General features: G+C 65.6%; 53 protein-coding genes, 6 pseudogenes and 1 other annotated feature (2 of these 60 only partly in view). Of the genes and pseudogenes, 23 read left to right on the top strand and 36 right to left on the bottom strand.

The features are described 5' to 3' along the window. The 4 genes from ACOOHC_RS18005 to ACOOHC_RS17990 form a co-directional block, all read right to left on the bottom strand. A protein-coding gene (locus ACOOHC_RS18005) for a hypothetical protein (protein ID WP_420451750.1) crosses the window boundary here: on the bottom strand, positions 1–1,058 show its 5' portion. 652 nt of this gene lie to the left of the window's left edge; the window shows 1,058 of its 1,710 coding nt (coding positions 1–1,058); its start codon is at positions 1,056–1,058; its stop codon lies beyond the left edge, outside the window. Then, on the bottom strand, positions 1,055–1,363 hold the full coding sequence (locus tag ACOOHC_RS18000; RefSeq protein ID WP_409923381.1) for a helix-turn-helix domain-containing protein: 309 nt from the start codon (positions 1,361–1,363) through the stop codon (positions 1,055–1,057). The genes ACOOHC_RS18005 and ACOOHC_RS18000 overlap by 4 nt, the downstream gene beginning before the upstream one ends. 4 nt (positions 1,364–1,367) lie before the next feature. Then, complete coding sequence (locus ACOOHC_RS17995) at positions 1,368–2,468, bottom strand: tyrosine-type recombinase/integrase (RefSeq protein ID WP_409923380.1); 1,101 nt, start codon at positions 2,466–2,468, stop codon at positions 1,368–1,370. Positions 2,469–2,698: 230 nt separating this feature from the next. Then, positions 2,699–3,205: a GNAT family N-acetyltransferase gene (locus ACOOHC_RS17990; RefSeq protein WP_420451749.1), complete on the bottom strand. Its 507-nt coding sequence runs from the start codon at positions 3,203–3,205 to the stop codon at positions 2,699–2,701. Positions 3,206–3,327: 122 nt separating this feature from the next. On the opposite strand from ACOOHC_RS17990, the gene ACOOHC_RS17985 reads away from it, so the two are divergent. Together ACOOHC_RS17985 and ACOOHC_RS17980 are read left to right on the top strand one after the other, a co-directional pair. Beyond that, the gene (locus ACOOHC_RS17985) at positions 3,328–4,425 is read left to right on the top strand and encodes a toprim domain-containing protein (RefSeq protein WP_420451748.1); all 1,098 of its coding nucleotides are present in this window, start codon (positions 3,328–3,330) and stop codon (positions 4,423–4,425) included. 79 nt (positions 4,426–4,504) lie between these two features. Next, positions 4,505–5,698: an ATP-binding protein gene (locus ACOOHC_RS17980; protein ID WP_420451747.1), complete on the top strand. Its 1,194-nt coding sequence runs from the start codon at positions 4,505–4,507 to the stop codon at positions 5,696–5,698. Positions 5,699–5,966: 268 nt separating this feature from the next. On the opposite strand, the gene ACOOHC_RS17975 is transcribed toward ACOOHC_RS17980, so the two are convergent. After that, positions 5,967–6,698 (bottom strand): methyltransferase domain-containing protein, encoded by a 732-nt coding sequence (locus tag ACOOHC_RS17975; RefSeq protein WP_420451746.1) that lies wholly within the window; start codon positions 6,696–6,698, stop codon positions 5,967–5,969. Next, complete coding sequence (locus ACOOHC_RS17970) at positions 6,695–7,048, bottom strand: ArsR/SmtB family transcription factor (protein WP_420451745.1); 354 nt, start codon at positions 7,046–7,048, stop codon at positions 6,695–6,697. Before ACOOHC_RS17970 ends, ACOOHC_RS17975 begins: the two co-directional genes overlap by 4 nt. Before the next feature lie 31 nt (positions 7,049–7,079). Between ACOOHC_RS17970 and ACOOHC_RS17965 the strand changes: the two genes are divergently transcribed. Then, positions 7,080–7,262, top strand: a complete 183-nt coding sequence (locus ACOOHC_RS17965) for a hypothetical protein (RefSeq protein ID WP_420451744.1) — start codon at positions 7,080–7,082, stop codon at positions 7,260–7,262. Positions 7,263–7,469: 207 nt separating this feature from the next. On the opposite strand, the gene ACOOHC_RS17960 is transcribed toward ACOOHC_RS17965, so the two are convergent. Then, positions 7,470–8,465: a hypothetical protein gene (locus ACOOHC_RS17960; protein ID WP_420451743.1), complete on the bottom strand. Its 996-nt coding sequence runs from the start codon at positions 8,463–8,465 to the stop codon at positions 7,470–7,472. Further along, positions 8,462–9,232, bottom strand: coding sequence for a hypothetical protein (locus ACOOHC_RS17955; protein ID WP_420451742.1), 771 nt, complete (start codon positions 9,230–9,232; stop codon positions 8,462–8,464). Before ACOOHC_RS17955 ends, ACOOHC_RS17960 begins: the two co-directional genes overlap by 4 nt. A gap of 445 nt (positions 9,233–9,677) precedes the next feature. On the opposite strand from ACOOHC_RS17955, the gene ACOOHC_RS17950 reads away from it, so the two are divergent. The 3 genes from ACOOHC_RS17950 (at position 9,678) to ACOOHC_RS17940 (ending at position 14,898) form a co-directional block, all read left to right on the top strand. Next, positions 9,678–11,516, top strand: coding sequence for a type IV secretory system conjugative DNA transfer family protein (locus tag ACOOHC_RS17950; RefSeq protein WP_420451741.1), 1,839 nt, complete (start codon positions 9,678–9,680; stop codon positions 11,514–11,516). Further along, the gene (locus ACOOHC_RS17945; RefSeq protein WP_420451740.1) at positions 11,516–13,288 is read left to right on the top strand and encodes an ArdC family protein; all 1,773 of its coding nucleotides are present in this window, start codon (positions 11,516–11,518) and stop codon (positions 13,286–13,288) included. Before ACOOHC_RS17950 ends, ACOOHC_RS17945 begins: the two co-directional genes overlap by 1 nt. A gap of 338 nt (positions 13,289–13,626) precedes the next feature. Then, positions 13,627–14,898, top strand: a complete 1,272-nt coding sequence (locus ACOOHC_RS17940; protein ID WP_420451164.1) for an IS256 family transposase — start codon at positions 13,627–13,629, stop codon at positions 14,896–14,898. Between the two features lie 235 nt (positions 14,899–15,133). Here the strand turns inward: ACOOHC_RS17940 and ACOOHC_RS17935 are convergent, their stop codons facing one another. The 3 genes from ACOOHC_RS17935 to ACOOHC_RS17925 are packed head-to-tail and all read right to left on the bottom strand — an operon-like array spanning position 15,134 to position 17,178. Then, on the bottom strand, positions 15,134–15,736 hold the full coding sequence (locus ACOOHC_RS17935; RefSeq protein ID WP_420451739.1) for a hypothetical protein: 603 nt from the start codon (positions 15,734–15,736) through the stop codon (positions 15,134–15,136). Further along, positions 15,733–16,404, bottom strand: coding sequence for an SDR family oxidoreductase (locus tag ACOOHC_RS17930; protein WP_420451738.1), 672 nt, complete (start codon positions 16,402–16,404; stop codon positions 15,733–15,735). The genes ACOOHC_RS17935 and ACOOHC_RS17930 overlap by 4 nt, the downstream gene beginning before the upstream one ends. Positions 16,405–16,419: 15 nt before the next feature. After that, entirely contained in the window at positions 16,420–17,178 is a 759-nt protein-coding gene (locus ACOOHC_RS17925) for an SDR family oxidoreductase (protein WP_420451737.1), read from the bottom strand. 84 nt (positions 17,179–17,262) lie between these two features. Between ACOOHC_RS17925 and ACOOHC_RS17920 the strand changes: the two genes are divergently transcribed. Next, positions 17,263–17,859 (top strand): TetR/AcrR family transcriptional regulator, encoded by a 597-nt coding sequence (locus tag ACOOHC_RS17920; protein ID WP_420451736.1) that lies wholly within the window; start codon positions 17,263–17,265, stop codon positions 17,857–17,859. Positions 17,860–18,025: 166 nt separating this feature from the next. Here the strand turns inward: ACOOHC_RS17920 and mobF are convergent, their stop codons facing one another. Continuing rightward, a complete protein-coding gene (mobF, locus tag ACOOHC_RS17915; RefSeq protein WP_420451735.1) occupies positions 18,026–22,270 on the bottom strand; it encodes a MobF family relaxase in 4,245 nt (1,414 codons plus the stop codon). Positions 22,271–22,681: 411 nt separating this feature from the next. Between mobF and ACOOHC_RS17910 the strand changes: the two genes are divergently transcribed. Beyond that, complete coding sequence (locus ACOOHC_RS17910) at positions 22,682–22,966, top strand: hypothetical protein (RefSeq protein WP_420451734.1); 285 nt, start codon at positions 22,682–22,684, stop codon at positions 22,964–22,966. A gap of 277 nt (positions 22,967–23,243) precedes the next feature. Here the strand turns inward: ACOOHC_RS17910 and ACOOHC_RS17905 are convergent, their stop codons facing one another. Continuing rightward, positions 23,244–23,540, bottom strand: coding sequence for a hypothetical protein (locus tag ACOOHC_RS17905; RefSeq protein WP_420451733.1), 297 nt, complete (start codon positions 23,538–23,540; stop codon positions 23,244–23,246). An 81-nt stretch (positions 23,541–23,621) separates the two neighbouring features. On the opposite strand from ACOOHC_RS17905, the gene ACOOHC_RS17900 reads away from it, so the two are divergent. The 10 genes from ACOOHC_RS17900 (at position 23,622) to ACOOHC_RS17855 (ending at position 34,863) form a co-directional block, all read left to right on the top strand. Next, positions 23,622–24,023 carry a TlpA family protein disulfide reductase gene (locus tag ACOOHC_RS17900; protein WP_420451732.1) on the top strand — a complete coding sequence of 134 codons (402 nt, stop codon included), beginning with the start codon at positions 23,622–23,624 and terminating at the stop codon, positions 24,021–24,023. After that, positions 24,020–24,925 (top strand): cytochrome c biogenesis CcdA family protein, encoded by a 906-nt coding sequence (locus ACOOHC_RS17895; RefSeq protein WP_420451731.1) that lies wholly within the window; start codon positions 24,020–24,022, stop codon positions 24,923–24,925. Before ACOOHC_RS17900 ends, ACOOHC_RS17895 begins: the two co-directional genes overlap by 4 nt. Before the next feature lie 17 nt (positions 24,926–24,942). After that, positions 24,943–25,773, top strand: coding sequence for a DUF3179 domain-containing (seleno)protein (locus ACOOHC_RS17890; protein ID WP_420451730.1), 831 nt, complete (start codon positions 24,943–24,945; stop codon positions 25,771–25,773). Continuing rightward, positions 25,770–25,946, top strand: coding sequence for a DUF1059 domain-containing protein (locus tag ACOOHC_RS17885; RefSeq protein WP_420451729.1), 177 nt, complete (start codon positions 25,770–25,772; stop codon positions 25,944–25,946). The genes ACOOHC_RS17890 and ACOOHC_RS17885 overlap by 4 nt, the downstream gene beginning before the upstream one ends. After that, entirely contained in the window at positions 25,943–26,626 is a 684-nt protein-coding gene (locus ACOOHC_RS17880) for an EAL domain-containing protein (RefSeq protein WP_420451728.1), read from the top strand. The genes ACOOHC_RS17885 and ACOOHC_RS17880 overlap by 4 nt, the downstream gene beginning before the upstream one ends. Before the next feature lie 294 nt (positions 26,627–26,920). Beyond that, positions 26,921–27,532 (top strand): helix-turn-helix transcriptional regulator, encoded by a 612-nt coding sequence (locus ACOOHC_RS17875; protein ID WP_420451727.1) that lies wholly within the window; start codon positions 26,921–26,923, stop codon positions 27,530–27,532. A 171-nt stretch (positions 27,533–27,703) separates the two neighbouring features. Next, entirely contained in the window at positions 27,704–28,141 is a 438-nt protein-coding gene (locus ACOOHC_RS17870; RefSeq protein ID WP_420451726.1) for a helix-turn-helix domain-containing protein, read from the top strand. Between the two features lie 600 nt (positions 28,142–28,741). Next, the gene (locus tag ACOOHC_RS17865) at positions 28,742–31,369 is read left to right on the top strand and encodes a DUF4331 domain-containing protein (RefSeq protein WP_420451725.1); all 2,628 of its coding nucleotides are present in this window, start codon (positions 28,742–28,744) and stop codon (positions 31,367–31,369) included. A gap of 168 nt (positions 31,370–31,537) precedes the next feature. After that, the gene (locus tag ACOOHC_RS17860) at positions 31,538–32,881 is read left to right on the top strand and encodes a tetratricopeptide repeat protein (protein ID WP_420450687.1); all 1,344 of its coding nucleotides are present in this window, start codon (positions 31,538–31,540) and stop codon (positions 32,879–32,881) included. Next, a complete protein-coding gene (locus tag ACOOHC_RS17855) occupies positions 32,878–34,863 on the top strand; it encodes a hypothetical protein (protein WP_420451724.1) in 1,986 nt (661 codons plus the stop codon). Before ACOOHC_RS17860 ends, ACOOHC_RS17855 begins: the two co-directional genes overlap by 4 nt. A 60-nt stretch (positions 34,864–34,923) precedes the next feature. Here the strand turns inward: ACOOHC_RS17855 and ACOOHC_RS17850 are convergent, their stop codons facing one another. Then, the gene (locus ACOOHC_RS17850) at positions 34,924–35,238 is read right to left on the bottom strand and encodes a hypothetical protein (RefSeq protein WP_420453871.1); all 315 of its coding nucleotides are present in this window, start codon (positions 35,236–35,238) and stop codon (positions 34,924–34,926) included. Between ACOOHC_RS17850 and ACOOHC_RS17845 the strand changes: the two genes are divergently transcribed. Beyond that, positions 35,141–35,455, top strand: a complete 315-nt coding sequence (locus tag ACOOHC_RS17845) for a hypothetical protein (RefSeq protein ID WP_420453827.1) — start codon at positions 35,141–35,143, stop codon at positions 35,453–35,455. The two genes, ACOOHC_RS17850 and ACOOHC_RS17845, sit on opposite strands and share 98 nt — an antisense overlap. A gap of 118 nt (positions 35,456–35,573) precedes the next feature. Further along, positions 35,574–36,152 carry an enoyl-CoA hydratase/isomerase family protein gene (locus ACOOHC_RS17840; RefSeq protein ID WP_420451723.1) on the top strand — a complete coding sequence of 193 codons (579 nt, stop codon included), beginning with the start codon at positions 35,574–35,576 and terminating at the stop codon, positions 36,150–36,152. Between the two features lie 565 nt (positions 36,153–36,717). On the opposite strand, the gene ACOOHC_RS17835 is transcribed toward ACOOHC_RS17840, so the two are convergent. The 8 genes and pseudogenes from ACOOHC_RS17835 to ACOOHC_RS17800 all read right to left on the bottom strand — a co-directional run. Continuing rightward, entirely contained in the window at positions 36,718–37,173 is a 456-nt protein-coding gene (locus ACOOHC_RS17835; RefSeq protein ID WP_420451722.1) for an EAL domain-containing protein, read from the bottom strand. Between the two features lie 30 nt (positions 37,174–37,203). Next, positions 37,204–38,478 carry an ISL3 family transposase gene (locus tag ACOOHC_RS17830; protein ID WP_420451721.1) on the bottom strand — a complete coding sequence of 425 codons (1,275 nt, stop codon included), beginning with the start codon at positions 38,476–38,478 and terminating at the stop codon, positions 37,204–37,206. A gap of 160 nt (positions 38,479–38,638) precedes the next feature. Next, on the bottom strand, positions 38,639–39,913 hold the full coding sequence (locus ACOOHC_RS17825) for an ISL3 family transposase (protein WP_420451721.1): 1,275 nt from the start codon (positions 39,911–39,913) through the stop codon (positions 38,639–38,641). 86 nt (positions 39,914–39,999) lie between these two features. Further along, positions 40,000–41,244, bottom strand: coding sequence for a diguanylate cyclase domain-containing protein (locus ACOOHC_RS17820; protein ID WP_420451720.1), 1,245 nt, complete (start codon positions 41,242–41,244; stop codon positions 40,000–40,002). Between the two features lie 296 nt (positions 41,245–41,540). Further along, entirely contained in the window at positions 41,541–41,777 is a 237-nt protein-coding gene (locus ACOOHC_RS17815; protein WP_420451719.1) for a hypothetical protein, read from the bottom strand. 147 nt (positions 41,778–41,924) lie between these two features. Then, positions 41,925–42,293: pseudogene (locus ACOOHC_RS17810) on the bottom strand (integrase core domain-containing protein); the annotation flags it as partial. An 85-nt stretch (positions 42,294–42,378) separates the two neighbouring features. After that, complete coding sequence (locus ACOOHC_RS17805) at positions 42,379–43,044, bottom strand: ISL3 family transposase (protein ID WP_420451718.1); 666 nt, start codon at positions 43,042–43,044, stop codon at positions 42,379–42,381. A 397-nt stretch (positions 43,045–43,441) separates the two neighbouring features. Beyond that, positions 43,442–43,654 (bottom strand): annotated as a pseudogene (locus tag ACOOHC_RS17800) (transposase family protein); the annotation flags it as partial. 361 nt (positions 43,655–44,015) lie between these two features. Here ACOOHC_RS17800 and ACOOHC_RS17795 point away from each other — a divergent pair. Continuing rightward, positions 44,016–45,149, top strand: a complete 1,134-nt coding sequence (locus tag ACOOHC_RS17795) for a GAF domain-containing protein (RefSeq protein WP_420451717.1) — start codon at positions 44,016–44,018, stop codon at positions 45,147–45,149. A gap of 76 nt (positions 45,150–45,225) precedes the next feature. Here the strand turns inward: ACOOHC_RS17795 and ACOOHC_RS17790 are convergent. The 9 genes and pseudogenes from ACOOHC_RS17790 to ACOOHC_RS17750 form a co-directional block, all read right to left on the bottom strand. Beyond that, a pseudogene (locus tag ACOOHC_RS17790) lies at positions 45,226–45,630 on the bottom strand (transposase); the annotation flags it as partial. Next, entirely contained in the window at positions 45,621–45,926 is a 306-nt protein-coding gene (locus tag ACOOHC_RS17785; RefSeq protein ID WP_420451716.1) for a transposase, read from the bottom strand. The gene ACOOHC_RS17785 and the pseudogene ACOOHC_RS17790, both read right to left, overlap by 10 nt. Before the next feature lie 218 nt (positions 45,927–46,144). Then, positions 46,145–46,329, bottom strand: a pseudogene (locus ACOOHC_RS17780) (transposase); the annotation flags it as partial. A 34-nt stretch (positions 46,330–46,363) separates the two neighbouring features. After that, positions 46,364–47,610 (bottom strand): IS3 family transposase gene (locus ACOOHC_RS17775; protein WP_420451160.1). Its coding sequence is split into 2 segments (ribosomal slippage): positions 46,364–47,337 and positions 47,337–47,610, totalling 1,248 coding nucleotides; the frame shifts between segments, so codons are not numbered across the junction. A gap of 67 nt (positions 47,611–47,677) precedes the next feature. Continuing rightward, positions 47,678–48,541: an IS110 family transposase gene (locus tag ACOOHC_RS17770; RefSeq protein WP_420451715.1), complete on the bottom strand. Its 864-nt coding sequence runs from the start codon at positions 48,539–48,541 to the stop codon at positions 47,678–47,680. Positions 48,542–48,752: 211 nt separating this feature from the next. Beyond that, positions 48,753–49,786 (bottom strand): annotated as a pseudogene (locus ACOOHC_RS17765) (IS3 family transposase); the annotation flags it as partial. Next, positions 49,362–49,475, bottom strand: a sequence feature (AL1L pseudoknot). Its footprint overlaps the pseudogene before it by 114 nt. A gap of 22 nt (positions 49,787–49,808) precedes the next feature. After that, positions 49,809–50,042 carry a hypothetical protein gene (locus tag ACOOHC_RS17760; RefSeq protein ID WP_420451714.1) on the bottom strand — a complete coding sequence of 78 codons (234 nt, stop codon included), beginning with the start codon at positions 50,040–50,042 and terminating at the stop codon, positions 49,809–49,811. A gap of 565 nt (positions 50,043–50,607) precedes the next feature. After that, the gene (locus tag ACOOHC_RS17755; RefSeq protein ID WP_420451713.1) at positions 50,608–51,393 is read right to left on the bottom strand and encodes a mechanosensitive ion channel family protein; all 786 of its coding nucleotides are present in this window, start codon (positions 51,391–51,393) and stop codon (positions 50,608–50,610) included. A 121-nt stretch (positions 51,394–51,514) separates the two neighbouring features. Next, on the bottom strand, positions 51,515–52,285 hold the full coding sequence (locus ACOOHC_RS17750; protein WP_420451712.1) for a DUF2382 domain-containing protein: 771 nt from the start codon (positions 52,283–52,285) through the stop codon (positions 51,515–51,517). A 216-nt stretch (positions 52,286–52,501) separates the two neighbouring features. Here ACOOHC_RS17750 and ACOOHC_RS17745 point away from each other — a divergent pair, with 216 nt between their 5' ends. Beyond that, positions 52,502–52,879: a DUF421 domain-containing protein gene (locus tag ACOOHC_RS17745; protein ID WP_420451711.1), complete on the top strand. Its 378-nt coding sequence runs from the start codon at positions 52,502–52,504 to the stop codon at positions 52,877–52,879. A gap of 196 nt (positions 52,880–53,075) precedes the next feature. Here ACOOHC_RS17745 and ACOOHC_RS17740 read toward each other — a convergent pair whose 3' ends face one another. From ACOOHC_RS17740 to ACOOHC_RS17720, 5 genes are all read right to left on the bottom strand, one after another. Further along, positions 53,076–53,402: a hypothetical protein gene (locus tag ACOOHC_RS17740; protein ID WP_420451710.1), complete on the bottom strand. Its 327-nt coding sequence runs from the start codon at positions 53,400–53,402 to the stop codon at positions 53,076–53,078. Between the two features lie 439 nt (positions 53,403–53,841). Continuing rightward, entirely contained in the window at positions 53,842–54,066 is a 225-nt protein-coding gene (locus ACOOHC_RS17735) for a hypothetical protein (RefSeq protein ID WP_420451709.1), read from the bottom strand. 57 nt (positions 54,067–54,123) lie between these two features. Continuing rightward, a complete protein-coding gene (locus tag ACOOHC_RS17730; RefSeq protein ID WP_420451708.1) occupies positions 54,124–54,606 on the bottom strand; it encodes a class I SAM-dependent methyltransferase in 483 nt (160 codons plus the stop codon). Next, positions 54,603–55,301, bottom strand: coding sequence for a uridine kinase family protein (locus ACOOHC_RS17725; RefSeq protein ID WP_420451707.1), 699 nt, complete (start codon positions 55,299–55,301; stop codon positions 54,603–54,605). Before ACOOHC_RS17725 ends, ACOOHC_RS17730 begins: the two co-directional genes overlap by 4 nt. A 236-nt stretch (positions 55,302–55,537) precedes the next feature. Continuing rightward, the gene (locus tag ACOOHC_RS17720; RefSeq protein ID WP_420451706.1) at positions 55,538–55,852 is read right to left on the bottom strand and encodes a type II toxin-antitoxin system PemK/MazF family toxin; all 315 of its coding nucleotides are present in this window, start codon (positions 55,850–55,852) and stop codon (positions 55,538–55,540) included. Positions 55,853–56,344: 492 nt separating this feature from the next. Between ACOOHC_RS17720 and ACOOHC_RS17715 the strand changes: the two are divergent. After that, positions 56,345–56,666: pseudogene (locus tag ACOOHC_RS17715) on the top strand (IS256 family transposase) (it continues 908 nt past the right edge of the window).

The raw sequence follows: 56,666 nt of genomic DNA, 5'->3' as shown, positions 1-56,666 counted from the left end.
GTGACCTCGCGCAGCGAGGTGTGCCTGGTGGCCCAGGTTTCGACGGCGGGCATCGCCGATCGGAGCTGTTGACCAATGGTGAGATCGCTGCGCGGCTTGCTGCGAGGCGGGGTGGTGCTGCCGTGGCGCATGACGTCGAACCACACGCCGAGTTCGGCGGCGATGGTTTCGGGCAGGCCGTTGGTCTTGGTGGCGAACCAGCCAACGATCGATGGTGGTCGGTCGTCGTCGAGCATGCCAGCGGCGTCGAGGGCGTCGCTCAGCGCGACGGTCGACACCTTGAGTTTGGCGATCGCGTCGATGTCGCTGCAGCGAATTGGTGCGCCGATCGTTTCTTGCTGGCCGAGCAGGATGTGCACGCCGTGTTGAACGGTGACGATCTTGCGGCGGTCCCAGCCGTGAGCTCGGCCGAACTCGTCGACGTGTTGATCCAACAGCAACGCCAGGTTCGCGTCGCGGGGATCGAGGTGACCGACCCGGCGGGCGACGCTGAGGTCACGTTCGAAACGGAACAGCGGCAATTGCAGGTGAGTGACCGGGAACCGGGCGAGAGTCCCGACCGCAACCGGTGGTGGCGGCGACTTCGGGCGTCGCGCCGAGGCAGCTTTGCCCATATCGGCGAACCACAGCTGTTGTCCGTTCCGGTTCGCGGCGATCAGATCGGGGAGCGGCAACGGCGGCTTCGTCGCCAGGACCCGGGTGCGTTGCTTGGTGCAGAGCCGGCAGGCGCCGTAGATGTTGATGGGGACTTCGCGGCTGCAGCACGAGCAGACTCCGAGCTTGCGCTTTTCTCGCCAGCCGTTGCACGCGGTGCATCGCCAGGCTCGATGCTTGGACGCACCCCACGCGAAGCAGTCCGGACAGGTGTCGATCGTGACATGGCCCATCCGGTGGCAGCGACCGCACAGCCCGTTGGTGAAGTAGTCCGTCGTCGATCCGCACTCGAGACAAGGTGGCGGAACGGCGGATCCGCCGGGCCAACACCCGAAGCAGAACTTCACCGTGGTGAACGCGACGGGCCACTCGCCGCATGTGGCGCAGAAGCTCTGCCAGCTCACCCCGGCGGCAGCGTTCGGTTCTTCCCCAACCTCGGCGTGACCGTCGCACCAGCGGCGCGCTTCTTGCGCGGTTTGCGGGCCTCGACCTTGTCCGGCTCGCGGATCAACAACTGGTCCGGGTCGCAATCGAGGACCGAGCAGATCACGTCGAGGTCCTCGAGCCGGATCGTGGTTGGCGTTCCCGCCCACAACGACGACATCTTCCCGGCCGAGATCTCCAAGCCGGCGTCCGCGAGCCGGCGTCGCATCTCGGTCGATTTCCAGATGCCCTGTTCGGCAGCGGTCAGTCTCAGATTCCAACGCATCAGTTCACTCCTGTTCGTTGTCCCGGTTCGGGTCGAGGCGGTCGGCAATCCGCTGGTTCGCTTCGGTCCAGGCGCGTTCGATGTGATCGCCGTGCACATGGATGTAGCGGGTCGTGGTCGACAACCACTCGTGGCCGAGCAGTTCCTGGATTGCTTTGAGGTCGACGCCGCGCTGGTAGAGCGACGACGCGCAGAAGTGGCGCAGCGTGTGCGGCGTCAACCGACCGTCGGACCACGCCGGCAACCAACGACCAACCGCTGCGGCGAGTCCGTCACGCAGCGCCTGGTCACCGATCCGGCTGCACGCACCGGTCAGCTTGTCTCGCCGTTCACTCGGGAACAGCGGAGCGTTCGGGTCCTCATAGGCGTCGTCGAACTGGTGGCGAATGTCGCCCAACCACCAATCCATCAGATCCGCCGCGCCGTTGATCGCCGGCACCAGTCGACTCTTGGGTCCGCGGCCTCGGCTGCCTTTGCCGAACCGGACATGGATCTTGCCGAACTCGCCCAAATCACGTCGCCAGTCACGGATGTCGAGCATGTAGGTCTCCTGGATCCGCAGACCGCACCGGCGCCACAACGACGCCGCCATGTAATCCCGTGTCGCCGGCAAGAACTTGCGCGCCTCGGGCAACCACTCACGCCACGCTGCGAACAACACATCGATCTCCTCAATCGACGGCGGTACCCGCACGTTGCTGTAGTCGGCTTTGGTCGGCCGGTTGAACTCGTCGATGATCTGGATCACCACGTGGCCGGTCAAACGTTCGATGTCACCGGAGTAGCGGGCAACGAGGAACGAGTAGAACCGCGCCAGCGACCACGCCTTGTGCTGCACCGTCAACCGGGCCCGATGCAACTCCTTGCGTTGATGGACCAAGAACCGATCAGCGTCGGCCGGCTGCGCCGTCCACACCGGTCGCCCCAGGAACCGGATGAACTCGAAGATCGCACCTCGGTCCTCCACCACCGTCGAGTCACCCGAACCTGCACCCACCGTCGCAAGCAGATACTGATCGACCAGTTCCTGCTCGAAATCCTCAACCTCACCAGGCGCGACAAGCGCCTTCGGGGCGTCCAAGGAGCGGACCACAGCCAACGCCATAGCGTCTCCTCCTGTTCAGCCGGTCGAGCGAATCACCCCGATACCCGGCAAGCCTTCAGGAATCCCGACCAGTTGTCAAGGTTCAGACGAAGTCGGTCAACCGGCACGGCGACTGACCCGCATGCCCACGTTGGAACTCCGGACCGTTCGCGATTCCGGGAAGTTCCTACAACCGACGAGGCGATGGTCGCATGAGCGGCTTCGTCGCTCGTCGGGAAGGACCGGTGGGATCAGCCGAGCGCAGCCGCTCGGTCGATCCGCCAGCGCGTCGTGACCTGCTTGAAGTTGATCGAGCCCGGCGTCGCGACGTGGGAGAACTCGTAGGTGAAGCCGACACGTTGGAGGGTCCGGTTCGGCGCGGCGTTCAATGCGTTGGGTTCGCAGTACAGCCGGTCAAGTTGCAGGACGTTGAACAACTCGCGGAGTCCGAGAGCAACGAAGCGGCTTCCGTGCCCGGTGGCTCGGTTGTGTTCGTCGGCGATGTGGAGGTGCATGAACGCCTGACGACCGAACTCGATGTGATCGACGTTGGACCAGCCGACAACGTCGGCCTCGACCATCCACATGACCCCGTAGCTCTGCCGTTCAGGTATCGGACGCTCGAAGTCGGTTCGGTACCACTCCAACCAGTCGGCGGGATCTGGGAGCAGCGCACGGTCGACACCGAGCCGAACGAGGAACTCGTCGCTGGCGTCGTGAAAGTAGCGGATTCGCATCGAGGCGTCATCGACGGTCATCGGACGGATCGAGATCGCCGGAGTAGATGTCTCCTCGTCAGGCACGTCATCGACCATAGTGACGAGCGTTGCGGACCGGAGCGGGCGTGCGCCCGGTGCCGCGCAGCGTCCGGTGACCTCTAATGGCGGCCGGTTCGGGCCATCGCATCGACCGGGACGAACTGCTCGCACGCGTCGAGTTGACCGACGTGCTCGATGCGCTGTCGCCGGGACGAGCGGAGCGTGGCGGTCGGCGAGCGTGGCGGTGCATCGACCCTGACCACCCCGATGTGCATCCGTCGGTCAAGGTGTCGATCGATCGGACCGGAACGCAGCGATGGCGGTGCTGGTCGGGCGGGCATGGCGGAACGGCGATCGACGCAGTGATGGTCGCCCGATCGATGACGGTCGCTGACGCAATCCGCTGGCTGAACGACAACTACGCACGCCTCGACGTCATCGAACGCCACGCTCCGCCACCTGCGCAGCCGATCGGACGACCCGACCCCGAAGTCGTGACCTATGTGCAGCGAGCCCATCGCCTGCTGTGGACACCGGCCGGTCAACCGATGCGCGACTGGCTCCACCGTCGAGGACTCGATGACGATGTGTTGCGAACGAACCTCGTCGGGGCCGACCCCGGGCGCCGGTTTCTGCCACGCCCGAAGGGACTCCCCGGCGGCTTGCCGGCCGTGGTCTACCCGGCACTCGACAAGGATCGACGGCCGGTCTATTTTCAGGCCCGTTTCCTCGATCCGCTGAACGGCCGATCCAAGTACGACAACCCTGCCCGCCGGTGGGCGTCTAACCCACGACTCGCCTGGATCGAACCACCCGCGGCTCTCGAACGCGACGCGCTGGTCGTCACCGAAGGGATCGCCGACGGACTGATCGCCGCACAGAGCGGGTTCGGTGCGGTCGGAGTGCTCGGCTCGCAGTACCCCGACGAGCGAGTCGGCGACGCCATCGTCCAGAACGCAGACGGCCGCAAGGTGATCATCTGCTTCGACGCCGACGATGCCGGCCGACAAGGAACCGAACGCCTGGCCGATCTCATCGAGCAACGCAACCTCGGCCGCCCCGATGTCGTCGAACCCCCCACCGGCATGGACCTCACCGACTGGGCGAACCAGGACCCGAACTGGGCAGACCTCATCGACCCACCGCTGAACCCGAAGCTGCCACGACAACAACCGGAACCGGTTGGTGACCTCGGCCTGAGCTTGCATCTTCCGGAATGACTCGGTCCGGAAGGGATCTGTAGCGACCTATTGCAATGTATTCGGTATTCGCAATACAAAGCTAGAGGAAGATAGATTGATGTTCATGGACCCGCGCCGGAACCCGTACTCGCCGGGTGCGGGGCTGCGCCCGACCGAGCTCGCCGGTCGCGACGACGACATCGAGTTGTTCGAGATCCTCCTCGACCGTGCCGAGGTCGGACGCCCGAACCGCAGCATTGTGTTCACCGGACTGCGCGGTGTCGGCAAGACCGTGCTCCTGCAAGATCTCGCAGGTAGAGCTGAACAACGGGGCTGGATCACCGCCCGGGTCGAAGCAGATCGAGGGAGTGGTCCGACCTCGTTCACCGACGGGCTGTCGCGGTCGCTGGCGACGTCGCTGCGCCGAGAGCAGGGCCGAGGCAAGACGAAGGATCGGCTGAAGGCGGCCCTGCGGACGGTCACGTCGTTCTCGATGTCGTTCAACCCCGACGGTGCGGTGTCGCTGGGATTCGATGTCGACGCAGCAAAAGGTCGGGCGGATAGCGGGTCGCTGTACGCCGACCTCACCGACCTCGCACTCGACCTCGCCGATGCTGCGGTCGAACTCGACGTTGGCGTCGCGGTGTTCATCGATGAGATGCAGGACCTGACCGACGAAGAACTCTCGGCCGTGTGCCGTGCGTGTCACGAGACCGGGCAGCGTTCCGTGCCGTGGTTCGTGATCGGGTGTGGCCTGCCGAACCTGCCTGGTGCGTTGGCGACCGCGGAGTCCTACGCCGAACGCCTCTTCGAGTACCGACTGATCGATCGACTTCCCGAAGCGGCCGCGCACGCGGCGCTTGCGAACCCGGCGAAGATCGAGGGCGTTGACTGGGAACCCGCTGCGGCCGCCCACGTGGTCGCTCAGTCCGTCGGCTACCCGTACTTCATCCAGCAGTTCGGGCAGAGCACCTGGAACGACGCGGCCGCCTCACCGATCACGAGAGCCGATGCCGAGCGCGGCGTCGAGGTCGGCTTCGCTCAACTCGACAAGGGATTCTTCCGTGCACGCTGGGACCGTGCCACTCCCGCCGAGCGCGAGTACCTCGCCGCGATGGCGGTCGACGGCGACGGCCCGAGCTCGAGCGGCGAGGTTGCTCAGCGTGTCGGCAAGAAGCCGACATCACTGGGCCCGGCGCGGGCGAACCTCATCAACAAGGGCATCATCTACGCCCCCGAACACGGCCAGATCGCCTTCACCGTCCCCGGTATGTCGAACTTCATCGAACGTCGAGCGACGGACATCGCCTGAGGGTTCGACGACGATCGGAGTCGGACGGTTACAACCTCTGAACTCGCGTCGAGGCCATCACCGCTTAGACTCACGCCCTCGGGGTCCCGGTGAAGTGGCTCGCCGCCCGGGCGGGGTAGAAAACTGCCGACGAACCGGGGTCGGTGATCGGTCTGGCGGTCCTCGTTCTCGGTGTCGCAGCCGCTATCGCTGCGGTCGGCTATTGCGTCGGACGTTGGCCGCACACGTGCCAAGCGGAGATCGCAACGTTGTCGTACCCTCCCGAGAATCAGGCCTCCGGGTCCGTGGCTTTCTGAGGTCGCGTGGCTCGGACGATTGCTCCGTGGAGGCCGGGGCCTGTGTCGTGGGTGTATTCGATGGTCGCCTCTTCGAATCCGGCGCAGTCCAGCATGGCCAGGTAGGCGTCGTGTTGAAGAGCGCCTGCACCGCAGTCCGCCCACGCGGTCCCATCGGCAGGTGCGGCGATTCCGTTGTCGGCGACGACGTCGGACACTGCGACTCGTCCTCCGGGGCGTAGCACGCGGGCCATCTCGGCGAATACCGGTGTCTTGTCGGGGGCGAGGTTGATGACGCAGTTCGAGATGACGACATCGATCGACGCGTCCGGAAGCGGAAGGTCTTCGATCATGCCGTCGAGGAACTCGACGTTGGAGACGCCGGCATCGGCTGCGTTTGCCCGCGCCAGCTCGAGCATCTCGGGGAGGAAGTCCACGCCGTACGCCTTGCCGGATGGGCCGACCCGCTTGGCGGAGAGGATCACGTCGAGACCGCCACCTGATCCGAGGTCGAGCACCGTCTCGCCTGGTTCGAGATCGGCGATCGCGAAGGGGTTGCCACAGCCCATCGACAGGTTCGCTGCGGTTTCGGTTCCAGTGGCGAGGGTGGCGTCGTCGTACTGGGAGACGCCCCATCGCTCGTCGCTGTTTCCGTCGGTGCCTCGGCTTCGAGCTGCGTCGCGGTAGTAGGTGCGGACATCGTCGTGGATCTGATCGTTGCTCATTCGGTGCTCTCCAATGCTTGGGTGAACTCGGTCGGGATCTTGCCCATGACCATCTCGGCCGCCGATGGGAACGCGGCCAGGCAGGCGGTGTTGACATGCCAGAGGCTCGAGTTGGCCACGTGCTCGACGAGCACGAAGCCGACGTCGGCCAGCTTGGCAAGATGGTGCGAGATGGTCGATTGGCCGACGTCGAGTGCATCGGTGATCTCGCCAACGGTCATCGGGCGATCTTCGGTGGACAGCAGGTGCAAGATGAGCACTCTGGTGGGATCTCCGATCGCACGGAACCAACCAGCCCACTCAGACGCGCGGGCACGATCGAGTCGTCGGGTCACGGTTGTCGTGTCCATTGATCATCGACGATAGTCGATCATCGACTCCATGTCGACATCAGGTGGAGGGATCCACGTCGACATGCACGACCACATCGAGACGTTCCGCCGTGTCCGAGACGAGTTCATCACCGAGCCGTACCCGGCATGGACCGCAATTGAGGTCACCGGCCGCATCACCGAAGGGACCATCGTCGAGATCCGAGCCGTCGCCGACGCCGCGCCGGACTGAGCATCCGTAGGAACGGAATACCACGGCAGCGGGCGCCAGCACCCGGGCCACAGCACCGGCACCCGTTTGGTGTCGCTCACTGCGGGGATGCTCCGCCCCACTGGATTCCGGCCCGGGGAGCGCAACCCGGCACTCGGTATCGATCGGTCAGCCGGGTCCGCCCGACGAAGCCAACCCCGAAGTCGATTGAGGTTCCCGGCGACGCGTTCAGTGGGGCGGCAATGCTTCGCCCACGCTGAGTGTCGGGGTCTCGATCGCCGGCGCTTTCCCCACCTGTTGTCGAACCCAGTCGAGTCCGTCGGGGTCGGTGTGGTGTCGTCCCCATTCGGGGAGTGCTGCTGCGACGTCGTGTTCGGTGGCGAAGGTGCCGAGGTCTTCGACGATGGTTTCGTCTCGGTTGGTGGCGTAGAGCGCTCTTGACCCTCGGTTCCAGCTGACTCGCCAGGTGTCGTCGGATCCGGTGGCTCGCCAGTGCATGCCGTAGTCGACGTCGGGGCTGTGTCGGCCTTTGCCGAGTTCTCGCCAGCGGTCGAGTGCCGTGGGCTCGGGGTCGGGTCGTGTGATTGCTGCGGTTGAGCGGTTGAGGTGGTGGTGTCCCCAGGTGAGTAGTCCGGCGTCGACGGATCGTGCGATCGATGGGTGGTGGTCGATGGTGGCGACGATCGGTGCGTTCAGGCTTTGTTCGACCGACGACGAGTTGAGTGAGCGTGACGGCTCGTTGATCAAGACGATGCCGTCTGGCTGTCGGTCGGCTCGCACTCCTTTCATGAGCCCGAGGTAGCAGGCGCGGGTGACGAGCAGGTTCCGATCGGCGATCTCGATGAGCGCATCGGCCGGCGGTCCGGTGCCGGCATCGACGAGCACAACGGCATCGGTCGCTCGCATCCATTGAGCAAGACGTTCGACGCGTTCGGCTTTCACTTGGTCGAGGTCGATCGGGTTGCGGGTCGGAAGAAGGTGGGTCGTGGCGTCGACCTCGATGAGGAGTTCTTCGAGTGAGTCGGCGGGGTCGTGAAGTAGCCAATCGTCGAGGCCGGGGTTGGCCCATGGTGTGGCGAGCACGTCGGTCATGTCGCCTTGAAGATCGACGATGAGCGCGTTCGAGGGTTCTGCGATGGCGGCGGCTGCGGTGGTGACGGTGGTGCCTGAGCCGCCCTTCGCAACCCAGAGCACTGTGATGTGACGGTCGGTGCCCATGGTCATGCGGCGTGGTCGACGAGCCAGGCGAGGCGTGTGGCGGTTCGGTGGACGGCGACGCGGGTGCGGCCTGGGGTGTCGTCGGGGCGGGTGAGTTCGTGCACTCGGTGGGCGACGAGTTGGTCCCAGCGGGATCGTGGGATCTGTCCGCTGCTGACTGCGGTGGCGATGCGGTCGAGTTCGATTCGGGCGAGGGCACCGTCTTCGACGGCGCTGGCGTGGGTGGTTCCGGCTTGGAGGTCGAACTCGTAGGTGGTCGGGTCGCGGGGTGGGATGGTTGCTCCGAGGACCATGTTGCGTTGGCGGCGTGTGATCCAGCGGCGGGCGGCGGGGTCGAGTTGGCGTCTGCTGAGACCGAGGCGGTAGCCGAGGTAGGAGATGAAGGCGACGGGCTGTCCGTCGCGGTCGGTTGGTTCGATGGTCGGGTCGACGGTGGCGAGGACGTGCGCAAGGGCAGCCCAGTCGCTGTCGACGGTGTGGTCGTCGACGTGGCTCGGGCATCGGGTGCCGGCGCTTGCGAGCAGGATCGGTCGCAAGGCGGTCATGAGGATGGTGGTTGCGTCGTCGTCGACGTCTTGGTGGAGCCTGACGAGTGCGGCGACGACGGGGTTTTGCTCGACCCCGGGTTGGGCGCAGATGTCGATGATCTCGGTCGGTGTCCGGCCGGCGAGCGCCGGGATGGCGGCCCATCGGTCGAGGATCTGGTTGCGTCGGCGAGGGCTGTTGCAGCGACCGAATCGTTGCTCGAGATGGGCGGTGATGGTGGTGTGCACGGGAGGACCTCTCGGTTTGGTGGGGTTGGTCGAGGTCCACCATCTGCTTCCCGGTTCCCGAGAACGTTCCCACCTCGATTCGGGAACGCGAATCGGCCCCGTACCCGTTGAGCTGGGGTGACGCGCGATTCGGGAGTGTTCTCGGGAGCCGCCGAACGCGACTCGGGAGAGAAATTCTTGGTCGGCTGCGGATTCGGGAGTGTTCTCGGGAGTCGGGTGCTCGCAGATGGCGACCATGAACGCCACCGCTGCCACGCCGTCCACGTCGATGTCGCCGATCGAGCACATCCTGATCGCGATCGCCGCCGTCGCCGGCTCGCTGTGCCTCGTCGTTTGGGGAGGCGCGACGTTGTCGTCGTTTGCCTCGGGGAGGGGCGCGTCGGGTGTGGGTGTCGGTCTCGGCGACTCGCTCCGAGCGATTCCGCGCCTCGCCGAACGGCCTGAGATGCCGGCCGAGGCATGGCCGGTCGAGAGCCAGCCATCCATCGCGGGTCCTGTCGTCTACTGGGTGTCGACGGGTCTCGTGCTTGTTGGTGTCGTGCTCGCTGGCGTTGCTGTGCGGCGGGTGTGGCGACGTCTGACTCCGGTGCGTCGCCGCCTCGGTGTTGACGCGCATGCCCGGTTCGCGACCCGTCGTGAGCTACGGCCGCTGCTGATCCGCGAGCCGGTGCCGGGTCGCTTCGTGTTCGGTTCGTGGAACGGCTGGATGATCGCGACCGAGAACCGGCGTTGGGCACCGGACCGCCGGACCGGTGTCGCGAAGTGGTGGGCGCGGGTGACGGGTGAGCTGCGTTCGGGGCAGCAGGGCGACATCACGTCGTTGGCGATCTGCGGGCCGACCCGGTGCGGAAAGACCAGCCAATGCGCCGAACCCGGTCTGCTCGACTGGGCCGGTCCCGCCATCGTCTTGTCCGTCAAGCGCGACCTGATGGACACCACCATCGCCAGGCGCCGCGAACTCGGCGACGTCCGTGTCTTCGACCCCGGCGGGTTCCTCGGCACGGGCCGGAGCCATATCACGATCGACGACGACGAGGTCGGCCGCTGGTCACCGCTACGGATGGCGCACACCGCCGCTGGCGCGAAGAAGGCTGGCGAAGCGTTGTCGGCGTGGACACCCCAAGCGGGCGTCGAAGGTGGCATGGGCTTCTGGTCGACCCAGGGCAAGTTGTTGTTCTCGGGGCTGCTCGCTGCGGCTGCGTTGTCGGACCGCCCGTCGATGAACGAGGTCGCCAAGTGGGTGTTCGACATGGAGATGCCGGACCCGTCGAATGAAGCCAAGCGGTGCAAGCCAAGTGAGATCCTCACCGAAGCTTTCAACGATCGCCGCACGGCTGACGCGGCCGAGGACGCGATCCGACATCTCTCGGCCATCTGGAACAAGCCGGACCCGAAGATCGTCGGTTCCGTCTACGCGACAGCACAGACGGTGTGCGATCCGTGGCTCGACCCGAACGTCGTCGCAGCGACCGACCTCGACGGCGAGGGTGAGTGGATCGACCTCGACTGGTTGATGGACACCGGCCCCGAAGGCGACCGGGCCAACACGTTGTATCTGCTCGTGTCGCTCGATGACTACGAGCGCCTGTCGCCGGTCCTCGCCGGCTTGCTCTCCGACTTGAAGTCGCAGGCGTATGAGTGGGAGATGCGCGGCGACCGCCTCCCCGCGCCGCTGCTGATGTTGATCGACGAGGCCGGAAACATGCCGCTGCAATGGCTCCCAGAGGTGTCGTCCACCTGTGCGGGGATCGGCATCCAGCTGGTGACGATCTGGCAGTCGTACGCCCAGATCCACGAGGCGTACGGCAAGCGCGCAGACACGCTCCTGACGAACCACGCGACCAAGCTGTTCTTCCCCGGCTCATCCGACGACTCGACGCTTGGCTACGTGTCCAAGATCGTCGGTGACGAACAGGTCGAACGGCGTTCGTGGTCCAACGACGTCGACGGCGGTCGACGGTCGGTGTCGGGTCAGTCGAACAACGAGGCACTCGTCCCGTACTTCTTGTCTCGGCTGCCGAAGTACGGCTCGGCGCTGATGATCCACTCCAACACGCCGCCCGCGCACGTGCAGGGTCGGCCGTGGTGGAAGATCAAACGCCTCGCCGCGATGGTTCCCGACCCGCCCGAGCGCGACGAACCCGGACCGGCTGTCGGGAGCGGGCCGTGGCGGCCGACTCCGAAACGTGAGTGCCGACGACCCGCCACCCGGCCACCAGCAGTCGTGGCGCACGGCGATGACGGCCAGTTGTCGCTGCTTGCTGCGGAAGGCGAGGTGGCGTGATGGCTCGCACACGTGTCGACCACGCCGCACTTGTCGACGAACTCCACGCCCAACTCGCCGATCGCTTCGAACAGATGACGACGAGCCGTGAATGGCTCGACTACCTCGCCACCGCTCGACGGTTTCACCGCTACTCGCCACAGAACCAACTCCTCCTCGCCCTGCAGGGAGCCGAGGGCTACGTTGCCGGGTACCGCAACTGGCAGCGCGTCCCTGCTCAAGGTGGAGGCACCTGCCAGGTCGCGAAGGGCTCGGTCGGGTTGAAGATCCTCGCCCCGCTCACCGCGAAGGTCGTCGACGTCGACGACGCCACCGGTGAGGAGACCACCCGAAGTCGGCTGCGCGGATTTCGCACGGTCAAGGTCTTTCACCAAGGCCAACTCGTTGCGCCTCCCGACATCGGCGACGCCGTCCTGCCCGAACTCCTCATCGGCGAGAACCGCTGGCAACACGTCTGGTCCGCCGTTGCCGGCCGACTCGAAGACGACGGATACAGCGTCGACCTTCACACACGCACCCCAGTCGAGAAGTGGAACGGGATGACCTCGTGGGCCGACAAAGCCGTTCTTGTCGCCGGCGACCTCGAACCGCCCCAGCGTCTCAAGACGCTCCTGCACGAATGGGCACACGTCGAACTTGGCCACGACACCCGGGTCGAGCTTCCGAGAGCTGTCAAGGAGGTCGAAGCCGAATCCGTCGCCTACCTCCTGGCCCAGACGGTCGGCCTCGACTCCGACGCCTACTCGGTCCCGTACATCGCGAACTGGTCCGCCGGCGACATCGAAACCGTCCAGTCCGCAGCCGAACAGATCCTCACCACCACCAAGCGACTCGTCACCACGCTCGAAGCCGAACTCGGCATCGAACTCACCCCCGACGCGCTCGACCACATGGTCCCCGAGACCAACGTCATCGAACTCCGTGCAACCGCCGACGCTCCACCGGTCGCTGAGATCACGAGCGTCGACGCCGACCAAGTGGTGCAGGAGCTTCCGTTCGTCGAGCCGATTCCTCCGCCCAGCACGACACTGGAGGCGGTTGACGATGCGTCGTTCCTGAAAGCGGTGATGGTCGACCTCGAACCTGACCAGAAGACACGACTTGCGAGCGTCGTCTACGACACGACCCGAGCCGGCGAAGCCGCCGCGATCATCGCAACGTCCGGCCGGACCGCCACGCAGACGGCGCGGGTGCTCGACAGTGTCCACTTCGACACTGAGACCATCCGAGACGCACTGCTCGCCCCGACCGACGACGCAGAACGCCCGACGCTGTACCCCGAGGTCGAAGTACGAGCGGCGCTTCATACCGTCGCCTCGCCGTCCGACGTCGAGATGCTGATGCCACCGGTCGACGAATTCGCTGACGTCGCGAGGCAGTTGCGTGACGACCGAATCGACGACTTGCGACTCATCGCCCGTGCCGTCGGACAGAACGACGAACCCGCACGGATCGCGGCGCTCGCCTACGGCCTCGACATCTCGCCCGACCAGACGATCAAGGTGTGCGCCACCATCGACGCCGCACCCCAGAGGACCATGGCGATCGCAATCGCCATGCGCGAAGGCGACGGAGTTGCAGCGTTCGATGATCTCACCGAAGGATGGCCTGACGTGCCGGGCGGCTGGGAGCAGCACGCACACCCCTCGATGCGAGCAACCCGATCGCTCGCCGCCGTCCCTGACTACAACCCCACCCGAGCCATCCTCGATCAATGGGCCGGAAGATCCACCGCCCCGGAAGGCACGAGCCCGGAGCCCGCGCTGCCATGACCGACGCGAACGAGGAGATGCTCCGGCGGGCACTCGATGACGTCCTCACCATCTGCTGGACCGAGGACACCCCGTCCTCGACGCGATCACCGAGAGCCTCGAGGACTGGACAGCGCTCGCCTCCGCCGAGTTCAACGAGTCGAAGCCCTACGAGGTTCGGCAAGGGACAAGTCGACTCGCGACGGCATTCGAGACGCTGACCCAGGCGGCGCCGACAAGCTCAACGGACAGCGTGCTCTCGAAGGCACTCGCCGACTGGGTGGGACTGTCAGATCCGCGGTGTAACTGGTCTGGCCTGAAACGCTGAGCGACTCGCTTGGCCGGAAGGACAGACAACGATGACAGACCATGATGTGGCGGTGGTGACACCGTCGGATGAGACAAGCGAGGAGCGGCCAGATCGGTCGCTTGCCGAGCAGCTCGTCGACCAGGCACGATCGGACGGGCGGAATCTCGTCGGCCCCGGCGGGCTGCTGAGCGATCTCACGAAGCAGGTCCTCGAGACGGGTCTCGAGGTCGAGATGGAAGAACATCTCGGCTATCCGAAACACGCCGTCGAGGGCCGCAACGGTGGCAACAGTCGCAACGGGACACGTTCGAAGACGGTGATCACCGAGATCGGCCCGATCGAGCTGGAGGTGCCACGCGATCGTGACGGCAGCTTCGAGCCTGAAACGGTGCGCAAGAACCAGCGCCGGCTCGACGGGGTCGACTCGATGGTCATCTCCTTGACGGCGAAGGGTTTGACGACTGGTGAGGTCGAAGCCCATCTGGCCGAGGTGTACTCGACGAACATCTCCCGCGAGACGATCTCGAAGATCACCGACCGGGTCCTGGGCGAGTTGGCCGAGTGGCAGAACCGGCCGCTCGACCGCGTCTATCCGGTCATCTTCATCGATGCGATCGTCGTGAAGATCCGCGACGGTCAAGTCGCCAACCGGCCCGTGTACGCGGCGATCGGTGTCACCGTTGACGGTCAACGCGACATCCTCGGCCTCTGGGTCGGCACCGGTGGCGAGGGCGCCAAGTACTGGTTGCAGGTGCTCACCGAGATCAAGAACCGCGGCGTCGAAGACGCCTGCATCGTCGTGTGCGACGGACTCAAAGGCCTGCCCGAGTCGATCGAGGCGACCTGGCCGTTGGCGATCGTGCAGACCTGTGTGCTGCACCTGATCCGCAACACCTTCCGCCTCGCCAGCCGCGCCGACTGGGACAAGATGGCACGCGATCTGCGACCCGTCTACACCGCCGTCAACGAAGCCGACGCCGCAGCGAGATTGGACGAGTTCCACACCATCTGGGGCAACCGCTACCCGGCGATCCAGTCGCTCTGGAAGAACGCGTGGGCCGAGTTCGTGCCGTTCCTCGACTACTCACCGGAGATCCGCCGGGTCATCTACTCGACGAACGCGATCGAGTCGTTGAACGCCCGGTTCCGGCGAGCAACGAGGGCACGCGGTCACTTCCCCAACGAGCAAGCAGCGCTCAAATGCCTCTACATGGTCGTGCGGTCGCTCGACCCGAAAGGCACCGGCCAGGAACGCTGGATGAACCGCTGGAAGCCCGCCCTCAACGCCTTCGCCATCACCTTCGAAGGCCGCCTCTTCTAAGGCCCTAAGATCCCAACAACAACCATGAGCCAGGTCAGTTACACCAACGATCTGACAGTCCCGACTGGGTCACCGAGTACGGACGCTTGTAGATCGGTCGGCCGCTCACCGAGCGATACGAGCGGAGACGGATCGCCACGTCGACTTGGCTGCCCGATCTGAGGGCGTCGATGGGTTGGTGCGGTGTGCTTGAGCTCTGTTGCGGGCGACAGGTCTGCGACTTCGACGTCACTTGCTATGTGTCGGTTCGGTGGCGGCGGAGCTGGTGGAGGACGTGGGCCGTGAAGAGTGCTGCGGCGATCACGATTGCGATGATGGCGCTGAATGTGATGGAGGTGCCGAGTGCGTTGAGGCCGATGGCGATGGCGGCGGCGCCGAGGACGCTGTTGACTGCGGCGATGGTGGATGCGACGCCGAAGAGGATCCCGGTCCAGGACTTTCGTCGGCCGAGGGCGACGAGTTCGGTGCCGGCGATTTCGTTGGGTGTTGGGAAGTAGGCGGCGGCGTCGGGGGTGAGTTGTGAGTAGTAGGTGCGGATCTTCTGGATGGATCGGAGGTAGGCGAGGTCTTCGACGCTGAGGTCGACGAGGCGCTTGTAGGTGAGTTCGCCGAGGATCCAGAGGGTGGGCAGGACGGCTGCGATGAACGGGCCGGCGCCGCTGTTGTCGTTGCTGCGCATGAATCCGAGAGCAACAAGTGAGGTGGAGACCGCGGCGAGGTAGATCGAGGATCGGCCTGATGCCTCGAAGGTCGTTCCGCCTCGTGCCGATTGCAGGACGAAGTGTTCGGTGACGAGTGCGCTCATGAATGCCTGGTTGTTGTTGTCGGTGTCGCTCATGTCGGCCAGGTTCCGAGTCGTTCTCCGCTGTCGACGTCGAGGACGGCGCCGGTGATGGCGGGGTTGGCGATGAGCGACGCGACAGCGAGGCCGATGTCGTCACCGGTTCCGCGACGTTCGATGAGTTGGCGGTCGGGTTGCATGCCTATGCCGCCGGGCGAGACGACGTTCACTCGGATCGGTGCGAGTTCGATCGTGGCGGCTCGAGCGAGGGCTTCGATTGATCCGTGAAGGCTGGTCCACACCCCGAAGCCGATGCCGGGGCGTCGACCGGACGAACCGGAGATGAGCGTGACCGATCCACCGGGTCGGACGTGGTCAGGGGCGAAGTGGACAGCGTTGAAGCTGGTCCAGAGCCGGCCGTGGGCTCGTTGGAACTCGGAGGGGACGGTGGCTGGAATCGATGATGCCCGCACCGGGCCCGCCGACGTTGCCACGACGAGGTGATCGATGACGCCAAGTTCATCGAGAACTCGTTTCGCTTCGCTGGCGTCACCGAAGTCGGCGGCGATTGTCTGGGTAGCGCCGGTGCGTTGGTGGGCGTCGTTGAGGCGGCCTTGGTCGCGTCCGATGAGGATGACGTCGTGGCCTGCGGCGGCGATGTGTTGGGCGATAGCGCTGCCCATGGCGCCGGATCCGCCAATGATGACTGTGGTGAGGTTGGGCACGGGAGGTTCTCGGTTTCAGGTGAGGAGTGCGCCGCCGTCGACGGGGAGCACACTGCCGGTGGTGTAGGTGTTGGTCATCATGTAGAGAAACGCTGCGGCGAGTTCTTCCGGGCGTCCGAGATGCCCGACGGGCAGGCTCGATCCGTAGCCGGATCGAAAGCCATCGCGCTCGGTGTCGCTCATCGAGTCCCACACTCCGCTGTCGACGACGCCCGGCGCGATCACGTTCACACGGATCGGCTTCAGCTCCGCTGCAAGCGACCGGCCCAGGGTTGCGACGGCGGCGCTGGCGGCATTCATCATGGCGAATCCGCCGTCGGCCGGAGGATCGAACGCGGCGATGCTGGAGGTGAGGGTGATCGAGCCGCCGGGACGGATCCGAGGAGCGGCGGCTCGTGAAGCGAAGAACGATCCCCAGAACTTGTCGAGACTGCGAGTCGCGATCTCGTCGGTCATGTCGACGAACCGCGAACGGTTCTTCACCTCGTCTGCAACGGCGGTGACCACGAGATGATCGAGTTCGCCAACGTCGTCGAACAACGCCGTGATCGAGGTCGGGTCGAGCATGTTCGTCGCAACACCGCGTGCGCCGCTTCCGACAGTTTTGACGGCCGCTTCGAGTTTGCTCGCCGTGCGACTGGCCATCACGACCGTCGCCCCGATTTCGCTGGCGGCCCGGCTCACCGCAAGGCCCTGACCGGAACTGGCGCCGATCACCACCACGGTCTTGCCCGCAAGATCCGCACTCGATGGCAGATGATTCGATTCGCTCACGACAGCTCCTTGTTAGTGATCACTCCGTTAAGATCGCTACACTACGGAATGATCACTAACAAAGCAACAGGTAGGAGAACGACGATGGCGCGACGGCCCCGACACAGCGCAGCAGAGAACAAGCGCACCATCATCGACGCCGCCTCGGAGCTGTTCTACGCCGAGGGGATTCGCTCCGTCGGAGTCGAGCGCATCGCTCGAAGCGCCGATGTTGCGCCACCGACGCTCTACCGCGCATTCGCATCGAAAGACGACCTCATCGTCGCCTATATCGAACAACGCGATCAGGCATGGCGATCCTGGTTCCGTGAGATCGTTGAGGCGGCCCGGACGCCAGAGGAATCCATCTCGGCCGTGTTCGAAGCGGCGCTCGCGCAAGTACAGACACCCCACTACCGGGGCTGTCCGTTCCAGATGGCACTTGCCGAGTTTCCCGCCACCGACCACCCCGCACATCTCGCCGCCGTCGCCAACAAGGAGTGGATGCGAACCCAGTTCGCGGAACTGTGCGCCAATCTCGGGGCCCCCTCGACAACCGGGATGGCCGATCAGTTCTGCGTCCTCCTAGATGGCCTCTACGTCTCGGCACAAAGCCTCGGACCGGCCGGCTACGCCTCCACCGTCACCGACATCGTTCCGCAACTGCTCGAAGCGGCCGGACGCGACGGTCAACCCGAATGATGACGCCGAAAGGCAACGTCGTCTCGGCAAGCCCTCGGAACGCCCTCTTGTGTCGTGCTCGGAAACTGCGTCCAGTCGGCGCCATGGATCAACGCTGCATCCGGCCATTTCGAGCGATCTCGGGGCGAGGAAAGGGTCCGGGAAGCCGTTCGATATTGCGATCGGTTCAGAGAGGGAGTTCGAGGCTCGGCAACTGGATCTTCTCCTGCCTGGTCTTGATCGGTGCAGGCCGTTCGACAGCGCCCAGGTCCATCCCGGACCGTTCTCGATCGGCGACTGCTCGTGCGATGGCGGCTCGGACGTCGTTCGCTCCGGCTGCGGGGTCGTCGTCGCTGACAGCGCTCGTGATCGAGGCAACCAGAGGGTCACCCTCGACGAGGGCGACGTGCGTGAGGTGGTTGACGCGACGGGTGATGGCCGCTGAGAGCTCTGGGTCGGTTCTCGTGCTCCAGCCGTTCAGGATCGATTCGGTCTCGGCCCGTGCGATCTCCGCCTCGATCTCTTGGGCGCGTTCTCGGAGTCGTTCGACGTGGGCACGGGCAAGGATCATCCCACCTTCCCCGGAGTCGACCGTCCCTCCGTCGAACTCTCGGATCGTTCGCCGCAGAGGTTTGAGGTCACGCTCGAGACGACTGATGTGGCGCGCCGGGTTCTGCGAAGCGACCGCCTCGTCGAGTTCGGTGAGCGTTCGTTCTTCGGGGGTGTCGATGCTGGTCCGGATGACTTCGTCGAGCAACTGCTGAGCCTTCGCTGGAAGGGCGACTGGCCAGTGGCCGAGGGGCCCGGCGGCTTCGACGATGGCGGTGAGTTCGTGGTGCTCGATGATGTTTGGCCAGTGTTCGAGGATCCAGTCGCGTCGGGCTTGGTGCTCGGCTCCGGCGAGTTGGATGGTGTCGATCTTGTCGGCGACCGAGACATCGGGTGAGGTGAGGAGTGCGTCGACGATCTTGCGTTGGTCGGCGGGTGCCTTCTCGAACAGGACGTCGAGTTCGGTGATGCGTTCGCGAGCGTCTTTGACGCTGATCGTCGGCGGTCGTTCAGGTTCAACCGATGTCCGTTCGGTGAGCCATTGGCGTGTCGCGAGCCCCTGGTCCATGTGACTGCGCCAGGTGGCGGCGTCGGCTGGGTCGTGGGGGATCGGTCCGAAGCCGGGCACTTGATCGGGGAGTTGGTGGCGGTCGCGCCAGGAGGCGAGTGCTCGGAGGTGGTCGTCGTAGACGACTGCAGCAGTGGCGTTCGTGGGGCGGTGCCCGGTCCACCAGCTGAGCCATTCGGGTGGTGTGGCGCGCAGTCGATGGAACAGCTTGCGTTCGCGCTGTGCGACCGCTGCTGGGACGGTGGTCGGTTCGTGCGGCTCGACGCCACGGTCGAACAATGCGCGGTTCCAGGTGTTCACGTCGCCGTGGATTTGATCGGACAATTCGGTGAGGTAGCGCTCGGCGAGGTCGGTCAGTTCGGCGGGTTCGGGGTGGTCGATCGGCTTGAGTTGCTCCCACGGGAGGGTTCGGGTGTTGGTCCGTTGGCCGTCGCTCGTTGTGAAGCGGATGGTGGCGAGGCCGGTGCTGTCGTGGAGGTGTTCGATGGTGCCGACGTTGTCCCAGTCGAGTGCGTTGACCCGGTTGCCGACGTGCATTGCTGTGCGGTGTGAGATCGCGAGTTGGAGCCGTTCGACGGCCTTGCGGGGGTCGGTCAGCCCGTCTGCTCGGAGTCGATGCGTGACCGTGGAGATGTGGCGTCGGCGTGCGTCGAGTTGTGCGAGGTCGTGGGTGTTGGCGGTGTCGGCGATCGTGTCGAGGTGCGGGTTGGAGGCGAGTGCGAACTCCTTTGCGTGGCTCCGTTCAAGGGTGTCGAGGAGATCGTGTTCGGGGTCGTCGACGTTCTCGGTGGGGAGTGGGATGCCGGTGGTGTGGCCGCGTTCGCCGATGGTGGCGGCGTCTCGGGTGGTGGCGTAGAGGCGTGCGGTGTTGCGGGCGCGGGAGAGAGCGACGTAGCCGGACTCTCGGTAGAGGCCGGCGGGTCCGACGACGAAGATGTCGTCGCAGGTGAGTCCTTGGGCTTTGTGGATGGTGGTGGCGTAGCCGTGGTCGATGTTGCCGCCTTGGACGTACTCGCCGTCGATGCGGAGTCGTCGTCCGTTGACGAGCGCAAGGTCGATGACCGAATGGGTGTGGTCGATGTGGGTGATCGTGGCGATCATCCCGTTGTCGACTCGGCACTCACGACCGGTGTCGAGGTCGCGTTGGCCGTGCATGTTCTTCAATAGGACGACCCGGTCGCCGACCTGGAAGCTGCGGGACCGGATCTGCAGTTCGGGTCCGGAAAGGAACCCGGCGGCATGTGCGCGGTGCCGGGCGAGTGCGTTGAGTAGTTTCGCCTCGGCGCGTGTTCCGGCGATCAGATGAGCTGATGCGCCGATGGTGTGGCTGGTCCACCAGTCGTCGATCGCTCGCTGGCGAATCGTGGCGGCGGTGCCGGCGAGGACGACGCGATCGTGTTGTTGGTAGGTGTTCCAGAAGGTCGCGAGGTCGCCGTTTCGGAGGTGGTCGAGAGCGGCGTGTTCCCATTCGTGGCGTTGTCGCCGGTTGATCTTGAGTTCGCATCGCTGGTCACCGACGGCCGCGAGCGCGGCGCGGAATCCGCCGCCGGCGGCGATCTCGGGAAGTTGGTGATGGTCCCCGACGAGGATCACCTTCGCGCCCACTTGGTGGGCTCGCGTGACGATCGTGTGCAGGTCGACGGTGCCGCACATTGCTGCTTCGTCGACCACCACGATCGTGTTCGAGTCGAGGTCGGCATTGGTGAGGAAGCGGGGGACGGTGAACGACTCGATGCCGGCGCCGTCGCCGAGCTCTCGTGCTGCGCGGGCTGTGGGGCATACCCCGACGAGGCGTTGGCCGGCTGCGGTGTAGACGTCGTTGACGGTGCGCATCGTGTAGGTCTTGCCGGTGCCGGCTCGACCGACGATCACTTCGACGGCGTTGCCCTGGGTGCAGATGCAACGCAGCGTGTCGGCTTGGTCGGCGCCGAGGGTGCGGCCAAGGGCTGCGAGCATGGTGTCAACGAAGTCGGCGTCGAGCGCTCGGTCCGGTGTCGGGTTCGGTTGGAACAGGTCGATGAGTTCTGCTTCGAGTTGCAGGAGGCGTCGGGTGGTCCACTCGTCTCCCCAACCGACGGGACGCTGGTCGGGCGCGGGGAAGGGGACGAGTTCGGGGTGGGCGAGCACGGCGTCGGTGAGCCGTTCCAGCAGTTCCGAATCGGTGTTGCGGGTGAGGTGGTCAGCTACTGCGTTCTGGATCTCGTGGCGGGTGATTCTGGCGTTGCGATCGGGGAGGTGGTGAGCGACGCGGGCAGCGAAGTCGTCGATCGACATGGAAACGACGACGGAGGCGCCGGTGTGGGGGTCGGGTCGTCGAACGTCGATCATCGAAGCTGGTGTGGGTGGCGCGGTGGGGGCGATTGGTCGGCAGGAGGCGAGGAGTTGGTTGATGTCGGCGGGTCCGAATCCGATGCTGGTACCGTCGTCGAGCCACGCCCGATCGAGGGTTGCCTGGTCGACGTCGAGCTTCGCGGTACGGGTGGCGAGGGTGACCTGGGCTGCAGCTGCGGCGCCGGCTCGGCCTGAGCGTTCGAGTTCGTCTTCGATCTCGTTGCGTCGTTTCGAGAAGTGCTTCAACACCTGCTTGGAGATGCCGGCGATGTCGGCGACACCGTTGTGAACGGGTGTCCAGTCGATGCCGAGGCGACGGGAGAGTTCGTGGCGAAGCGCCGTCTGGAAGACGGTGCCTGCGGCGATCTTGGAGCGGTAGAGGGCTTGGCCGTCGAGCGCGGTCCAGCGGCCATCGGGGCCCTGGGCGAGGTTGGCGACCAGAACATGGGTGTGCAGTTGTGGGTCACCGGCACGGCTCGTTCGGTGGTCGAACCCGGCGGCGATGAACCCGCTGCCGGGCAGCTGGCGGGTGCCGAACTGCTCAAACGGTGCGGTCGTGGCGTTGCGGTTGTTCGAGCCGCGGCGCACGAAGCAGGCTTCTCGTTCGAGCCAGCCAATCGACTCACGCACAGCGGCGTCGAGCGCTTCGACGATCTCGTTGCGGACGAGCACGTCGCCGAAGGCGTACATCACCGACACCGACTTCGGTGTCGAGAACGTGAGATCGAAGCCTGGGACGCGTCCTTTCCAGGTGCGGATCTGGGTGCCGTTCGGAGACAACCCCGTGCCCGGCGACAGGCCGGCGAGCACGGCGCGGAGGTCGTCGCCGGTGACCTCGTCGACGAGGTTCAGCAGAGCAGCGCCGGTGCCGATCCAGCGTCCCTGGGTCTCGGCTCCGGCGGTGTAGTAGTCGTCGAGACCGGACGCGACCTGGCCCAGGTAGTACGCCTCGGCACCGACCCGGAGCTTCCACAACGACAACATCCACCTTCCCGAAGGCCTCACGAGTCGCCCTCGCGTTACACGATCGGGAGCGCGTGCAGCACCTTGGTGCATATGTGTAAATCGTGCTGAGTTCTGTTGGATGAGCGTTTCGTTCATCTGGTGGAGGTGGTCGTGGTTTAGTTGGTCTGTGGTGTTCGTTCTGGTCGTTGGTGATCTCGTTCGGTTCGGTGGTGCTGTTGATTCGTCAGTGGATGTGGCTATGCGGTGTTCGTCTGCTTCGGTTGGCCGTGGTGTCGGCGATGTTCTGTTGCTCGGTCTTTTCACGGTTTCGGTGTAACGGTTTCGGTGTAACGGTCTCGGTGTTCGTGAGGCCTTCGTTCAGGTAGGTCGGCTCGTGCGGATGAGCCGTCGGGAACTGGAGGTTCTGAGATGGCAAGGAAGCGTGAGTCGGTGGCTGAGCGTGAAGCTCGGGAGCGGTTGCGGGATCGCTACGACGCAGAGGTGAAGGCGGTGGCTGATTTCTTCGGTTACGCCGGCCAGATCGATCAACTCAACGCGAAGATCGAGGTGCTCGTCGAACAACAGGTCGACACCGTTGCTCGTCTCGCTGAGTCGACCGACGTGAACCGGGCGGCCGACACCGTGTGTTGGCCGGTGAGCCGGGTGAGGGAAGCGGTAGCGAGGAAGCGGCCAGTCTCCGACGCAACCTCGGCAACGGCGGGAGGCGAGTCGTGACTGTTGCCGTGGGGTTCGTGTTTTTTGATGACGACCTCGAGTGGGAGCCGCTCGAGATGATGGTGCGAGCAACACCGACTCGTCACCGGGATGTCATGGTTGGTGAGTTCATGTGGATGGGTGCCGCCGACCTCGTCGACGGCCGACGAGTGCATCAGTACGAACACCGGGACACCCGCCGGAACCCCCGCATTGACGAGCACGGGCACGCCTACTGCTTGGTTGGGGACGACTACGTGCCACATGCGTCATCGGGCGATGCGATCGCCGACCTGCGCTACCGGTTCCGGTGGATGACGGAGCTGAGCACCACCTTCCCGTGTTCAACGTGTTGGTGTCGGGGGTCGAGGCTGGTGCCGTGATCGACGTGTCGGTACCGTCGACGCCTCGGAATGAGAGCGGGGTGTAGAGCGTGGCCCGGACTGCGGTGATCGGAGATGTCGGTGGCTACATCGCTCACCTGCGACATGCTCTCGGTCGACTCGGTGCCACCGACGCGATGTGGCCCGACGACCTCCACGTCATCCAGGTCGGTGATCTGTTCGGCGGCCGCGCCGACGTCGAAGTTGCTCAAGTCGCCGGTCTGTCCGGCGGCGAAGACAGCGTTTAGGACGCCTCGACGGCGCAGAGCAGCGCCGCCGTCGACAGTGAGTTGTTGACACAACCTTTCGAACTCTTCGACGGCGGAAGTACGACGTTCGAGCAGTTCGAGGGCGCCCCGCTGGTGATCAACTTCTGGGCGTCGTGGTGCCCCGCCTGCGTCGGCGAGCTGCCTGAGTTCCAGACCGTTCACGAACAGCGCAGCGACGAGGTCACGTTCCTCGGGATCGCCAACGCCGGCATTCGCCCCGCAGCGGTCGACCTGGCCGAAGAGGTCGGGTTGACCTACACGCTCGCCGACGACCCGACCGGCGAGCTCTTCCGCGAGTTCGGCCTGATCGCGATGCCGAGCACACTGTTCGTCACCCCTGGTGGTGAGATTCTCGAGGTGTTCGCCGGCCAACTCAACGAGTCGGCGTTGAACGAGCGAATCGACGAGCTGGTCACCGCATCATGATCGACGCGCCGATCGGCCTCGCGTTCGCTGCCGGACTCGTCGCCACGGTGAACCCGTGCGGCTTTGCGATGTTGCCCGCTTACCTGTCGTACTTCATGGGCCTGGACGGCGCCGACGACGAATCCGCCCGGCCGGGTCTCGGTCCGGCACTCAAGGTTGGCGCGATCGTGTCGGCGAGCTTCCTGGTCGTGTTCGCCACGACCGGCCTCTTGATCAATGCCGGCGTGCGTTCGATCATCGAATGGATTTCCTACGTCGCGCTCGGCGTGGGGGTGGTGATGATGATCTTGGGGGTCGCAATGTTGCGCGGCTTCGAGACCAACATCGGGTTCCTGAAAGCCGGACACGGAGCAAGCAGCCGCGACACCGCATCGATCTTCACGTTCGGCGTGTCGTACGCACTCGCGTCGCTGTCGTGCACGCTGCCGGTGTTTCTCTCTGTCGTAGTCGGCTCGCTGGCCAGCGCCAACTTCGCCTCGGGCCTGGCCACCTACATTGCGTACGCGGCAGGGATGTCGACAGTGCTGATTGCACTCACGATCGCTGTCGCGATGGCCAAGCACAGGTTCGTCCGTCGCCTACGTTCGGCGCTTCCGTACGTTCATCGGATCTCCGCCGGGTTCTTGATCGTCGCCGGCGCGTACATCACGTGGTTCTGGTTCGACGATCTGTCGTCGGACGCCGGTGAGCAGAGCCAGGCCGCAGGAGTGGTGGACCGCTGGTCAGCGACGCTGACGAACGCGATCGGCAACAACTCCGGGCTCGTCGGTCTGACGCTCGGCGGAATCGTCGTCATTGCAGTGCTGTCATCGATGCTGAAGCGGTTCAAGCCCGACAACGACGACACCACCAACGACGACACGACCGAGCGCACTCAGTCCACGTCGGCAGATCGACCATGAATCACAGGAGACCGACTATGAAACGCAATCGACTCGCCGCGCTCACGATCGTCGTCGCGTTGACCGCGGTTGCGTGTGGGGGCAGCTCAACTGCCGACGAAGACCAGGCCGTGGCTACGTCCGATCCGGCCGCCGACGCAACCACGGCGCCTGACACCACTGCTTTGCCCGACTCCACCGCTGGGGACTCAACGGACACCACCGTCGATGCGACCGAGGACGGGACCGAACTCGGTGAGGCGATCAGCCAAGCGACCGAGCCATGGCCGGCCGACTGGACGAATCGAACCGTCGGACTCGACGAATTCCAGCTCGGTATCCAGACCCTCGATCCGCGCGACCGCATTCCGCCGATCGACGAACCGGTCTTCGAAGCGATCACGTCGGCTGACTGGCTCGACACACGCGAACCGGGCGCTCTCGTCCAGATCGGCGACGAGGTACGGTTCTATTCGCTCTCGGTTCTCACCCGCCACGAGATCGTCAACGACCGGTTCGGCGACATGCCGGTCGTCGTCACGTTCGGCCCACTGCGCAATACGGCGATCAGCTTCGACGCCCGGGTCGACGGCGAAACACTACGCTTCGGCGTGTCGGGCCTGCTGCGCAACAGCGACTTGGTGATGTGGTCCACAGAACCGGGGGCACATCAGGGCCTCCACGAATCCCGGGGCGCTTCATCGAACGTTCCTCGGCAGCGGTTGGGCACGACCGGGTGCGATGTGCTGCGATGTGGCGGTCGGCATCGGAGCGGAGCGCCTGCGATCTCTGCTCAAGTGGCGTCCGGACCACCCGATACCGACGAGCCGATGTCGATGAAGCGATCAGAAGGAGCCGGTGTCCGATGAAGAAGTTCGCCTGTGGTGACGTGGTGCCGGGGTGCGATGCGGTGTTCACGTGCTCGTCCGACGACGAGATCCTGCAGTCGGTCGCGGCTCACGCTGCTGCCGTCCACGGCATCTCCGAGGTGCCTCGGTCGCTCGTCGATCAGGTGATCGGGAACATCCAGACCGTCGCGTGACCTCGCCCGACGTGGTCGCCGACGTCGAGCTCGACTCCGGGGTCGACTGGGGTCGTCTGGTCGCGAGCGCGCTCCATGACGACGACCGCCTCACCTCGGTGTTCCAGCCGATCATCGACGTCGAGCGCGCCGCGGTGGTCGGCTACGAGGCGCTGACCCGATTCACGCACCCGGACACCCCCGACGTCGGTCCGGACCGCTGGTTCGCGCAGGCAGCCAGGTTGGGGGTCGGGGCGGAGCTGGAGGCCCGAGCCCTCGCTGCGTCGCTGGCGCACCGATCGTCGATGCCGCGGAACTGCTTCCTGACGGTGAACGTCGACCCCGGCTACCTCCTCGAGCCGTCGGTGCGTGGGGTCCTGGCGTCGCATCCGATGTCGCGGGGTCTGGTCATCGAGTTCACCGAGCACCGCTCGTGGGACTGGGAGCTCGTCGCGTCGTCGGTCCAGATGCTGCGGTCGTCGGGAGCCCTCATCGCCATCGACGACGCCGGGTCCGGCTACTCCGGGCTGCAGCAGATCCTGCGCCTGCGCCCCTCGATCCTCAAGCTCGATCGATCGCTCGTCGAGTCGATCGACCAGGACGAGGCGAAGGCCTCGCTGGTGGAGATGATGGGCGTGTTCGCCAGCAGGATCGACGCTGGCCGCCCCACCTGGTCGTTGCTCACCACGTACTTGCGCTGAGGTCCGACGGACCGTAAGCCGGTCGGATTCACGACGCGTCCTGGCTGACGCTGCGAGCACTCTCGTTGACTGCTACATCAAATCGTTGCCGGTCCCGTCGTGACCGCCGGCGTCGACGCCAGACCTGTCCGGTTCCCCAGTTCGTCTCCAGCGGAGCACGCTAGAAAAGGGATGACCCGCCGGGTGATCTAAAAAGTGTAGTGGACGAGCAAAGTTACTGGGCCGCGTCAACGGTTGGGCGGAGCCCGGTACGGTGACGATCTCGAGCCTTCTGCGCCGCTAACATGAACTGTCATGCGAGGACCCGAGACACGTCCGAAGGCATCTCGCGACGTGATCTGCGTGCAACTGTTCTCCGCGTGTGAGCTCGTCAACGCAGGATTCAATTCAATGCTCGGACGTTTTCCTAGACGGATCCGACTTGTAGATCTCGAACCGAACCGGGTTGCGACCAACGTCCTTGCAGTCGTGGACCTTGATCACCCGTTGAAATCGTATGAGCTGCACAAGCGTTTAGAGCAAACCTCGGTGAAATACAGTCACGTCATATCGTACACGCATCGGCCGCATCTCGCTCAGTCCGCATTCACCTCGCTTCCACCATTAGTCTGCTCGCCGCCTATTCTATCGATGAATCTCTCAGGCGCCGAATTGGTCAAACAGATCCAGAGGATCGCCGATTCACCAGCCGCAGCAAGTTCTGCCGTCGCGTGTCCTGCTTCTGGGAAACTCACTCCTCGACAAGTTGCCGTTGCGTTACTTCTCGTTCACGGCTGTTCCAATATAGAGATTGCGACCCAGCTAAAGGTCTCGATTGAAACGGTTAAAAGTCACGTTAGTCATATCCTGAAAAGAACGGGTGCCCGGAACAGAACCCAATTCGCAACCCTTCTACTGGGTTTATGAGCACCCCGTTGGCCGATGGTCCCTCGTCGATCGCGTTGTCTCAACCCTATACCGCGACTCTAGCCGATAGTTGTTTTGGGAACGGATGCCACCAATCACGATAGAGTTTTGCGGCGGCGGAATCCACCGGTGGTCGCACTGGTCCTGTGACGATTCGGGTCCCTCGATTACATGAACGTCGTCATGGCCGGCATTCTCACTCACGGGCAGAAACAGCTTGCGTTCCGACTTAGAGCGCGCGGATTGCGCCTCGTGGATATCGCCCGCGAGGTTGGCTGCACTGCGCAGATGGTCGCACTGGTGGTGCGCGACGAGTTGTTCACGACCGGGATTTCCGACCCGTCTCAACCTCGGCCGGGTTGTCTTGGGATCGCTGATCGAGAAGAGATTCTCGTGGGCGTCAAGGTCGGCGATTCGCTGACGGCGATAGCGCAACGGCTGGGACGCGCTCCGTTGACGGTCAGTCGCAAGATTGCTGCCAACGGTGGTCGGGATGGGTACTCGGCGTGGGCCGCTCATCAACGAGCGCAGCGCCAGTCGCGTCGGCCGAAGCCGTGCAAGCTCTGCTCGGGTCCGTTGCGCAATGAGGTCGCTCGGCGGCTGGAGTAGTTGTGGTCGCCTGACGTGGACCCTGTTCTGGTAGACGGTCTCAGGTCGCTGGTTTGTTGATGTTGCGCCAGGTGGTGGCGACTTCGGCGCAGGTGTTCGGTAGGCGATCCCGGAGTGGGGTCGGTGGTGGTAGACGCCGACGTCGTCGGCGATGTCTCGGCGGGCTTGGTCGATGGCTTCCCATTCCCTGCGCCAGGCGACGCGTTTGGTGAACTGGCCGAACCAGGAATTCGATGAACGCCTCGGACTCGGGATGGCGGTCGCCGCCGCGCCGGTGCGTGATACCACGCGCCGAGAGGTGTTCGCGGAAGTCTTCCGAGGTGAACTGTCCAGGTTCAACCGGTCGTTTCCGTTGTAGGTGCCCAGCGTCAGCACGCCCGGCGCGATCTCGCGTTCGAGCACGGCCTGCTCGACGCACGCAACGGCTTGTTCGGTGCGAATTCGCAGGTCGAGGTTCCAGCCGGTGTTGCATGCGTCGCAAGCATTAGTCGATCCAAACCCGGACACGTGACGAACGACCGTGGAATGCTTCACGGTGGGTGGTCCTGCGACCGCCCGCCAGCACCACCCAGCACCACACACAAGGGGAACCTGCACCACATGACACCACCACCCTCTCGGACGACGTGGAAGCGAGGTGCGGCTCTCGGAGCGGGATTCGCGCTGGCCGCCACCCTCGTCGCGACCCAGGCCGGCCCCGCCGGCCTCAGCGCCTCCAGCCACCGCGAGGCGCCGCTGATCGCCGGTGACCCCCGCGCGGACAACACCGACGTCTACGCGTTCACCAGCCCCGACGATCCCGACACGGTGACCCTGATCGCCAACTGGATCCCGTTCGAGGAGCCCAACGGCGGCCCGAACTTCTACCCGTGGGCCGAGGACACCCGGTACAACATCAACGTCGACAACGACGGCGACGCGGTGGCCGATCTCGCCTACACCTGGGTCTTCACGACGATCACCAAGGACCCCGGGACGTTCATCTACAACACCGGTCCGTTCGACTCGGTGTTCGACGACACGTTGAACGTGTACCAGACCTACGACCTGACGGTGCGCGACCTCGCCGGCACGCCGACCGACGAGTCCGACGACACCGAGGTCACGATCCTCGACGACGCCGTCGCCGCGCCGTCGATCGCCGGAGCGGCGTCGACCCCCGACTACCAGCCCCTCGTCGACGAGGCCGTGGCCTCGGGCACGGTGGGCGACCTGCGGTCGTTCGCCGGCCAGTCCGACGACTCGTTCTTCCTCGACCTGCGGGTGTTCGACCTCCTCTACGGCGGCGACCTCTCCGAGCTGGGGGAGGACACCCTCGCCGGGTACAACGTCAACACCATCGCCCTCCAGGTCCCGAAGGCCGCCGTCGCCCTCGGCGACGACGCCGAGGCGAACCCGGTCATCGGCGTGTGGAGCACCACCGACCGCCCGACCACCCGCAACGCGGACGGCACGAGCGCCTCGGGCGAGTACACCCAGGTGTCACGCCTCGGCAACCCGCTCGTCAACGAGGTCGTGCTGCCGCTCGCGCTGAAGGACACCTTCAACGCGATCGACCCGACGGTCGAGGCCACCGTGGACGCCGCCGTCGAGGCCGTCCAGTTCCCGATCCTGCCGCCGCTGGTGAACGCCGTCTACGGCGTGCCGGTGCCCGGTGACGACGGGACGCCCCAGGACACCTCCGACGACACCCCCCGCTCGGACCTGGTCGAGATCTTCCTCCAGGGCGTGAGCGAGGCCAACTTCGGCCTCGGGACCGCCGGCGAGGACGCCGAGACCAACCCGGCGCTGAACGTCGACCTGAACAGCCTGGCGCTCAACGCCGGGGTGGACACGATCTACCCGTCCGAGATGCTGCGCCTGAACATGGCGGTCCCGGTCGCCGAGGACCCGAACCGCCTCGGCGTGCTCGCCGGTGACGTCCAGGGCTTCCCGAACGGGCGGCGCCTCACCGACGACGTCACCGACATCGCGATCCAGGTCGCGGAGGGCGTGGTCTTCCAGGACGGCTCCGACGTCAGCGGCCTCGCCGCGCTCGACTCCGTCGACCGCAACGACCGCGACTTCAAGGACGAGTTCCCCTACGTGGCGAACCCGCACCTCGACAGCGTCAACCAGGGCATCGAGCGCACGCCGCGTGCGCCCGAGGTCATCTCGGTCGACCCCGAGCGCCTCCTCGACACCCGCACCGGCACCAAGCCGGCCGCCGGTGAGGAGATCGAGCTCGCGGTCGCCGGCGTCGGCGACGCGATGGTGCCGAGCGACGCGAAGGCGGTGTTCCTCAACATCACGGCCACCCAGGCCGACGCCAACGGCTTCATCACCGTCTACGCCTGCGACGAGGACCGCCCGACGGCGTCGAGCCTCAACCCGGAGCCCGGTCGCATCGTGAGCGGCCTGATCCCGGCTCAGCTCGACGACGACGGGAACGTGTGCATCTACACCGAGTCGTCGGCGAACATCATCGTCGACGTCTTCGGCTACCTGCCGAGCACGTCCTCGTACGACTCGATCAACCCGCAGCGGCTGCTCGACACCCGTTCCGGCGCCAAGCCGGGTGCGGGTGACGTCACGGTGATCGACGTCACCGGCGTCGGTGACGCCGCGCTGGCCGACGACACCTCCGCGGTGTTCGTGAACATCACCGCCGTGCGCAGCGAGACGAAGGGCTGGATCACGGCCTACCCGTGCGACGAGGATCGGCCGACCGCGTCGAACCTGAACACCAACGTCGGGATCCGGGCGGCCAACCTCGCCTCGGTGAAGGTGTCGGCCGAGGGGACCATCTGCGTCTACACCGACGCCGCGATGGACCTGGTCGTCGACCTCGTCGGAGCCTTCCCGGCGACGTCGAGCTACGTCCCGACCAACCCGCAGCGCCTGCTCGACACCCGCAACGGTGTCGGCTACTCGGGCGCCAAGCCGATCGCCGACCAGGTGATCGAGCTGCGGGTGCGCGGCGGCAGCACGGGGGTCCCCGACGACAGCGGCACCGTGGTGCTGAACGTCACCGGGGTGAACCCCGACGACATCGGCTACCTGACGGTGTTCCCCTGCGGGGAGGCGCCGCCCACGGCGTCGAACCTCAACCTGCAGACGGAGAACACGGCCTCGGCCGTCGTGGCCAAGGTCGGCGACAACGACCGGGTGTGCATCTACACCAAGTCCGCCGCCGACGTCATCGTCGACCTCGTCGGCTACTTCCCGGGGACGGTCCTCGCGAGCTGACCCACGGGTGAACCGGATCGAGACGCCGGCGGGACGGGAGACCGTCCCACCGGCGTCTCGCCGTTTTCGGACCGCGCCCGGTGCGCCGGGCGCGGTCCGACCCCGGCGCGTGAGCGCCCCGATCCGTCAGACTGTGATCCCTCCTCCCCCCATGTGCGAACCACTCCCATGACCCGTTCCCGTCGGCTGGTCCTCGGGCTCGCGCTCGCGCTCGTGCTCGGCCTCGTCGCCGCGTTCGGCGTCCCCCGCCTGAGCGACGACCCCGTGGTCGAGACCGCGGCCGACGCGCAGGTGATCACCCCCGGCGCCGTCTCCGCCGTCGGCGGGCCGCCCGCCGACACCCTGGAGGGCCTCGTCGAGCAGCTCCGCACCCGGCTCGAGGTCGTCCCCGGGGACCACGTCGCGTGGGCCACCCTCGGGCTCGCCTACGTCCAGCAGGCTCGCGTGGTCGCCGACCCGAGCCTGTACCCGAACGCCGAGGGAGCGCTCCAGCGCTCGCTCGAGGAGAGCCCCGACGACAACTTCCTCGCCCACGCGGGGCTGTCCGCGCTCGCCGCGGGGCGCCACGAGTTCGTCGAGGCGCGCCGCCAGGCCCGCCTCGGCCTCGAGATCAACGACTTCAGCGCGATCCTGTGGGGTGCGCTGAGCGACGCCCAGCTCCAGCTCGGCGAGTACGACGCGGCGACCCGCTCGGTCGACCGGATGCTCGAGCTCGCCCCGGCGCAGACCTCGTCGTTGAGCCGAGCCTCCTACCTCGCCGAGCTGCGCGGAGACCGCGTGCTCGCACGGTCGCTCATGGAGCAGGCGTTCGACGCCGCCGGGACGCCGACCGATCGGGCCTTCGCGCTCACCGTCCTCGGCGACCTGCGCTTCGGGTCCGGCGACCCGGGGGGTGCGCTCGAGCTGTACAACCAGGCTCGCGACCTCGCTCCGAGCGACGCGACGGCGCTCGCCGGCAAGGCGCGCGCCGAGGCGGCGCTCGGCCAGATCGAGACCGCCCTCGATCACTACCGCGAGCTCGTCGAGCAGACCCCCGACCCCTCCCACGTGGTGGCGTACGCCGAGCTGCTCGAGTCGCTCGGTCGAATCGAGGAGGCCGAGGAGCAGTACGCGGTCGTCGATGCGATCCAGACCCTGTTCGAGGCCAACGGGGTCGAGCCCGATGCGGCCCCGGTCCTCTTCCTCGCCGACCACGGCGAGCCCGAGCGAGCGCTCGCCGCGGCCGAGGAGGCGGTCGCCGACCGGCCCTTCCTCGCGATGCACGACGCCCACGCATGGGCCCTCCACGCCGTCGGGCGTCACGACGAGGCGCTCGCGGCGTCGCAGCGCGCGCTCGAGCTCGGGACGCCGGACGCCTCGTTCCTCTACCACTCGGGTCGGATCAGGATCGCGCTCGGCGACCTCGACGGCGGGCGTGCCGATCTCGAGCGGGCGCTCGAGATCAACCCGTTCTTCGATCCCCTGGACGCTCCGGCCGCGCAGGCCGCGCTCGCAGGGCTGGGCGCGCCGTGACCCTCGCCGTGACCCCCGCCGCGCCCCGTCACCCGCGCCGCTTCGTGATCGCCCTCGTCGTGGCGGTCGTGGGGATCGTCGGACCGCTCGGCGCGGTTGGGCCCGCCCTCGCCCACCCGCTCGGGAACTTCAGCGTCAGCCACCTCAACCGCCTCGGCGTCGAACCCGCTCGGGTGGTCGACGACGTGGTGATCGACGCCGCCGAGATCCCCACGGCGCAGGCTCGCGCCGAGGTGGACGTGGACCGCGACGGGGAGGTGTCGACGTCGGAGGCCGCCGACCACGCGCTCCGGGAGTGCGCGCTGTTCGCCTCGTCGGCGAACCTCACCGTTGACGGCACCCCCGTCGAGCTCGAGGTGGACGAGGCCCGCTTCGGCTACGAGCAGGGCCAGGCCGGGCTCGAGACGAGCCGCATCGAGTGCCGCCTCGTCGCCGACACGACGTCGGTGGTCGACGACCTCTCGGTCGGGTCGCACCGCATCGGCTTCGTCGACGGATACCGCCCCGGTCGGGTCGGGTGGCACGAGGTCGTCGCCGTCGGCACGGGGGTCGGCCTGATCGACCCGCCGGTCCCCGGCGAGAGCGTGACCGACGGGCTCACCACCTACCCCGAGGACCTGCTCGCGTCGCCGATCGACGTGCGCGACGTGACGCTGACCGTCGGCCCGCCCTCGGCCGCGTCGGCGTCCGGGGCGGACGACGCCGTGGTGAGCGACGGTCCCGGCACGGCGGCCGACGCGCGCGACAGCCTGGTCGCCTCGCGCCCCGGCGCGCTCGGCGGGTTCGTCGACGGGATCCAGGAGACCTTCGAGGAGATGATCGGGCGCGACGACCTCACCGTCGGGGTCGGGCTGCTGGCGATCGGCCTCGCGCTCCTGCTGGGGGCGTCGCACGCGCTCCTGCCCGGGCACGGCAAGACGGTGATGGCCGCCTACATCGCCGGGCGGCAGGGCTCGGCGCGCGATGCCGTCCTGGTCGGCGCGACGGTCACCGCGACCCACACCGGGGGGGTGCTCCTGCTGGGGCTCGCGCTGACGGTCTCGACCGCCCTCGCTGGCGAGACGGTCCTCGGGTGGCTGGGGATCGCGAGCGGGCTGCTGATCGCTGTCCTCGGCCTCGTCCTGCTCGTGAACGCGGTCCGCCGACGTGACACGACCCTGTTCGGGTACGGCCACACGCACGGTCCGGGCGGGCACACCCACGGCCCGGGCGGGCACACCCACGGCCCGGGCGGGCACACGCACGACGACCACGCCGACGACGGCACGACCGGTCCCCGGTCCGCGACCGACGACACCGCGGCGGAGGCGGGACGGGCGGAGGTGACGGCCTCGACCACGTCCGCCGCCGGCACCCTCGTGGTCGGGTCGAGGCCGGCGTCGGTGTCCCCGGCTCGGCACGACCGTCCGCACGACGGCCACGGCCACGGCGACGGCCACGGCGACGGCCACGGCCACGGCCACGGCCACGGCCACGGCGACGGGCACGGCCACGGCGACGGGCACAGGCACGGGCACGGGCACGATCACGATCACGATCACGGGCACGAGCACGAGCACGAGCACGAGCACGATCACGATCACGGCCCCGACCACCGGCACGAGCACGACCACGACCACGACCACCACGCAGCGGGTGCGACGACGGTCTCGCGGGGCGGGCTGATCGGGATGGGCGTCGCCGGGGGACTGGTCCCCAGCCCCTCGGCGCTGATCGTCCTGCTGTCGGCCATCGCCCTCGGTCGGACCTGGTTCGGCGTGGTGCTCGTGATCGGCTACGGCGTCGGGATGGCCGTCGTGCTGACGCTGGCGGGGATCGCGCTCGTCGCGGTCCGTGACCGCTACCAGGCGCGCGCCGCCGCGGCCGAGGGCCGCGTCGCCCGTTCGCTGCGACGCTGGGGACGCCTCGCTCCGTTCCTCACGGCGGCGCTCGTCGTCGCCGTCGGCACCGGCCTCGCGGTCCGCAGCTTCGTCACCCTCTGATCCGACCCGACGAGCACGCCGCGGTGCACGGGGACCGGGCGCGGCCCTCGTCGCGACGCGTCAGGTGGGAGGCCCGCGCCGCAGCCGGTCCTCGGCCGCGGCGACGGGGGAGTGCTCGCCCATCGCTCCCCACATCGTCTCCATCCACCAGGTCGCCCCCGCCGCCGCGTAGGCCGCCGGTGAGTGCTCGGTGTCGGAGCCCTCGACGACGATGTCGGCACCGGGCCGGTCGCCGGCCTCGATCCGCTCGCGCAGCGCGGCGAGCGCCGAGGCCTCCCTGCGCGCCGCGACGGCGTTCCTGGACGACGAGCTGTCGGGTGCGTGGGACGCCGTGGTCGCCGGGGACCCGGTGAGCCTCGACCAGCGGATCGGCATCCGCCTCGCCGCCACCCACGCGGCGACCGCCGCGGCGGCCGCGGCCGACACCGCGTACACCCTCGCCGGGGGAGCCGCCGTGTACGACACGAGCCCGCTCGGCCGCTGCGCGCGCGACGCCCACGTCGTCACCCAGCACATCCAGACCGCACCGAAGCTGAACGAGAAGATCGGGAGACTGCTGCTCGGCCTCGACGACGACGTGTCGATGTTCTGAGCCGACGGCTCGGGAGCCGAGCCGGACCCGTCGCGCAACCGTGGGCCGGCTCCCGGCCGAAACCGGAGACGCACGGCCGGGTGGGAAGGCGGTCGACGTCGACCAATAGGTTGCCCCCATGGTCCGCACCGTCGACGACGTCCAGCTCGAGACCGTCCGCGTCGAGCGCGACGGTCACGTCCTCACCGTCACGATCGATCACCCCTCCTCCGACCTCAACGCCGTCGACGCGACCCTCCACGGCGACCTCGCCGAGCTGTTCGGCGCGCTCAAGCGCGAGACGAGCGCACGGGCGGTGGTGCTCACCGGGGCGGGTCGGGCGTTCTCGGCCGGCGGCGACATGAGCTGGTTCCCCCGCCTGCGCGACGCAGACGCGCTCCACCGTCTGCGGGCCGAGGCCAAGCAGATCGTGTGGGACGAGCTCGACGTCGAGATCCCGATCGTGTGCGCGCTCAACGGCCCGGCGGTGGGCCTCGGCGCGTCGGTGGCGCTGCTGTGCGACGTCGTCGTGATGTCGAGCGCGGCCACCATCCGCGATCCCCACGTCCAGGTCGGCCTGGTCGCCGGAGACGGCGGCGCCGCGATCTGGCCGCTGCTCGTCGGTCCCCTCGCGGCGCTTCTTCGTGCTGCCAGCGCCTCTTCATCAGCGACATCGCACCCAGGATCGTTGAGCCCGAAACCAAGTCGACTGCGATGAGCGCTATCAGTGCTGCTATCCATCCTTGAGCGTTGACGACGGCGGGCGGTGATCGCACGTGCACCTCCAGCCGGGCGCCAGGTCGTGGCGGCTGTTTTGTAGCCGTACACGTGTTCGACAGCTACGTCCTGATCTCAATCGCTCTGGCGCTACGTGGAGTAATAGCGCCAGCGGGCGGCCCCTCGCCCACGAGGTGCCGCCCGATCAGCGGACGTCCCTACGCTGCTGAAGGAAATCGCCGGGTACTACCCGATCATCGATTCATCAAACTTCCTACCGACATGTAGTTCTTCCTGCCCGCTGAACGGGCATCACGAGACGAAGAACAACTCGACCACTAGACGGGGCTCATCTCAACGAGGCCGCTCGGCGGAGTGACGTCGACATCGCGACCTCGGGATCGCCGGCGCGACGACAACCGGGTCGATCCGCTGGGCGACCGCCCGATGGATCCACATCGATGCTGGTGACGCACAAACGGCCAAGCTAACCCGGCCACTGACGATCTCGGCGTGCCCGTATCGAACGGTACCGGACGGGTGGCGGAGTCCTCGCCATGGCAGCTTCATTGGTGCTGGCACATGTTCGAGCTTCTGTCTGTTGTCGTCCGGGCCGCGGCGATCAGGTCGGCGGGAGGCATTGGCTTCCCGTAGAGAAAGCCCTGCTGGCGGCTGCATCCGCTGTCAGTAAGCCATGCCGCTTGCTCATCGGTTTCAACGCCTTCTGCACTTGTCGAGATGCCGATCGCTCGGGCGAGGTCGATGACACCAGCCACTACGCGCCTGTCGACGTCACCGCGGGGGGTGTCAGTGATGAAGGACCGGTCGAACTTGATGCCGCTGAGCTGGGCGGTCCGCAAATGAGTAAGCGACGACACGCCGGTTCCGAAGTCGTCGAGAACAAGCTGCACACCGAGCTGGCTGATGTCGTCAAGGACCGATGCAGGAACGATGGCATCCTCAAGTGCTTGTTCTGTGACTTCGATCGTGACGCGGGCCGGGTCAATCGGGTGCTCGCGCAAGATATGACGCTCTTCTGCTGTATCCGTGGGTCAGGTTCGGCCTGGGAGGGCGGGTGGGTGGCTGCCAAGCGCGAGCAGGGCGAGGGCGATGAGGGGTTCGGGTCCGTGGAAGCCGAACGCGATGCGGGTGAGGAGCCGAATCTTGGTGTTGGTCGACTCGATCAGGGCGTTGGAGAGCCCGGAGTCGAGGGCGTGATCGATCGCCACTCGGTGCTTCACGATCTTGCGGGCGAGTTCGACGAAGGCCGGCATTCGCGACCGGCGCGCCCACGACAACCACCTGTCGAGCGCGTGCTTGCCGGCGTCACCCTTGACGGCAAACACGAACCGCAGTCCTTCCTTGAGCAGGTAAGCGCGATGGAGCCGAGGGTCGATCTTGGCGATCCAGTCGAGCTGGGCGCGTTGGTTCTCGGTGAGATCGCCGGGGTTCTTCCAGAGCGCGTAGCGGGCGCGTGCGATGCCGAGCGAGGTGCCTCGTGCGCGTCCTCGCTGGGACATGACGGTCGTGATCGCGTTTCGTCCCGATGCCTGGTTCCAGGCTCGGCGACGCTCGACGTCGAGCGCTTCGATGGCCCACGCGACGACGTGAAACGCATCGGCGCAGCGCACGGCGTTCGGGGCTCGCTTGGCGACGACGCGGGCGATCCAGCCCGCCATGTCCGCAGAGATGTGGGTCAACTCCGCAGCGCGTTCGTTGCCGAGTTCGTCGAAGAACACCTCCAAGTCGGCGTCGGTGCGGCCAGGGCCGACCCACACCAGATGGCCGGTGTCGTGATCGACCACGACGATCAGGTAGCGGTGTCCGCGCTTGTAGGAGATCTCATCGATCCCGATCCGTCGCAACCCGTCGAGACGATCAACACGCGCCTCGACATCTGCATTGACCCGCGTGACGATCGCACCGATGGTGCGCCACGCCACCCGCAACAACTCACACGTCGCGGACTTCGAGGTGCGCACCGCCAGCCACGCCGCCAAGTCGTCGAAGTCGCGGGTGTGGCCGACCCCATGACGAGCCCACGGCACTGCCACCACCGTCGGTCCGTGCGTGCGGCAACGCACCCGGGGTGCGTCGGCTTCGATGAACACCTTCGTCGTGCCGGCGTCCAACGCCCGCCACCGCCGACGACCATCACCACGGTCGTAGCGAGGCGAACGTCGATGGCAGTGTCCGCAGCGGCCACGAGCCCTCGCATCAGGTCGTGCCGACACCACGATCGATCCATCGGTGTCGTCGACACGGACCCCTTCCACGACCGTGCGCGTCAACCCGCACGCCTTCTCCCATACCTTGGTGTTCAGCACCCCGTCTGCCGTCCTTTCAGTTTCGAGCCTTCGACAGCGCGAAACCTAGGAATCAGGCGGGGTGCACCCGCGGATAGGCCCTCAACTCACCCACGGACAGAGCAGAAGAGCGACATATCCGTAATCCACACATATCCCGCTCTTCTGCTGTATCCGTGGGTCAGGTTCGGCCTGGGAGGGCGGGTGGGTGGCTGCCAAGCGCGAGCAGGGCGAGGGCGATGAGGGGTTCGGGTCCGTGGAAGCCGAACGCGATGCGGGTGAGGAGCCGAATCTTGGTGTTGGTCGACTCGATCAGGGCGTTGGAGAGCCCGGAGTCGAGGGCGTGATCGATCGCCACTCGGTGCTTCACGATCTTGCGGGCGAGTTCGACGAAGGCCGGCATTCGCGACCGGCGCGCCCACGACAACCACCTGTCGAGCGCGTGCTTGCCGGCGTCACCCTTGACGGCAAACACGAACCGCAGTCCTTCCTTGAGCAGGTAAGCGCGATGGAGCCGAGGGTCGATCTTGGCGATCCAGTCGAGCTGGGCGCGTTGGTTCTCGGTGAGATCGCCGGGGTTCTTCCAGAGCGCGTAGCGGGCGCGTGCGATGCCGAGCGAGGTGCCTCGTGCGCGTCCTCGCTGGGACATGACGGTCGTGATCGCGTTTCGTCCCGATGCCTGGTTCCAGGCTCGGCGACGCTCGACGTCGAGCGCTTCGATGGCCCACGCGACGACGTGAAACGCATCGGCGCAGCGCACGGCGTTCGGGGCTCGCTTGGCGACGACGCGGGCGATCCAGCCCGCCATGTCCGCAGAGATGTGGGTCAACTCCGCAGCGCGTTCGTTGCCGAGTTCGTCGAAGAACACCTCCAAGTCGGCGTCGGTGCGGCCAGGGCCGACCCACACCAGATGGCCGGTGTCGTGATCGACCACGACGATCAGGTAGCGGTGTCCGCGCTTGTAGGAGATCTCATCGATCCCGATCCGTCGCAACCCGTCGAGACGATCAACACGCGCCTCGACATCTGCATTGACCCGCGTGACGATCGCACCGATGGTGCGCCACGCCACCCGCAACAACTCACACGTCGCGGACTTCGAGGTGCGCACCGCCAGCCACGCCGCCAAGTCGTCGAAGTCGCGGGTGTGGCCGACCCCATGACGAGCCCACGGCACTGCCACCACCGTCGGTCCGTGCGTGCGGCAACGCACCCGGGGTGCGTCGGCTTCGATGAACACCTTCGTCGTGCCGGCGTCCAACGCCCGCCACCGCCGACGACCATCACCACGGTCGTAGCGAGGCGAACGTCGATGGCAGTGTCCGCAGCGGCCACGAGCCCTCGCATCAGGTCGTGCCGACACCACGATCGATCCATCGGTGTCGTCGACACGGACCCCTTCCACGACCGTGCGCGTCAACCCGCACGCCTTCTCCCATACCTTGGTGTTCAGCACCCCGTCTGCCGTCCTTTCAGTTTCGAGCCTTCGACAGCGCGAAACCTAGGAATCAGGCGGGGTGCACCCGCGGATAGGCCCTCAACTCACCCACGGACAGAGCAGAAGAGCGAGATATGAGCAAGGGTGTCTCGGTATCCGGCGTAGTTGAGTTCGCTGGGCGAAGCATTGACGTTGACGCAGAGCCCGGGCAGGCCCACGTGATCCCAGTCCAGCACTTGACAAACCGCCCGCTCCAGCGCCCATTGTCCGACCGGCCCAATCTGACCGTTGACAGCAAGGGATGTGATGAACCGGTCCGGGGTCAGCAGGCCGAGGGCCGGATGCCGCCAGCGCAGCAGGGCCTCAACCCCGCACAGGGCGCGATCGCGATCAACGATGGGCTGATAGTGCAGCTCGAACTGGTCGCGTTCGAGCGCATCGGGCAACTCTTGTGAGATCGCGCGCCGCAGCGAGAGCGACGACGAATCGGGGGGTGCGGAGCTCCACACTCGTCCTCGCCCGTGCCGCTTGGCGTTGAGCAGGGCGGTGTCGGCTTCGAGCATCAGGTCGTCGATCGATTCCGACAGCGAGGACCATGCGAGGCCGATGCTGACGGGCACGGACAGTTCGTGACGACCGGGTAGCTCGACCGTCACGGGGTTGATCACGCGTTCAATTTCGTTGACGAGGCGCATGGCCTCGTCAGAGGAGCCCACGTCGGGCATGACGATGAGGAATTCATCCCCACCGAGGCGGCCAACGCTGCCGAGATCGCGAAGCGCCGTCCGGGTCCGTTCAACGAGCTCGCACAACACTCGATCGCCGGAGCCGTGTCCGAACGAATCGTTGATCGACTTGAAGTTGTCGACATCGACCAGGGCAACGGCGACACCGCGGGCGGCGCCGGTGGTGACCTGTTCCAGTGCGCCGCCGAGCTCATCAAGGGCGGATGCCCGGTTCGCGGCCCCGGTCAGGGTGTCGGTCGATGCCAGCGCCACGAGGCGCCGATGATGGTCGGCGAGGCGGCGCACCTCAGTGAACGTGACGAGGGCGTGCCGGTGACCTGACGACACCGACGAAATGACGCACACCGTGAAAGGTTCGTCGATGCTGTTGTCGAGCGACACCGGAGAAAACTGCATGTTGATGCCAGTGCCGATGACCTCTTGGACAGCGGCGAGAAGGCGGTCGCCGATCGCAGCGGTGACGACATCAGCCATACTGCAGCCGGAAGGCGGCGCTTCGCACCCGAACAGCTCAACGGCGTTCACGCTGGCATCCAGGACACGCCCGCCGTCATCGACGGTAATCCACGCCTCAGCAACATATTCGGAGCGGACAGCTGTCACCGAGGATAGGCGCATAAGTACATGGCACTAAGGAGCGCCGGGATGGCAAACGTCTCGCTCACAGCGATTTGAGCGGCGAGCGGCCCCTGCAGAAGCGGTCAACGCTCGAACCGCTAACCGAGGTCGGCTGCGCGTGCCGCAGTTCGGGAGCTGTCGAACTCGCTCTAACTAACAATTGCAGCGAGAACGTCGATGACCCGGAGAGCATGCGGCGAAGCTGGGTGATGCGGGACGCAGCTGTGCATCGGGCTGCGTGCCGACCGGGGCCGTCCGCCCGCTTGAAACGGCTGACGAGCTCACGAACTCTGACCGATGCGTGCGGCGAGGAGTTGCTTGCCTTCCTCGCCGCCGCGACGGCTCGCTTCCTGCGCCCGGCGGAACAGGTCGGCGAGTTCGCCGTCTCCGGCTGAGTCGGCGTCCTGGATGTAGGTTTCGAGTCGCAGCGCATTGCTGAGCGACTGCTCGGTAAACCAAATCACGTTGTAGATCGGGTCGCCGGTTCCGGTCACGTTTGGTTGCTCGGTGGTGCTCATGGGGTGGTACTCCTAGGGATCGTTGGATACTGGTGTTCGAACTCTGACTTACCCGCACACGACGTCGGCGATGCGTTCTCGTTCTCTCCAATCCACGAATCATCCTCGCAGTCGGGCCTGAGGGGGTCCCGTTTGGTGGTCCAGTCGCTATGCGGCTCGGGGTTGGTTGATCTGGTGGCAGCGTAGGGCGAATTCGGTTGGGGTGAGGTCGCCGCGGGCGCTGTGGGGTCGTTCGGTGTTGTAGTCGAGGCGCCAGTCTTCGATGATCACGCGTGCTTCGAGCAGCGAGTCGAAGCGCCAGCCGTTGAGGAGTTCGTCGCGAAGACGACCGTTGAAGCTCTCGATCCAGGCGTTCTGCCAGGGCGAGCCGGCGTCGATGAACATCGCGCCGGTGCCGTTGAATCGACACCAGTCGTCAACGGCGTGAGCGATGAACTCGGGTCCGTTGTCGAAGCGCACGAACACCGGCGCTCCGCGTTCGACGACGAGGTGGTCGAGAACTGCGAAGCAGGGATCTCCTCGCCGTTGAAGTCGTAGAACAACTCCAACTGTGGCGGGATCCCTGCACCCACCCGGGGACCCTCACCTCAAGCGGCCCTTCTCATCTGAGTGGGGATTGGCGTGTTCGGATGCGCGGTGGTGAGGGTCGTTCGGGCCAGGTGACGCCGCCGGTGTGGAGCAGCACGCGGAGCCGGTAGTTGTCGAAGCGACGGAACCCGTGCCCGCATCGTTTGACCTTCTTCACGCACAGGTTCAGGCCCTCGGTTGGACCGTTCGATGCGCCGGTCGCGGGGCGGGCGAGGATCTCGGTCCGCCAGGACGCGAGCGTGTTGCCAACCGAGCGGATCTCAGGAACCCCGTCGGCTTGGCAGCCGGCGATCGCCTTGTCCAACAGCACTGCTGCGTCGTCGGAGTTGCTCGCCAAGTAGACGTCACGAACCGACTCCTTGGCGAGCCACGCGCCGACGACCTCGTCGTTCGGATCGCCCGTGCGAAGTGACAGCAGGATCCGATCACGGCCGCGTTCGTTGAGGCGTTCGGATCCGGTGAGGAGCAGTTTGCGGATCCGATAGAGCGGGTCGTCCTTGCGACCGCGATGGCCGAGCGTCTCGTTCTGCACCCGCCGACGAACAGCATCACAGCACCGGTTCGCGACCCGCACCACGTGGAACGCGTCGGCGACTCGGGTGGCGTGATCGAGGTGCGGTGACAGCCCAGCACGGAACGACTGGGCAAGATCCGTGGCGACGACTTCGATCCCGGCCAACCAGGCGGGGTCGGCGTTGGCGGTCCATTTTGCGCAGGTCAACAGCTGCGTTGCCCTCGACCATGTCGATCACCCGTCGCGCTTCGAGATCGACGAGGCCGGTCGCGTAGATCGTGTGATGGTCCCGGTTCGCACGCAGGAACGACGTCTCGTCCACACCGAGCTGGCGGACTCGACCGACCCGGGCCGGGTCATCGACAAGCGGCGTGCCGTGCTCAACGACTGCGTTCATGATCGTCTCCCAGCACACCCCGAACTCGTCGGCGACCTGCGACACGGGGCGAGCGAGTTCGCCGACGCGACGGCACGCTTCGGCACCGGTGCGCCGGGTCAGCACGACCTGGGCGTCGAGGAACTCAAGCGGCTCGGTCCATGTCCGCGCGGCACACAGAACCTCGCGGCATCGCCATCTCCGCTTCCAGATTCTGAGTCGTGTCGCCCGGCCGAAGCACTCCAGATCGCGGACGTCGACCCACCTCCGATCCTGGCTCTCGGCTCGACAACCGCACCGCTCGCACCACGCGAACGCGTCGGTCGTTTCGATCTCGATCGTCACCTCGCCATCGGCCTCGCCCACGCTGGTGACGCGCACACCATCGAGTCCGAGCATGGCCTCGGCCAGTCCACTACCGTTTCCCATCGCAGGGATCTCCTCGCCGTTGAAGTCCTAGAACAACTCCAACGATGGCGGGATCCCTGCACCCACCGGGGGACCCTCACCCCAAGCTCTCCCCACTTCAACGAGAAGAGCCCCTCAAGCTCTTTCCCCACTTCAACGAGAAGAGCCCGAATAGGTGGCTCCTCTCCGCCCCCCGAACCCACGGGATTGCCAAAGAGGCGCCATGACGATCGGCGAGACGTGCCCGATACTCCTCCTGCAGCGGCTGCTCGTCGGGCAGTTCAGGGTGAAGGGCTGAGCGACGTGGTGGTGCAGGCCGATATGCTCGCGGTAGTTTGTACACTCGTCGGTGATGGCGAACGACAAGATGAGTGACGATCACAAGGCGGCCCTGGCGAAAGGTCGCACCGAGGGCAAAGCCGTCCGTTCCTACCTCCAGGGTCTGCGCGCGACGAAGCCGAAGCGTGGCCGCAAGCGCACCATCAACACAGTGATGAAGCGCATGAACGAAATCGACGACGAACTCACCACCGCGCCACTGGTCGAAGAACTCGCCGTTGTCCAGGAACGCCGTGAACGACGAGTTCCTACACCACGGGATGGGACTTGCCCTACCAGTTCCTTCTTGCCAGGTATGCGACGGGCTCCTTTCACTTCGAGCTCGAACAATGTGGAAGAAATGGCTCGGAGCCTGGCATCGTCATCCTCGCGCCCAACGCCGGTTCCGGAGGAACGTATGGTTTCGAACCACAAGCCCAATGAGCAGGACCCGTGGAATCGCGAACAGGACATCACAGCTACATTCGTCCGCCTTGCCGACTCGTTGATGTCGGCCACCGAGGAAGTGGAGATGTTGCGTGATCTCGCCGAGTCGTGCGTGCGGATTCTTGATGTCGACACTGCCGGCGTCGCGTTGGGTGCCGGTGAGCGACTCGGCTTCGTCGTCGCGACCAGCGAGGACATGAACACGATCGAGCTGTTCCAGAGCCAGGAGCAAGAAGGCCCCTGCCTCGAGGCCTTTCGTAGCGGCGAAACATACCACTGTAGTGACCTCACGGAGTCCGATCGATGGCCGAAGTGGCGTTCGGTCGCGATTGGGCTCGGTTTCCGTTCGGCCACTGCGTTCCCGATGCGCCTCGGTGAAGAGATCGTCGGTGCGCTGAACGTCTACTCTAAGCGGCCTCGCCGTCTCAACGATCGTGACGCAGTCGTCGGGCGGGCTCTGGCCGACATCGCGACGGTCGGGTTGGTCACCGAACGCACCGCCCATCGTCAGGAACGCACGCGTGAACAACTGCAGCACGCGCTCGACAGCCGAGTGGTCATTGAACAGGCCAAAGGCATCCTCGCCGGCGAATACGAGATTAGCGTCCAAGACGCGTTTGACTCGTTGCGCCAACACGCCCGATCCCACAACGCCACCGTCAGCAGCATCGCGAAGGCGATCGTAGAGATCGGACTCCGACCTCCACATCGCAAGGCCTAAGCATGGCCATTGGGGACTGTCACACGCTTGGTGAAACTGGTCTGGAGGTGCATGTTGCTTGATGGGATCGTAGGCGTCAGAAGAGGCGGCCTTCGAAGGTGATGGCGGAGGCGTTCAGGGCGGGCTTCCAGCGGTTCATCCAGCGTTCCTGGCCAGAGCCGGACGGGTCAAGCGAACGCACGACCATGTAGAGGCATTTCATCGCAGCCTGCTCGTTCGGGAAGTGGCCGCATGCTCGGGTCGCCCGCCTGAACCGAGCGTTCAACGACTCGATTGCGGTCGTCGAACAGATGACCCGGCGGATCTCGAGCGAGTAGCCCAAGAACGGCACGAACTCGGTCCAGGCATTAGACCAGAGCGTCTTGATCGCTGGATAGTGCTTGCGCCATTTGTCGTGGAACTCCTTGAGGCGAACCTGGGTGTACCAGTCGCGCCGCGAGGCGAGCCGGAACGTGCTGCGGATCCGAAGCATCACGCATGTGGTGCTTCGGATTTCAGCGTGAGTTGAGGTCGAGGAGCGTTGGGCTTGCCGGCGTAGAGCAGTGATCGGGTGCGGTAGTTGGTCCAGTTCGTGATGCCGAACGCGATGCGTTTCACCCTCTCGATGAGGTTGTTGATGGCCTCGGTGGGCCCGTTCGTGAACTTCGCTCGGTGCCACGCAGCGATCTGATGGCCAGCGGATGATGGTTCGGCCGAGGCGGCGGATCTCGGGAGGGCAGGATTCGTCCTGGAGATCGGTGCCGAGCTGGGTGACGAACTCGACGGCCACCTCCGCATCGTCGATCGCGTAGATCGACCGCACGACTTCCTTTGCGTGCCAGGCGTTGCGGACCTCGCCCTTGGGGTCGCCGGCCTCGAGCAACCCATGCGCGTAGGATCCGTCTCCAACAGGGGCTCACGGGTTCGACGACGAAAGACACCGTCAGACTCGTAGAGCCCTGTGCCGCGTCCGGGACCACCCACCGGACAGACCAAACCCACGCCCAGATCCGAAGCACCACACATGTCTGCACGACCGCCAGCGGCCAGATTGCTTCGATCGACTCGGGCAGTCCCTTCAGTCTGTCGCACACGACGATGCAGGCGTCTTCGCCGCCCCGGTTCTTGATCCCGGTCAAACCTGCGACCAGTACTTGGCGCTCACTCCGCCGGTGCCGACCCAGAGCCCGAGGATGTCTCGTAGTGAAGCGCCCCGGGTTTGGTAGAGGCCGGGGTTATTGAGTCCCGGCCGGGTTGGCGGGGACGATTTGACTGTAGTGGGCGGTCTCGAATGCGGTCGGGGTGGTGAAGCCGGGGCCGGGTTCGATCTCGCCGTGGAGACGTCGGTGGTTGAACCAGTCGACGTAGGTGAGGGTGGCGAACTCGACATCGTCGAGACCGCGCCAGGGACCCTGCTTGTAGATCAGCTCCCACTTGTAGAGCCCGTTGAACGACTCGACGAGGGCATTGTCGTAGCTGTCGCCCTTGGAGCCGACCGACGCGACGATGGTGTTGTCGGCGAGGCGGTCGGAGTAGCGAACGGACAAATATTGGACTCCGCGGTCGCTGTGATGGATCAGCTCCGACAGGTCCGCGCCCTGGCGTTTCCGGTTGAACACGGCCATCTCGAGAGCGTCGATCGCCAGATCCGACTTGAGTGATCGGCTGGCCTGCCACCCGACGACCATGCGGGAGAACACGTCGACGATGAACGCGACGTAGACCCAGCCCGAGTGCGTTTTGACGTAGGTCAAGTCCGCCACCCAGAGCCGGTTCGGTGCCGGCGCTACGAACTTGCGATCCACCAGATCCGCCGGCCGATCGAGTGCATCGTCGCCTTCGGTGGTGCGGATCCACACCCGTCCCCGCCGGCAGCCCTGCAAGCCCATGTCGCGCATCAGGCGCTCGACGGTGCAGCGAGCGACTCGGACCTCGTCTTTGTTCAGTTGGTCCCAGATCTTGTCGGCGCCGTAGACCGCAAGGTTCTCCTCCCACACCCGCAGGATCTGCGGGCGCAGCTCCGCATCACGAACCGCACGTGCCGACAGCGGGCGCTTCTTGGCGGCGTGATACGTCGACGGGGCGATCCCAACCGTGTTGGCGATCGACTCGATACCCCACCGCAACTGTCCGCTGCGGTTGTTCTTGTGTTCGTCGATGAACCGGATCACTTCGTTGATCGGCGGTCGAGTTCCGCCCCGAAGAAATGCGCCGCCGCCTTCAAGATGTCGTTGGCGCGCTTCAGCTCAGCGTTCTCGCGCTTCAGGCGTTTCAGCTCCGCGAGCTCGTCGGTGGTGGCGCCGGGCCGGCGACCGGTGTCGGTCTCAGCTCGTCGGACCCACAGCCGGACCGTCTCGGCCTTCGGGCCCAGCTTCTCGGCGACCGAACAGATCGCCTCCCACTGGGATCCGTACTCGTGCTCGTGATCGAGCACCATCCGAACGGCACGCTCGCGCAGCTCGTCGGGATACTTGCTTGGCATCACTCCATCCTCTCAAGGAACAGAGCCTCCACGAATCCCGGGGCGCTTCAGTGTCCATCAGATCGGGTCAACTCCAGCCGGAGCCGGCGGGGATTGGGCAGGCGCCGCAGAGCTTGGCAAGCGCTGCATCAGAGCGGATCCGGTCGTTGTTGTCGCCGGCAGTGATGAGCATCTCGGCGGCGATGTCCGGGCCGATGCCGAACGCTGCGACGAGTTCGGGCGCGGCGGTCGTGGTGAGCTTCTTGAGGTGCCGGCTGTGGTCTTTGATCTCTTCGTGCAGGTCGAGCCATCGGCGTGCCAGCACACCGAGTGTGCGGCGCATCGCAACCTCTGGGTCGGCGACGTCGCCGCTCGTGTCGAGCGCGGCGCAGGCCTGGATCAACTTGAAGTCGGTGAGCGGCTCGAGCTCCGAGCGGAGGTCATCGGTCGCGGTCACCAGCGTCGCCTTGAGCGTAATCATTGCCTGCGAATGGGCTTTGACGGCGGTGTCGCGTGCGATCTTGGTCAGACGAATCGCCTCGACGATTCCGTCGGCGAGCTTGGGCGTGGCGGTCGCTTTGCCTGCGAGCACCTCACGGGCGGCGTGTTCCGCGTCAATGGTGTCGCTCTTGCCGGACAGGCGACGTACGCCCTTGCGAGGCGGCCGACTCACCTCGACGACACGTCGACCATGCCGGCGCAGGAACCGGGCCAAGCCGCTGCCGTAGGAGCCGGTTCCCTCGACGCCGAACGTGACCACCGCGCCGAGGCGATCGGCCCAGGCGAGCAGCTCGGCATAGCCGTGCGGCTTGGCAGCGATGGCAAGTTCGTCGAGACGGCCGCCGAGGCCGTCGAGTGCGACGGCGACGTGTTCATCTTTGTGGGTGTCGACGCCGACGACGACGTCGTGGCGGCCGAGCGCGATGCTGGTCATGTTGTTGATCTCCTTCACAGGTCAACGACAGCTCGCCGGTCGGGCGGGAAGGACAGGACTGCGAGGGGACCTGGTCGATCAGGCTCCTATGAGGTCACTGCCCGCTCGGCTGGCGGGCAGCCTCTTGGATCGGTGTGCTGCCCCGGTCGGACGACATGTCAACGCAAGGGCACGAGGCCGGTCATAGCAAGGGTCAGGCCGACCAGAGCAGCACACCAGCATCATCGCAGTCGTAGGAATCGCCGATCGATCCGATCGAGGGGCGGGCGCCGATCTCGTCGAGGCGTTCGGTGAACCGAACGGACGTGAACTGACTGCCCGCGTCCGCGTGTGTCATGAGGCCGATCAGTCGGCGCCGTCCGCGTGAGCGTCTCGCCATCTCGAGCGCGTCGAGGACCATGTCGGTGCGCATATGCGACGCGACCCGCCAGCCGACGATGCGACGCGAGAACGCGTCGACGATGAAACAGACGTAGGCCATCCCGGTTCTGGTCGGCACGTACGTGAGGTCGGTGACCCACAACGCGTTGGGTCGATCGGCGGTGAAGTTCCTGTTGACGAGGTCCGGTGCCCGAACGGCGTTCGGGTCCGAGATCGTGGTGAACACCCGACGCCGTTTGCGGCTCACACCCGCGATGTCCATGGTGCGCATCAGCCGGGCGACCTGGTCGCGGCCGATGTCATGGCCGGCTCGGCGGGCGGCCTTCCAGAGCTTGTGCGCCCCGTAGACCTTGCGGTTCGCGACCCATAACACCATCAACACCTGCACCATCGCAGCGTCGCGCACGGCACGCGCTGACGGAGCCAGCTGGCGGTGTTTGGCGCCGTAGTAGGTGCTCGGCGCGATCGGCAGGACCCTGCAGATTGACTCGACGTCGAACTCGTCACGCTCTTGGTCGATGAAGGCGACCATCATTTCTGTGGGCGGTCGAGTTCCGCCGCGAAGAAAGCCGACGCCCTCTTCAATATCTCGTTTGCTCGACGAAGCTCACGAAGCTCCTGGTTCAGTTCTTTGTTCTCCGCTTCGAGCTGGCCGACCCGCTGCGCGTCCGGGCCCGCCAAACCGTCGGTGACATCGGCGTCGCGCCACCACTTGCGCACCGACTCGACTCCGTAGCCGAGCTGGTCAGCGACACGTCGCACGACCCCGTGCGAGGTGCCCAGCTCCTTCTCCAACTGCCGGCACAACCGCACCGCCGACAACCTCTCCTGCTCGGAATACCGACGCGTCGTCGGCACCCCTGGTGACTTCTCTTTCGGCATGGCTCCATCCTTGTTCCCAAGCTCAGGAACCTCCAACGAACCCAGGGCGATTCACTCCAATTCCGTAGCGGATCTGGGTGCGCTTCCACAGCGGCACACCTTGGCGGGTGGCGCGGTCGACGATGGTGCCGAAGCTGATCGCCGACACCAGCAAGGTGATCGCAATGATCGCCCGCACTGATCCAGTGGTATCGCGGGCGCTGTTGGCGGGGATCGAGAAGCCGCCGGTTGCGGCTGCGGTCATTGCGTGGTTCACGGCGCGTGTCGTGGTCCCCGGACGGCTCAGCGACGGTCGCTGCGAACACGACGACACCGGACGAGGCTTCAAAGATCGCCGACCATGGATCGGTGAGCGACGGCGCACCCGCGAAGCTGTCAGCGACAAGGACGGCAATCCAGGTGACCGCCGAGGACGCTGCGACAACCACAAGCCAGCTCCCGGCCACGAGCGACAAGCGTTTGGGTGTCGACAGTCCGTCGGGTTGCGCGAGCCATTGGTAGGCGCCCAGCGCCACCGCAGCGAACGGAACAGAGAAGACCGCAAAGACGACCACGGCGTTGGTGACGCCGGTCGCGGCTGCGACCGGAATCACCGTCGCCGCAGCGGCGGCGGGAATGCCGAGGGAGAGAAGCAGAGGTACGAAGCATGAGAACGCAGGAGCGGCACCTGGCGAACGAGCGTTGATCGGTGTTCACGCAACGGTCATGGGTACGTCCGGTGGCGTCGGCGTCGTTGACGGCGCCACCGGACGAGAATGCGTTGAGGCGCAGGGAAACCGCAGCTCCCCACCGCGGCTCCCTGCGCCACGATTAACCAGATGTCAGGTGGTCGGCGTTGCCCCACCACGGCCGGAGGTGCCCGTTGCCTGCTTGGTCTGCGCTGCACGCTTCCGGGCTTGGGCTTCGATGCGATCCGACGCGCCTTCGGAGGCGTCGGAGATCTGCGACGTCGCCTCGTCTGCGCGGTTCAGGGCACGGTCCCAATACGGGCGAAGCGCGGTGACACCGGAGCCGCCGACGGCGACGATGACGGTGCCCACGATGATCGCGAGGATCGCGTAGAACAGGCCGTTGACGATGTCCTCGGCGATCTGGAGCTGGTCGAGTGCTGCGAACACGCCGATCACCAAGATTGCGATCGACGCTGCGTTCGCGAGCGCTGACCCATAGGACAGGTTGGCGAGTGCGACGTCGATCAGTTCCTTCACAGCGGCGGCAATGGCCCCTGCGATCACGATGATGATGATCGCGACGAAAATGTTCGGCAGGTAGGAGACGATGTCGTTGATGAGGTCCGAGATCGGGTTGTCTCCGAACACCCCGAATGCTGCCTGCAGGGTGAGGAGGTAGATGAAGTACTTGACGACCTTGGCGAGCATGTCAGACGCGTCCAGTTGGGACTTGTCGAGTGCCTTCTTAACACTGCCCTTCTCGACCATGCCATCGAAGCCGACCTTCTCCAAGATGCCGTCGGCGGCCTTGGCGACAATCTTTGCGATGATCCAGCCGACGACGAGGATGATGAGGAAGACGGCGAGTTTCGGAACGAACTCGGCAATGTTGGACCAGGCGTCTTCGATGCCTTGGGAGAACTCGACTGCAATCATTTTGGGTGTGCCTTTCAGAGCGGGGGCGGTTTAGGTGTCCAGCGTGACGCCGGACCGGCAAGCGAGTACCGGTCCGGCGCGGATCTCGTTGGGCCACGAGCTGTGGCGTCGTCAGATCGGGTCAGCGACCGGTGGTGTCGTCGACGGCGCCGTCGACGTCGACCTGTTCCTTGCGCACGGTGTCAGACACTTCGCGCTGATCATTGACTGTCTCGGTAACGATCGCGACGTTCTCCTTCGCGACGACGTTCTTGTCCACGATCACCTCTTCTTCTTTCAAGGTGACCTCCTCGATGACGTCGCTGTCGGTGATGTTGCCGGGCGTTGTGCCGGTCGCATCGGTGCGTACGATGCGTGCAACTTGCTTCTTCACTGGGACCGTAACGTTGACGTCTTCTTCGGTGACGTACTTGCGGAGACGGACAGTGCCCGATTCGCGCTGCACCTTGTCGACTGCGAGTTGTTCCTCTGACAGCGTCACCGATGCGTCGGTGTCGGTCGTGTCGTAGTCGTAACCCTCATCGGGGCGCTCACGTCCGCCGTAGGCCGTTTCGTGGTCGGCGGAGTCGTAGTCGAGACCGTAGTGGGAGTACAGCTTGCGTTCCTGATCGGCGTCGAGGTGCTGGTCGGCATCAACCGCGGGAGCGTCCTTGATGTGATCGGTCGAGTACGGCACCTTCAAGCCGTCGTCGTGGGTCGAGGAACCGGCGATCGGCACGAACTGGGTGGACGCGCCGAACCATCCGGTCGACACGGTCAACCATTCGGGCTGACCGCCCTGGTCGTCAAGGTAGATCTGATCAATCGAGCCGATCTTGTCACCGGACTGGTCGTACACGTCGGCACCAATCCAGTCCTGATAGTCGCGGGTCGTGGTCGTGTTCTTGCTCACTGGATTCCTTCATTCTGTTGGCGGGGAGAAGCAGCCGAACGTATGGCTCGACCACTTGGGGGGGGGGTGTCGATGCAAACCCCCAACTACTGTACCCGGCTGCGGGCAAGATAATTCGGGTACAGCAATCCGTAACCGTTCGTTGACCAGGAAGAGCCCGATGACTACCGAACCAACATCCACCACTGCAACCACTTCGCCGTTCGGAAAGTAGTGATGGATTTCATCTTCCAGATCACCGCCGTCTCAGCTATTCGAACACCGATCTCGGGGGTCCTCATCTATGCAGCGGTCATCGCAGCAGTACGCCTCAACGGGCTACGCACGTTCGCGAAGATGTCGGGCTACGACTTCGCGGCGACCGTGGCGGTCGGTTCGCTCATAGCGTCCGTGACGCTCACTAAATCAGTATCGGTCCTCGAAGGCATCATCGGCCTCGTAGCAATCGTCGGCTCACAACGAGTCCTGACCGAGATCCGCCACAACAGGACTGCGCTTACAGCAGTGGACAATCAACCTGTTCTCGTCGTTGCACACGGCCAGATCCTCGATGACATGCACCGAGAATCCGGCATGAGTATCGACGATCTCTGATCCACGCTCCGAGTCGCAGGCGTCTCGAGCGTCACTTACGTTACCGCTGTCGTATTCGAACCAACCGGGGAACGGTCCGTGCTCACCGACCACGTCGACGATTTTAACATCAACCAGTTCCAACGCGTCAAGGGCAGCGAGTACCTGTCGCTACGGGACCGGTAGGCCCGCAGGCCAATCCGAATGCCCGAGCCGGCTACTTGTCGGGGTCGAGTTCTGCGTCCGCATCGCCGCCCTCGATGTCCACGTCGCCAGGATCAACATCAACATCGACATCAGGCGTGGTCACATCGACATCGGGAGCGTCGACATCAACATCAACGTCGGGCGCTTCGATATCGCCAGGATCAACATCGACATCGGCATCGCCACCCAACAAGAAGAAACCCCCGATCACCACCGCGACGATCGACAGCAGACCCAGAAGCCACAACAGCCACTTCGGGAATCCTCCGCCATCACTGTCGTTGCCGTCAATCGGGGTCGCACCGCCGGGAGCTCGTCGGTTTCGTGTGTTCGCCATAATGAGATCACTTTCGCTTGAGGTCGAGTAGGGAGATGACCGCCCGGCTCTTCATACCCCACCTTCCCGGTTTTGATTCGCTTTACCGAGTCCGAGCGTTGTCGCCACACCGCAGCCTGGGAGATGTGCCATATCTGAGGCGGCGTGACAACACGAACGCGGCCACGACCGCGACGACTTCGACAGTGACGTACACGAACATCGCGTACTGGAACTACCACTCGTCCGGCCCTCTTTCAGGCTGACCGAACAAGCTGCGCCTCGATCGCGTATCCGAAGCCTCGTTGGCACCACTGCCGGTCTCCAACGCTGCGATCGAAAGGTGTCGACGTGCCCGCTCGATATCGCCAGCAGAGCTTGTCCGCTCGCGACCGCTCCGGAACGACACCTCGGCGCTCGGTCTGGTCGATCAGAACGCGCGCACGCCCACTCTTGCTTCTCAGTGCCGGCTCGGTGACGCGATCACGACGAACTCTCGGGACGGGCGATCGGGTGCGTCGCGTACTTGGTCGATCGCGAATCCGGCTCGTGATAGCGACGACTCGAGTTCGTCGAGGTTTCGGAACCGCAGTGTCGAGTCCGACTCGATCACCGTGGCGGTGTCGAGGAAGTGGAACTTCCAACGGAACGAGACGAGTGGTTGATCGACCGACGTGAGTTCCACCCAGCTCTCGACGTCACCGGATCTGGTCTGCTTGACCGTGCGCGACCTCTCACGAGTTCATTCCTCCCACCCTCGAAACGCCGGGTCGCGTGTTTCGAAATCGAGGCGACCGTTGATGTGGAGCGCGTTGTTCGCTGCCGTCAACGCCGCCACCCACGAGTCGTCAGAAATGAAGACCTGAGCGACGTTGCCCGTCATGACAACCACGTCGACGCCAAGATGAGGTGCGTTCTGTGCAGAGCTGTGGAGCCAGTTCACCATCTGGGCGCCGGGCTTCGAACGTGCGACGTCGAGCGACGCAGCTGCAGGATCGAGGGCGGTGACGTGGAGTCCACGCTGGGCAAGGCGACACGCGAGGGCGCCGGTTCCGCATCCGATGTCGAGCACACTCGACGCGCCGAGGTCAGCGATGATCGTTTCGTAGAAGTCGAGGTCGTCGCGGTCGCCGTCGAGGTCGTCGTAGATCTCGGCCAGGCGACGATCGGCAAAGATCAGGTCAGGGTCCGCTGTGGGAGTTGACGGATCCTCCGAGCCAGTCATGTGACGAACGAGTCGTCGACACCGAGGATCAGATCGAAGCGAGCGGGTGGCATCACCGAGCCGAAGTAGTGGTTCTCGGCGCCAGACCATCGCGCCTCCCAGTCCGAGCGGTACGCCTCACCCTCGCGCTCGAGAAGCTGACGACGCCGAACCCCGGCCGGCACCTCAAGCAACACCCGTAAATCCAGCAGCCCGTGGAGCTCCGGTCGAGCGCTGTAGGCGCCCTCAAGCACCACGACCGGCGCAATCACCGACCGGATCGGCTCGGTCCGTAGTGGTACGTCGTCGGAGTCCCAGTCGTCGGCATCCCAGTCGAACGGCCGCCACGACGCCACACCCTTCGAGCGCAGCTGGGACAGGAGCCGGTGTTGACGGCGCCAATCGATCACCCGGTCCGCCCGTTCGGCAACCGGACGCGAATCCCAGGTTTGAGCGCTCCCGCCGGCATAGAACTGGTCACCCTCGATCACCGTCACCATCGGGTCCACCGATCCCGATACATCCAGTGCTTCGACCACGGCCTTGCTCAAGGTCGACTTGCCAGATCCGCTGCGTCCATCGATCGCAACGAGGACTGGCGACTGGGCCGCAAGGACCTGACGGAGACGGTCGATCAATGGCCCGGCGATCTGAGCGGGAGAAGCCCGCTCACCGTCCAGGTCATTGCGCTCTTGTCGCCCGGTCTCGCTCGCCACGACATCATCATGGCCTCAGCACCATCCGAGCACGCGTCCGATTCACTCCGCGAGCCCCGAACCTCGGCGACTGCGACGTTCGGCTGAGGGCGCATAACAACCGACCCCCTTGCTCCGCAGACTTCACCAGATCGGCACGGATGCGCTCGGCCACCCGCCCAGAACGTCGCCGTGGCAACGATGAGCTGTGGATGTTAACGGCAGCGGACCAATTCGCCGGGTCCGGGTCTCGGTTGTTAGTCCAACTCGAGTACGAGGCAAAGGGCTTCGTCGATGGCGTCGAGTTCGTCGTGACGGAGTCGGCCAACGAACTCGCCGAGTCGCTCGTGCGCTACGGCCGATGTCTGTTCGACGAGGACTTGGGTGTCGTCACCGTCGATGGTGATCGTTGGCCGAAAGATCCTCGGTGCAGACGAACGCGACGTGGGCGCGACGAGCACGGTGGACAGCATCAGATCGTCGGATTGGAGAAGAACGGCGTATCGAGCGCCCTGTTGCTCGTGACCCCGCGTTGACTTCGGAGCGCGCAGGCGGGGGATGTCACCACGCACGAAGCGTGTTCATCTCGGCGAGAACACGACGACCCTCGGCCCGGTCGTCCTGGTCGTCGAGCACGTCCTGTAATTCTGAGCGCATCTGCTCGCGTCGCCGAAGGCGCACGTATCGACGAGTGCTTGGCGGATCGCATCCGATGTCGTCGACCCGTCGGCCATGAGTTCTGCGAGCGCTCGTTCGGAGCGCTCGTCGGTTCGAAAGTTCAGAACTGCCATCGGAGAAGCGCAATACGCTCGGTAAGACAGATCAACGACACGGCCGGGTTGACCCGATCAGATCATCAGCAATCCCCGGTCGCTCCGGCCGCTCGCCATCGGCACTTCTTCCGCACTCCCACCCGCCCCATAATCGCGGTCCGCACCACTAGGCCGTAGGCGTCCCATGGCGTGGTGGGGTTTGGGGTGAGTTGAGGGGTCCACCCGTGGGTGGGGTCATCGGCGTGATTCTCGGTGTGTTCCGGCAAGAGCACACTGAAGGAGAACACCCCGATGACCCTGTCCCAGTCTGACGTATCTGACCTGCTCGACGCGTTCCGCGTCGGTGATGGTGTCGATCTGATCCGCGAGTCGGTGCGACTCGTGCTCCAGGAGCTGATCGAGACCGAGCTCACCGAGACGATCGGTGCAGCGCGTTTCGAGCGGACGGACGACCGCACCGGCGAGCGCAACGGGAGTCGGCCACGGCTGTTGGCGACCAAGGCCGGCGATGTCGAACTCGCGATTCCGAAGCTCCGCAAAGGCAGCTTCTTCCCGTCGATCCTCGAACCCCGGCGGCGGATCGACCAAGCTCTCTACGCGGTGGTGATGGAGG

The sequence above is a fragment of the Ilumatobacter sp. genome, assembly GCF_965215205.1.
Taxonomy (GTDB): domain Bacteria; phylum Actinomycetota; class Acidimicrobiia; order Acidimicrobiales; family Ilumatobacteraceae; genus Ilumatobacter_A.
The sequence above is the reverse complement of the archived record's forward strand: the minus strand, read 5'-3'. Positions and strand labels throughout refer to the sequence as shown.

Bases quoted from the DNA above. Each gene is read 5' to 3' on its own strand.
- ACOOHC_RS18000 (WP_409923381.1), bottom strand. From the start codon at position 1,363: ATGCGTTGGAATCTGAGACTGACCGCTGCCGAACAGGGCATCTGGAAA.
- ACOOHC_RS17995 (WP_409923380.1), bottom strand. From the start codon at position 2,468: ATGGCGTTGGCTGTGGTCCGCTCCTTGGACGCCCCGAAGGCGCTTGTC.
- ACOOHC_RS17990 (WP_420451749.1), bottom strand. From the start codon at position 3,205: ATGACCGTCGATGACGCCTCGATGCGAATCCGCTACTTTCACGACGCC.
- ACOOHC_RS17985 (WP_420451748.1), top strand. From the start codon at position 3,328: ATGGCGGCCGGTTCGGGCCATCGCATCGACCGGGACGAACTGCTCGCA.
- ACOOHC_RS17980 (WP_420451747.1), top strand. From the start codon at position 4,505: ATGTTCATGGACCCGCGCCGGAACCCGTACTCGCCGGGTGCGGGGCTG.
- ACOOHC_RS17975 (WP_420451746.1), bottom strand. From the start codon at position 6,698: ATGAGCAACGATCAGATCCACGACGATGTCCGCACCTACTACCGCGAC.
- ACOOHC_RS17970 (WP_420451745.1), bottom strand. From the start codon at position 7,048: ATGGACACGACAACCGTGACCCGACGACTCGATCGTGCCCGCGCGTCT.
- ACOOHC_RS17965 (WP_420451744.1), top strand. From the start codon at position 7,080: ATGTCGACATCAGGTGGAGGGATCCACGTCGACATGCACGACCACATC.
- ACOOHC_RS17960 (WP_420451743.1), bottom strand. From the start codon at position 8,465: ATGACCATGGGCACCGACCGTCACATCACAGTGCTCTGGGTTGCGAAG.
- ACOOHC_RS17950 (WP_420451741.1), top strand. From the start codon at position 9,678: ATGCCGGCCGAGGCATGGCCGGTCGAGAGCCAGCCATCCATCGCGGGT.
- ACOOHC_RS17945 (WP_420451740.1), top strand. From the start codon at position 11,516: ATGGCTCGCACACGTGTCGACCACGCCGCACTTGTCGACGAACTCCAC.
- ACOOHC_RS17940 (WP_420451164.1), top strand. From the start codon at position 13,627: ATGACAGACCATGATGTGGCGGTGGTGACACCGTCGGATGAGACAAGC.
- ACOOHC_RS17935 (WP_420451739.1), bottom strand. From the start codon at position 15,736: ATGAGCGACACCGACAACAACAACCAGGCATTCATGAGCGCACTCGTC.
- ACOOHC_RS17920 (WP_420451736.1), top strand. From the start codon at position 17,263: ATGGCGCGACGGCCCCGACACAGCGCAGCAGAGAACAAGCGCACCATC.
- mobF (WP_420451735.1), bottom strand. From the start codon at position 22,270: ATGTTGTCGTTGTGGAAGCTCCGGGTCGGTGCCGAGGCGTACTACCTG.
- ACOOHC_RS17895 (WP_420451731.1), top strand. From the start codon at position 24,020: ATGATCGACGCGCCGATCGGCCTCGCGTTCGCTGCCGGACTCGTCGCC.
- ACOOHC_RS17890 (WP_420451730.1), top strand. From the start codon at position 24,943: ATGAAACGCAATCGACTCGCCGCGCTCACGATCGTCGTCGCGTTGACC.
- ACOOHC_RS17885 (WP_420451729.1), top strand. From the start codon at position 25,770: ATGAAGAAGTTCGCCTGTGGTGACGTGGTGCCGGGGTGCGATGCGGTG.
- ACOOHC_RS17875 (WP_420451727.1), top strand. From the start codon at position 26,921: ATGCGAGGACCCGAGACACGTCCGAAGGCATCTCGCGACGTGATCTGC.
- ACOOHC_RS17870 (WP_420451726.1), top strand. From the start codon at position 27,704: ATGAACGTCGTCATGGCCGGCATTCTCACTCACGGGCAGAAACAGCTT.
- ACOOHC_RS17865 (WP_420451725.1), top strand. From the start codon at position 28,742: ATGACACCACCACCCTCTCGGACGACGTGGAAGCGAGGTGCGGCTCTC.
- ACOOHC_RS17860 (WP_420450687.1), top strand. From the start codon at position 31,538: ATGACCCGTTCCCGTCGGCTGGTCCTCGGGCTCGCGCTCGCGCTCGTG.
- ACOOHC_RS17850 (WP_420453871.1), bottom strand. From the start codon at position 35,238: ATGCCGATCCGCTGGTCGAGGCTCACCGGGTCCCCGGCGACCACGGCG.
- ACOOHC_RS17840 (WP_420451723.1), top strand. From the start codon at position 35,574: ATGGTCCGCACCGTCGACGACGTCCAGCTCGAGACCGTCCGCGTCGAG.
- ACOOHC_RS17815 (WP_420451719.1), bottom strand. From the start codon at position 41,777: ATGAGCACCACCGAGCAACCAAACGTGACCGGAACCGGCGACCCGATC.
- ACOOHC_RS17795 (WP_420451717.1), top strand. From the start codon at position 44,016: ATGGCGAACGACAAGATGAGTGACGATCACAAGGCGGCCCTGGCGAAA.
- ACOOHC_RS17785 (WP_420451716.1), bottom strand. From the start codon at position 45,926: ATGCGGAGGTGGCCGTCGAGTTCGTCACCCAGCTCGGCACCGATCTCC.
- ACOOHC_RS17755 (WP_420451713.1), bottom strand. From the start codon at position 51,393: ATGATTGCAGTCGAGTTCTCCCAAGGCATCGAAGACGCCTGGTCCAAC.
- ACOOHC_RS17745 (WP_420451711.1), top strand. From the start codon at position 52,502: ATGGATTTCATCTTCCAGATCACCGCCGTCTCAGCTATTCGAACACCG.
- ACOOHC_RS17740 (WP_420451710.1), bottom strand. From the start codon at position 53,402: ATGGCGAACACACGAAACCGACGAGCTCCCGGCGGTGCGACCCCGATT.
- ACOOHC_RS17730 (WP_420451708.1), bottom strand. From the start codon at position 54,606: ATGACTGGCTCGGAGGATCCGTCAACTCCCACAGCGGACCCTGACCTG.